This window comes from Enterococcus sp. AZ171, from assembly GCF_051714005.1.
Taxonomy (GTDB): Bacteria; Bacillota; Bacilli; order Lactobacillales; family Enterococcaceae; genus Enterococcus_B; species Enterococcus_B pernyi.
In genome coordinates, this window is record NZ_JBIORA010000001.1 from 1,124,057 (window position 1) to 1,181,727 (window position 57,671).

Annotated in this window: 56 protein-coding genes, 2 tRNA genes and 2 pseudogenes (1 of these 60 cut by a window edge); 55 read left to right on the top strand and 5 right to left on the bottom strand. The window is 36.7% G+C overall.

What is annotated here, in order from left to right:
• The 29 genes and pseudogenes from IGJ49_RS05455 to lepB all read left to right on the top strand — a co-directional run.
• Positions 1-1,267 carry the 3' portion of a phage portal protein gene (locus IGJ49_RS05455; protein ID WP_438722681.1) on the top strand. It extends 263 nt beyond the left edge of the window, so 1,267 of the gene's 1,530 nt are visible here — the last part of the coding sequence; its start codon lies off the left edge, out of view; its stop codon occupies positions 1,265-1,267.
• A 91-nt stretch (positions 1,268-1,358) separates the two neighbouring features.
• Positions 1,359-2,237: a minor capsid protein gene (locus IGJ49_RS05460; protein WP_438723969.1), complete on the top strand. Its 879-nt coding sequence runs from the start codon at positions 1,359-1,361 to the stop codon at positions 2,235-2,237.
• Position 2,238: 1 nt separating this feature from the next.
• Positions 2,239-2,556, top strand: a complete 318-nt coding sequence (locus IGJ49_RS05465) for a hypothetical protein (protein ID WP_438722683.1) — start codon at positions 2,239-2,241, stop codon at positions 2,554-2,556.
• Positions 2,557-2,688: 132 nt separating this feature from the next.
• Entirely contained in the window at positions 2,689-3,303 is a 615-nt protein-coding gene (locus IGJ49_RS05470) for a DUF4355 domain-containing protein (RefSeq protein ID WP_438722684.1), read from the top strand.
• Positions 3,304-3,317: 14 nt separating this feature from the next.
• Positions 3,318-4,208, top strand: coding sequence for an SU10 major capsid protein (locus IGJ49_RS05475; RefSeq protein ID WP_034867678.1), 891 nt, complete (start codon positions 3,318-3,320; stop codon positions 4,206-4,208).
• 22 nt (positions 4,209-4,230) lie between these two features.
• Complete coding sequence (locus IGJ49_RS05480) at positions 4,231-4,431, top strand: hypothetical protein (RefSeq protein ID WP_438722686.1); 201 nt, start codon at positions 4,231-4,233, stop codon at positions 4,429-4,431.
• Between the two features lie 11 nt (positions 4,432-4,442).
• Positions 4,443-4,784 carry a hypothetical protein gene (locus tag IGJ49_RS05485; protein ID WP_438722687.1) on the top strand — a complete coding sequence of 114 codons (342 nt, stop codon included), beginning with the start codon at positions 4,443-4,445 and terminating at the stop codon, positions 4,782-4,784.
• Complete coding sequence (locus tag IGJ49_RS05490) at positions 4,784-5,155, top strand: hypothetical protein (protein WP_002321636.1); 372 nt, start codon at positions 4,784-4,786, stop codon at positions 5,153-5,155. The genes IGJ49_RS05485 and IGJ49_RS05490 overlap by 1 nt, the downstream gene beginning before the upstream one ends.
• Complete coding sequence (locus IGJ49_RS05495; RefSeq protein ID WP_113846688.1) at positions 5,148-5,543, top strand: HK97 gp10 family phage protein; 396 nt, start codon at positions 5,148-5,150, stop codon at positions 5,541-5,543. The genes IGJ49_RS05490 and IGJ49_RS05495 overlap by 8 nt, the downstream gene beginning before the upstream one ends.
• Before the next feature lies 1 nt (position 5,544).
• Positions 5,545-5,922 (top strand): phage tail terminator family protein, encoded by a 378-nt coding sequence (locus IGJ49_RS05500; RefSeq protein ID WP_010752291.1) that lies wholly within the window; start codon positions 5,545-5,547, stop codon positions 5,920-5,922.
• On the top strand, positions 5,923-6,540 hold the full coding sequence (locus IGJ49_RS05505; RefSeq protein WP_438722690.1) for a major tail protein: 618 nt from the start codon (positions 5,923-5,925) through the stop codon (positions 6,538-6,540). It abuts the gene before it with no gap.
• Complete coding sequence (gene gpG, locus IGJ49_RS05510; protein ID WP_438722691.1) at positions 6,540-6,881, top strand: phage tail assembly chaperone G; 342 nt, start codon at positions 6,540-6,542, stop codon at positions 6,879-6,881. Before IGJ49_RS05505 ends, gpG begins: the two co-directional genes overlap by 1 nt.
• A gap of 241 nt (positions 6,882-7,122) precedes the next feature.
• On the top strand, positions 7,123-9,912 hold the full coding sequence (locus tag IGJ49_RS05515; RefSeq protein ID WP_438723971.1) for a phage tail protein: 2,790 nt from the start codon (positions 7,123-7,125) through the stop codon (positions 9,910-9,912).
• A complete protein-coding gene (locus IGJ49_RS05520) occupies positions 9,902-10,642 on the top strand; it encodes a phage tail protein (protein ID WP_161637872.1) in 741 nt (246 codons plus the stop codon). The genes IGJ49_RS05515 and IGJ49_RS05520 overlap by 11 nt, the downstream gene beginning before the upstream one ends.
• A complete protein-coding gene (locus IGJ49_RS05525; protein ID WP_438722693.1) occupies positions 10,639-13,347 on the top strand; it encodes a phage tail spike protein in 2,709 nt (902 codons plus the stop codon). The genes IGJ49_RS05520 and IGJ49_RS05525 overlap by 4 nt, the downstream gene beginning before the upstream one ends.
• Before the next feature lie 15 nt (positions 13,348-13,362).
• Complete coding sequence (locus IGJ49_RS05530; RefSeq protein ID WP_438722695.1) at positions 13,363-14,406, top strand: BppU family phage baseplate upper protein; 1,044 nt, start codon at positions 13,363-13,365, stop codon at positions 14,404-14,406.
• A complete protein-coding gene (locus IGJ49_RS05535) occupies positions 14,390-15,469 on the top strand; it encodes a metallophosphoesterase family protein (protein WP_438722697.1) in 1,080 nt (359 codons plus the stop codon). Before IGJ49_RS05530 ends, IGJ49_RS05535 begins: the two co-directional genes overlap by 17 nt.
• Positions 15,470-15,480: 11 nt before the next feature.
• On the top strand, positions 15,481-17,319 hold the full coding sequence (locus IGJ49_RS05540; RefSeq protein WP_438722699.1) for a BppU family phage baseplate upper protein: 1,839 nt from the start codon (positions 15,481-15,483) through the stop codon (positions 17,317-17,319).
• A 97-nt stretch (positions 17,320-17,416) separates the two neighbouring features.
• On the top strand, positions 17,417-17,929 hold the full coding sequence (locus IGJ49_RS05545; RefSeq protein ID WP_438723973.1) for a phage holin family protein: 513 nt from the start codon (positions 17,417-17,419) through the stop codon (positions 17,927-17,929).
• Positions 17,922-18,926, top strand: a complete 1,005-nt coding sequence (locus IGJ49_RS05550; protein ID WP_438722700.1) for an N-acetylmuramoyl-L-alanine amidase — start codon at positions 17,922-17,924, stop codon at positions 18,924-18,926. The genes IGJ49_RS05545 and IGJ49_RS05550 overlap by 8 nt, the downstream gene beginning before the upstream one ends.
• Before the next feature lie 260 nt (positions 18,927-19,186).
• Positions 19,187-20,302, top strand: a complete 1,116-nt coding sequence (locus IGJ49_RS05555) for an RNA-binding domain-containing protein (RefSeq protein WP_438723975.1) — start codon at positions 19,187-19,189, stop codon at positions 20,300-20,302.
• A gap of 36 nt (positions 20,303-20,338) precedes the next feature.
• Positions 20,339-20,683 (top strand): hypothetical protein, encoded by a 345-nt coding sequence (locus IGJ49_RS05560; RefSeq protein WP_438722702.1) that lies wholly within the window; start codon positions 20,339-20,341, stop codon positions 20,681-20,683.
• 286 nt (positions 20,684-20,969) lie between these two features.
• Positions 20,970-21,043: transfer RNA gene (locus IGJ49_RS05565), tRNA-Ile, on the top strand.
• Positions 21,044-21,192: 149 nt separating this feature from the next.
• Positions 21,193-21,630: an Abi family protein gene (locus IGJ49_RS05570; RefSeq protein ID WP_438722704.1), complete on the top strand. Its 438-nt coding sequence runs from the start codon at positions 21,193-21,195 to the stop codon at positions 21,628-21,630.
• Positions 21,631-21,682: 52 nt separating this feature from the next.
• Positions 21,683-22,213: an Abi family protein gene (locus tag IGJ49_RS05575; RefSeq protein ID WP_438723977.1), complete on the top strand. Its 531-nt coding sequence runs from the start codon at positions 21,683-21,685 to the stop codon at positions 22,211-22,213.
• A 552-nt stretch (positions 22,214-22,765) separates the two neighbouring features.
• A tRNA-Ile gene (locus IGJ49_RS05580) sits at positions 22,766-22,839 on the top strand.
• Between the two features lie 588 nt (positions 22,840-23,427).
• A pseudogene (locus IGJ49_RS05585) lies at positions 23,428-23,706 on the top strand (peptide-methionine (S)-S-oxide reductase); the annotation flags it as partial.
• A complete protein-coding gene (locus IGJ49_RS05590; RefSeq protein WP_010735751.1) occupies positions 23,703-23,930 on the top strand; it encodes a YozE family protein in 228 nt (75 codons plus the stop codon). The pseudogene IGJ49_RS05585 and the gene IGJ49_RS05590, both read left to right, overlap by 4 nt.
• A gap of 248 nt (positions 23,931-24,178) precedes the next feature.
• Complete coding sequence (lepB, locus tag IGJ49_RS05595) at positions 24,179-24,730, top strand: signal peptidase I (RefSeq protein ID WP_137072186.1); 552 nt, start codon at positions 24,179-24,181, stop codon at positions 24,728-24,730.
• Between the two features lie 52 nt (positions 24,731-24,782).
• Here lepB and IGJ49_RS05600 read toward each other — a convergent pair whose 3' ends face one another.
• Positions 24,783-25,181 (bottom strand): VOC family protein, encoded by a 399-nt coding sequence (locus IGJ49_RS05600; RefSeq protein ID WP_010735749.1) that lies wholly within the window; start codon positions 25,179-25,181, stop codon positions 24,783-24,785.
• A 445-nt stretch (positions 25,182-25,626) separates the two neighbouring features.
• Between IGJ49_RS05600 and IGJ49_RS05605 the strand changes: the two are divergent.
• The 13 genes and pseudogenes from IGJ49_RS05605 to IGJ49_RS05665 all read left to right on the top strand — a co-directional run.
• Positions 25,627-25,710 (top strand): annotated as a pseudogene (locus IGJ49_RS05605) (helix-turn-helix domain-containing protein); the annotation flags it as partial.
• Positions 25,711-25,737: 27 nt separating this feature from the next.
• On the top strand, positions 25,738-26,184 hold the full coding sequence (locus IGJ49_RS05610) for a hypothetical protein (RefSeq protein WP_438722706.1): 447 nt from the start codon (positions 25,738-25,740) through the stop codon (positions 26,182-26,184).
• Positions 26,185-26,861: 677 nt separating this feature from the next.
• Entirely contained in the window at positions 26,862-27,638 is a 777-nt protein-coding gene (locus tag IGJ49_RS05615) for an aminoglycoside phosphotransferase family protein (protein WP_349520239.1), read from the top strand.
• A gap of 120 nt (positions 27,639-27,758) precedes the next feature.
• Positions 27,759-28,619: a ribosome biogenesis GTPase YlqF gene (ylqF, locus tag IGJ49_RS05620; RefSeq protein WP_023519485.1), complete on the top strand. Its 861-nt coding sequence runs from the start codon at positions 27,759-27,761 to the stop codon at positions 28,617-28,619.
• Positions 28,612-29,379, top strand: coding sequence for a ribonuclease HII (locus tag IGJ49_RS05625; protein ID WP_010735745.1), 768 nt, complete (start codon positions 28,612-28,614; stop codon positions 29,377-29,379). The genes ylqF and IGJ49_RS05625 overlap by 8 nt, the downstream gene beginning before the upstream one ends.
• A gap of 55 nt (positions 29,380-29,434) precedes the next feature.
• Positions 29,435-30,292: a DNA-processing protein DprA gene (gene dprA, locus IGJ49_RS05630; RefSeq protein WP_010735744.1), complete on the top strand. Its 858-nt coding sequence runs from the start codon at positions 29,435-29,437 to the stop codon at positions 30,290-30,292.
• Between the two features lie 126 nt (positions 30,293-30,418).
• Positions 30,419-32,497: a type I DNA topoisomerase gene (gene topA, locus IGJ49_RS05635; protein WP_438722709.1), complete on the top strand. Its 2,079-nt coding sequence runs from the start codon at positions 30,419-30,421 to the stop codon at positions 32,495-32,497.
• A gap of 22 nt (positions 32,498-32,519) precedes the next feature.
• Positions 32,520-33,845, top strand: a complete 1,326-nt coding sequence (gene trmFO / locus IGJ49_RS05640) for an FADH(2)-oxidizing methylenetetrahydrofolate--tRNA-(uracil(54)-C(5))-methyltransferase TrmFO (protein ID WP_023519489.1) — start codon at positions 32,520-32,522, stop codon at positions 33,843-33,845.
• 276 nt (positions 33,846-34,121) lie between these two features.
• Entirely contained in the window at positions 34,122-35,018 is an 897-nt protein-coding gene (gene xerC, locus IGJ49_RS05645; protein WP_153830381.1) for a tyrosine recombinase XerC, read from the top strand.
• Positions 35,019-35,042: 24 nt separating this feature from the next.
• Positions 35,043-35,591, top strand: a complete 549-nt coding sequence (gene hslV, locus IGJ49_RS05650) for an HslVU peptidase proteolytic subunit (protein ID WP_010735740.1) — start codon at positions 35,043-35,045, stop codon at positions 35,589-35,591.
• Between the two features lie 11 nt (positions 35,592-35,602).
• Entirely contained in the window at positions 35,603-37,000 is a 1,398-nt protein-coding gene (hslU, locus tag IGJ49_RS05655; RefSeq protein ID WP_438722712.1) for an ATP-dependent protease ATPase subunit HslU, read from the top strand.
• A gap of 15 nt (positions 37,001-37,015) precedes the next feature.
• Entirely contained in the window at positions 37,016-37,807 is a 792-nt protein-coding gene (gene codY / locus IGJ49_RS05660; RefSeq protein WP_438722713.1) for a GTP-sensing pleiotropic transcriptional regulator CodY, read from the top strand.
• A gap of 66 nt (positions 37,808-37,873) precedes the next feature.
• A complete protein-coding gene (locus tag IGJ49_RS05665; protein ID WP_010735737.1) occupies positions 37,874-38,749 on the top strand; it encodes an aldose 1-epimerase family protein in 876 nt (291 codons plus the stop codon).
• Between the two features lie 137 nt (positions 38,750-38,886).
• On the opposite strand, the gene plsY is transcribed toward IGJ49_RS05665, so the two are convergent.
• Positions 38,887-39,522, bottom strand: coding sequence for a glycerol-3-phosphate 1-O-acyltransferase PlsY (plsY, locus tag IGJ49_RS05670; RefSeq protein WP_226076324.1), 636 nt, complete (start codon positions 39,520-39,522; stop codon positions 38,887-38,889).
• A gap of 97 nt (positions 39,523-39,619) precedes the next feature.
• On the opposite strand from plsY, the gene IGJ49_RS05675 reads away from it, so the two are divergent.
• The 7 genes from IGJ49_RS05675 (at position 39,620) to IGJ49_RS05705 (ending at position 50,248) form a co-directional block, all read left to right on the top strand.
• On the top strand, positions 39,620-40,045 hold the full coding sequence (locus IGJ49_RS05675; protein ID WP_226076326.1) for a CoA-binding protein: 426 nt from the start codon (positions 39,620-39,622) through the stop codon (positions 40,043-40,045).
• Between the two features lie 269 nt (positions 40,046-40,314).
• A complete protein-coding gene (parE, locus tag IGJ49_RS05680; protein WP_438722715.1) occupies positions 40,315-42,360 on the top strand; it encodes a DNA topoisomerase IV subunit B in 2,046 nt (681 codons plus the stop codon).
• 11 nt (positions 42,361-42,371) lie between these two features.
• Positions 42,372-44,822, top strand: coding sequence for a DNA topoisomerase IV subunit A (parC, locus tag IGJ49_RS05685; protein WP_349520248.1), 2,451 nt, complete (start codon positions 42,372-42,374; stop codon positions 44,820-44,822).
• A gap of 273 nt (positions 44,823-45,095) precedes the next feature.
• Positions 45,096-47,327, top strand: coding sequence for a formate C-acetyltransferase (gene pflB, locus IGJ49_RS05690; protein WP_010735732.1), 2,232 nt, complete (start codon positions 45,096-45,098; stop codon positions 47,325-47,327).
• A 198-nt stretch (positions 47,328-47,525) separates the two neighbouring features.
• Positions 47,526-48,287, top strand: coding sequence for a pyruvate formate-lyase-activating protein (gene pflA / locus IGJ49_RS05695; RefSeq protein ID WP_010735731.1), 762 nt, complete (start codon positions 47,526-47,528; stop codon positions 48,285-48,287).
• 84 nt (positions 48,288-48,371) lie between these two features.
• The gene (locus IGJ49_RS05700) at positions 48,372-49,298 is read left to right on the top strand and encodes a manganese-dependent inorganic pyrophosphatase (protein WP_019724232.1); all 927 of its coding nucleotides are present in this window, start codon (positions 48,372-48,374) and stop codon (positions 49,296-49,298) included.
• 98 nt (positions 49,299-49,396) lie between these two features.
• Entirely contained in the window at positions 49,397-50,248 is an 852-nt protein-coding gene (locus IGJ49_RS05705; protein WP_438722719.1) for a DUF1803 domain-containing protein, read from the top strand.
• Positions 50,249-50,411: 163 nt separating this feature from the next.
• Here the strand turns inward: IGJ49_RS05705 and IGJ49_RS05710 are convergent, their stop codons facing one another.
• Complete coding sequence (locus tag IGJ49_RS05710; protein WP_041684186.1) at positions 50,412-51,023, bottom strand: hypothetical protein; 612 nt, start codon at positions 51,021-51,023, stop codon at positions 50,412-50,414.
• A gap of 138 nt (positions 51,024-51,161) precedes the next feature.
• On the bottom strand, positions 51,162-51,710 hold the full coding sequence (locus IGJ49_RS05715) for a DUF2179 domain-containing protein (RefSeq protein WP_019724126.1): 549 nt from the start codon (positions 51,708-51,710) through the stop codon (positions 51,162-51,164).
• A 137-nt stretch (positions 51,711-51,847) separates the two neighbouring features.
• Here IGJ49_RS05715 and IGJ49_RS05720 point away from each other — a divergent pair, with 137 nt between their 5' ends.
• The 5 genes from IGJ49_RS05720 to IGJ49_RS05740 all read left to right on the top strand — a co-directional run bounded on the left by IGJ49_RS05720 (position 51,848) and on the right by IGJ49_RS05740 (position 56,086).
• On the top strand, positions 51,848-52,234 hold the full coding sequence (locus tag IGJ49_RS05720; RefSeq protein ID WP_041684187.1) for a hypothetical protein: 387 nt from the start codon (positions 51,848-51,850) through the stop codon (positions 52,232-52,234).
• Between the two features lie 8 nt (positions 52,235-52,242).
• A complete protein-coding gene (locus IGJ49_RS05725) occupies positions 52,243-53,004 on the top strand; it encodes an alpha/beta fold hydrolase (protein ID WP_096081472.1) in 762 nt (253 codons plus the stop codon).
• A gap of 157 nt (positions 53,005-53,161) precedes the next feature.
• A complete protein-coding gene (locus IGJ49_RS05730; RefSeq protein ID WP_010735724.1) occupies positions 53,162-54,130 on the top strand; it encodes a LacI family DNA-binding transcriptional regulator in 969 nt (322 codons plus the stop codon).
• A gap of 62 nt (positions 54,131-54,192) precedes the next feature.
• The gene (locus IGJ49_RS05735) at positions 54,193-54,885 is read left to right on the top strand and encodes a hypothetical protein (RefSeq protein ID WP_349520253.1); all 693 of its coding nucleotides are present in this window, start codon (positions 54,193-54,195) and stop codon (positions 54,883-54,885) included.
• A 154-nt stretch (positions 54,886-55,039) separates the two neighbouring features.
• On the top strand, positions 55,040-56,086 hold the full coding sequence (locus tag IGJ49_RS05740) for a zinc-binding alcohol dehydrogenase family protein (RefSeq protein ID WP_438723979.1): 1,047 nt from the start codon (positions 55,040-55,042) through the stop codon (positions 56,084-56,086).
• 133 nt (positions 56,087-56,219) lie between these two features.
• Here IGJ49_RS05740 and IGJ49_RS05745 read toward each other — a convergent pair whose 3' ends face one another.
• Entirely contained in the window at positions 56,220-56,885 is a 666-nt protein-coding gene (locus IGJ49_RS05745; protein WP_010735721.1) for a YitT family protein, read from the bottom strand.
• 509 nt (positions 56,886-57,394) lie between these two features.
• Here IGJ49_RS05745 and IGJ49_RS05750 point away from each other — a divergent pair.
• Positions 57,395-57,610, top strand: a complete 216-nt coding sequence (locus IGJ49_RS05750) for a hypothetical protein (protein ID WP_010735720.1) — start codon at positions 57,395-57,397, stop codon at positions 57,608-57,610.
• The last annotated feature ends 61 nt before the right edge of the window (positions 57,611-57,671 follow it).

Consider the following 57,671-nt stretch of genomic DNA (forward strand, 5'->3'; position numbering starts at 1 on the left):
TCATTTTACTGGTATACCTATCAAATGGGATTACGATGTATCGAAACAAAAAAGAACACTCATCCAAAGATTAAAAGATAAATTCTTAAAAAATGATACAGAGCTTCCAACAGTTCCAGAAGCTTTTAATAAATTAACAAGTAATCTTGGTTCCATGAGATTCGCAATGCTTGACCCTGAAACAGCTACTTTCCAAGGTGCATGTGGAGTAGCTTTCCGATTGTTAGAGCCTGTGGAAGGCGATGATGGTTGGGAGTTAAGAGCAAGTAATATTGAACCTTGGAGAGCAGAAAGATATGGAAATGCAGGAATCTATATTAAAGAAAAGTATGATTCTTATCAAAAAAAGTTTTTCCAAGAAATGAAAGTTATAACTAGAAATGAAATTACGACATATGCTTGTTATGGTGATTTAGATTTTATTACTAACGGAACATTCAAAAAAATCGATGAAACAAAAAATCCTTTAGAAGTGATTAATTTATCCGAATTTAAAAACAATACAAATCGTTATTGTGATTTTGAAGTAGCTGAGGAAATTGGAGATGCGATTGATCGTGCTTTGTCTGATCAACAAAACGAAATCGAACAATTTAAGCTCGCGTACATGCTTGTTACTGGTACAACAATGAGCAAAGACACTGCTAAAGAAATGATGAATCAGCTAGGTATTATCAACTTAAAAGACCCTACAGCAAAAGCAGAATATGTCACCAAAGATTTAGCGAAAGATTTCAATGAATATCATATGGATCTATTGAAAAAACAATTTTACACCATTTGTAAAGCAATCGATTTTAACGATGAGGTGTTTAAATCAAACAGTTCTGGAGAAGCTCGCAAGTGGCAAATCATTAGCCTAGAAGCAAAAACGAATACTAAAGAGCAATATTTTAGAGAAGGACTGAAAGAATGCGCAGAAACAATTGCTGCTTTTCTAAAATTTAATGACAAAGTAGAGATTGAGCCTGAAAAAATTATTTTTACTTTCTCCAGATCTTTACCAACTGATTTAAGTTATTTAGCTGAAGCTTTACCTAAACTTGCACCATACGTATCTAAACGAACTATTCAGAGCCAAATTCCATTTGTAACAGACGTTGATTATGAAAATGAAATGATGGAATTGGAAAGTGGAAGTGCTTATCCAGATAGTGAATACAATTTTGGCGGAGGTGGCAATAGTGACGATAGAAACGAAGTATTGGACCAAACGTCGAGAACTGGAGGATCAAGCAAGGCTCAAACAAGAAAATCAGACACTTAAAAAATTAACTAGTGTATTTCCTGATGCGCTGAAAGAGATACAAGAAAAACTATTATCTCAAGCAGACTTACATGATATTACTTATGCTGAAATGATGGAGTTTTACAGCAAAAGTGATCAAAAAAAATATCGTGAATATGTGGAAAAAAATTACAAATCTCTCAAAATGTACGATTCAAAATACAAAGAGTTTATCGATGAATTTTTTCCATCTTTTGATTATGCAAAGGTTAATCGTTTGCTACAGATACGTTCTGATATCTTTAAAATCCTTGCATATCATGCAATAGATGCAGAGATAAACGAGTATTTTTCAGATCGATTGGAAGAGATATTGCAACGTTCATATGCTTCAAATGCAAATGTGTTAGCTCAATTACTAAGCGTTGATTTGCCGAATTATTTATCCCAAGAGGAATTAAACAGTTATCTAAACTATCCTTGGTCGGGTAAAACATTTTCTAGGAGGCTTTGGGGAAATATTTCATCGCTTGAACAGAAACTCTCTAATGCTATTGTAAAAAGTGTTGCTAGTGGAGAAGGCGTTATACACGCACTAAATACCATGCGATTAGACTCGGAAATTTGTGACATGTTTAAGTTAGAAGAATCAAAGTATAACAAAGCGATAGAAAATCTCGTTCGAACGGAGTATGCAAAATTTGCCCAAGACGGTATTGAAAAATCATATTTAGAAACAGGCATTGAGGAATACAATGTTTTAACTGCAAAGGATGAGAGAGTTTGCCGAATTTGTGGAGGAAAGGCAAGTAAGAATCCCTATAAATTGAAAGATGCTGTCATAGGTGAGAATCGAGCGCCTTTCCATAGTCGTTGCAGATGTACGGATGTTCCTAACTTACCAAAATTAGGAAAGGATATTGATGAAGAATATGACCGATTATTTGGCGATTTATTAGATGAGTTTGCACATGATTCTTTTGGAATTAATTTGAAACGGAGGAAGTAGAATGAAAGATTTTCATGAAGCAGTACTAACAATTAATGTAAATGCTGATATCGCAGAAGCCTACAAAACAGCTATTGAGTCTGAGAACCATCCTAATGGCTTGAGAGATCATTGGAATGGCAATTATGCCTATGTTGTTATTGGCAATCAAATTGTTAATTATCAAGATAATACTCCAGTTGATAAGAATACCGTTAATTTAACGATTCAATTATTATCTCATACATTACCAAATTTAAAAGAAACAGTTAATTGGTATGAAAAGATGGGGTGTATTGTTGTTAGAACTGACTACAAAGAAGGAAAGTCTAGTAATTAGGCTTTTTTATTTTGTCCGAAATGACGTTAAACTAGCGCAATACTGGGCTTGGTTGAATGGTGGGACGCAACTATTAAAACTCAAAGCAATGCGGGGCGTGGAAACGAATTGTGGGGCGAAAGGAGAATAAGCATGAAACACAAATCATTAATACCAATAAATTTGCAATACTTTGCCGAAGGTGACGATCCACAGTTTTCTTTTGATGATTTCAAAACTTTTGCGGAATCTAATGAAGAAGCTCAAAAATTTCTTCAGTCACAATCTCAAAGTGTTGCTGACAAGCAATTGGAAGCTTGGAAACAAAATAACCTAGATAAAATTAAACAGGATACTATCAAGGAATATGAGGAATCCAAGAAAAACAAGTCACCTGAACAAATACAACTAGAGAAATTACAAGCTGAATTCGAAGCTGAGAAGGCTTTACGTGTGACAAGTGACAACAAAGCATTTGTTGCTGAACAAATTGCTGGGCTAGAACTAGATGGAGAGTTAAAAGATTCTATTTCTCAATTTATGTTAAATAATCTTGTTAGTTCTGATACAGAATTCACTAAAAAAGCTGTGGAAGGTTTTACTAACGTTTTGGAATCTATTAAAGAGAAACATTCCGAAGAAATTAAAAGTCTAGAAATGCAGACAGCATTTGGTACGAAAAAACAGCAACAAACAACTGATAATACACAAGAAAATATTGATGATCCAATGGGTAAGTTAGGCGAAATGCTACAACAATTTAATTAGGAGAGTGACAAATTATGAAAAAAACATCTTTAAATAATTTAGAGTATTTGGATATTTCACCAGCGATTAATGCTATGCAAGTACCAAATACACCTTTTTTAAGCTATTTACTTGGTGCTGGAAAGACAGAGCAAGCAAACTCTACAGAAATTAAATGGCGTGAATATGATATCAATAACGATGATTCTTCTGAAAAGCTTGAGGGCGGAGATTATCCAGATGCTGAATCAGGTAGAACTTGGTTTAACAACTATACTGAAATTTTTAGAAAATCTACTTCTGTATCTGGTACATTAGATGCTATTAATGTGAATGGTGTCGGAAACGAATTAACTAATCAAGTAGCACTACGTGGTATGGAAATGAAAATTGATTTGAACCGAAAATTGATTACTGGTGTAAAAGCTGATGAAAATGGTTCTAAGGGTCGTCGAATGAATGGAATTTTGAACTTGATCAATTCAGCAAATAAGGCAGAAACAGCTACTGCGGGTGCAGTAACAAGAAAAGATATCGATGGTTTATTTAAATTGATGTATGAAAAAGGTTATATGGGAGAAAAATTATGCTTGATTTCTCCAGATATGCAGGAGTTAATGACTGATGAGTTAGATGGAAAATCAACAAAAATTGTTCAGTTCGGTGAAAGAGTAACTTTTGGATTGCAAATTGGAAATATCGTGTCCAATTACGGTACAGGTATTGCTTTACTGGAACCATCATTGCCAAAAGGAACAATTGCCGCAATCGATACTAATTATGTGAAACTACGTCCATTACGTGAATGGAGAGCAGAAGAACTTGCAAAAACAACTGATTCAAGACGTATCGGTCTTGTAGGTGAATACTCGCTTGAATACAACGCTTCAAACTCTGGGGCAATTTTAAATTTAAAGTCTGAATAAAAGGGAGTTAGTACTCCCTTTTTTGATAGGAGGAATTACAGTGGTAAAAAAAGATGAAGTCGTGAAATATAGAGTAGGTAAAACTAAAAATTTTGTTGGGTTTGTTCATCCTAAAACTCGTAGATTTATCACAGCAGATTCAAATAACGAATTTATCATTTCTGTAGATGATAAAGAAGCAATTGCAATTTTGGAAGAAGCAATTGATGTTAATAGAATTTAGGAAGTGATCTGATGGATGAATCGCTAAAAATGGAGATCATTGGGTCTACAAAAGAAGAATTTCCAGACTTGAGTGAAGAACGTATAACTAATTTATTAGAAATAATTTTGCTAGAAATTGAATCATACAACACTTGTAAAAATGATATTTCATGGGAAAAATTAAAAAGCGTGATTAGTGAAGTGTTGTATCAAATAATAAAAAATGAATCAGAAAAAACAGTATCTTCAGTTAGACGTGGCGATACAACGATTAGTTATGCTTCAACAGCAAATGCTGTTAGTGAGTTACTTCTAGGATATGGCGATTTGATACGAAGGGTTATTGGTTGTGGAGGATTGGAGTTTTTTTAATGAATGAAGCAGATATTTTAGAAACTACTTACGAAGATAGTTGTATTATCGAAAGACTAATGGACATTGAAGATTCTAATACAAATATTACTATTCAAGATTACAAAAAAGTATATGATAATCCTATCTCTTGCGCTCTTTCACAAGGTCAAATCGATGGACTAGCAGTCATAGAAGATGGAGAGATGGTAAATGTTTCGACTGACACATATAAATTATTTGTTCATCCTAAGATTAAACTAAAAAAAGGAGATCGAATAACAATAACTCAAAAGGCCAGTGGCTTAATTTTTTCTCTATTTGCTACTAAGCCTTTTTACTATCCTAGTCATTGTGAAGTGAATTTGATAGGAAGTGAAAAAAATGGCTGATCTCAAATATGAATCTAATGCAGAAAAGATCATTGAGAATTTTAAAAATATGACTGTAATTGCTCAAAAAGAAGGAATATCTTTTGTGAATGATTCGATGAATAAAGTTGTTAGCCTAGCTAAACCCTTAACTCCTGTAAAATCAGGTGATTTAAGACGTGGTTATCGAGTAGTAAAAGCTAGGAAGCTTTCATCTGGTCGTATTGTTGGAGCGGTTATAAATAATGAACATTACTTTAAGTATGTGGAAGAAGGACACAGGACTAAAAATGGTGGATTTGTAAAAGGACGGTTTATGTTGACCCGTGCAACAAATCTTGCAAATATGTCTTATATTCCTCGAAGATTTAAACAAATGGCAATAAAAATCGTTAAGAAAGGAAAGTAACATGAAAGATAAAATCATTGCTGAAATCAGTAGTAAATTAAAAGAAATATATCCAGATGGGACAATATATCTTGATTCAGTTATGCAGTCAACTAAAGATTTTTACTTTGTTTTATCAGTAATGGAATCTGGGACTGAAAATGTAGGGATTGATGTTCAAAATGTTTCTTTCTTAATTGATATTGCATTGATTGATAATAAATCTGATAAAAAATTAGTTAATGAATTAGTCTCACGCTGTGGGGCTTTTTTTAATACGATTACAATCGATAGTCAAACACTATTTCCAGAAAACTATTTACCTGATGAAACAGATGGTGTTCAACACATTCGTTTCACATTAGGATTTCCACAATATATTGAATGGAGTGAAAAATAAATGGGAGAAAAAAGAAGCAAAACTGGAATTATTTCTGTTGAAAAACCTACTTGGTTTCCTTTGAAAGATGAGTCAGGAGAACTTCCAGTATATGATACTGCAATGACGATGGGAACAGCGGTTAGTATCAAACCTACAGCTAATTATGAAACAACACAAGACTATGGTGATTCAGTTGTTCAAGATCAATTTACTGCGTTTGGTGGTGCAGAAGTTGAATTAGAAGCAAATGGGTATACTCATAAAGTTTTAGCAACAATCACTGGAGGAAAACTTGTCAAAGGTGGTGCGTTGCGCTCTGGAGAAGATATTGCCCAAGATGGTGCTTTTGCCTATCGACGTAAAAAGTCGAATGGAAAATACCGTTATACAGTCTTTTATAAAGGTCAGTTTGCTTTAGATTCAGATGAAACTTCAACTATTGAAGGAAGTAAAGTAAGTTTTACTCATCCAACTTGGAAGGGTTCATTTGTAGATGTACCAGGACTTGGATATATGTACTCAGTTGATGAAGATGATGAAGGCGTTGATCAAACAATGATTGAAAACTGGTTTACAAAAGTAGCAATCCCGATTGAAGAAGCAGAACAAGAAGAACTATCAGGAGGTAAAAAATAATGTCTAAATATCAAACGACAATTAAATTAATGAAAAAAAATGAAGATGGGAAATATAAACAAGTGCAATTCAAATCTGCTGAGTTCTTACCAGGTCTAGTTGTAGAAGAAGCGGCAGAAGTGATGGAAGGAATGCAAAATGCTGTAGATGGAAAATCAGTATCAGAAGCATTAAGTCGAGCTTATTCATTTATTGCAGATATTTTGTTTGAAGGACAGTTTACTGGTGAAGATTATCGTCAAGGGATCGATGCTCGAGAAATTGCTCCATTGACAGGTAAGTTATTAAAATCTGTTACCGCAGGCTTTGATGAAACTTATACAGAAACGAAAAAAAAGTAAGCGAAGCTCTCAAATATCCTTCTTTTAAACATTCGATTACTTATCGAGAATTAGATTTAAAGACGCAATTACTCGAAGCAGGTTGGACGTTACCAGAAATTGAACGTACTGACTTTGATGAGTTAATGCGTCTTTTTGCTTTTCGAGATGCAGTAAAAGAGCATGAGGATGTTGAGTACTACGATAACTTCACCCAATTTTAGGAGGTGATACTTTGAATAACGATGACCTAATTCTGAAGATGATATTAGATGAATCAGGTTTTACTGCTGGCATGAATAATGCTGTCAAAAAGCTAGGTTCTTTTGATGGAACTATCGAAAGAACGAGTAGAAAAAGTGGCAGTTCATTAGGTAGTATTTGGAAAATATTTGCTGGTAGCTTTCTAGCCAGTGGAGTGACTAAAATTGTAGGAGCTGGATTTGATCTAATTAAAGGTTCCATAAGTGGAGCAATTGATCGAGTAGATACGATGAATAATGCTCTACGAAATTTCCAAAATATGGGATTCAGCAATTCAGAAATTATGAAGAATATCGGAAAGAATGGGCTTTTATCTCAAGGTATTCAAGGACTTCCTACCGCTTTGAATGATGCGATAAGTCATGTACAACTTCTTGCTTCTTCTACTGGGAATTTGACTCGTTCGACTCAAATATTTAAAGCATTAAATGATGGGATTCTTGGGTTTGGTGGTTCAACTGATCAAGTAAATGAAGCTGTTATTCAGCTATCTCAAAGTTTCTCAAACGGAAAAGTAGACGCACAAACTTGGAATTCAATGATTAATGCTCAACTTGGTCCTACTCTATCTGCTATCGCTAAAAAGATGGGAATTACAATGGGAGAGCTTAAAGAAGGGTTGTCTCAAGGTAAGATTTCTGTTGAAGAGTTCCAAAATCAATTAATAGAAATGGATACTAAAGGTGGCGGAGGACTTAAATCATTAAATCAAATTGCTAAAGATTCAACCAAGGGGATTAAAACCTCTATCCAGAATGCCAAAACAGCTGTTACTCGTGGTGTTGGTGAAGTAATAGAAGGATTAAATAAAGCCTTAGTAGATGCTGATTTAGGTGGGTTTAAGGGGATTATTGATAAAGTTGGCAGTTCCATGGAATCTTTTTTGAAAGTAATTGCTGCAAATATTCCTACAGCAGTATCATTTTTAGGTGATTTATTTAATGCAGTTCAAAAATTTGGTTCTGCCTTGAAATTTATGATGCCATTTCTGGTTCCTGCAACTACTGCTTTCGGTGCATTAATGTTTCAACTTAAAGGGATACCGGCAATTATAAAGAGTTTTAATAACTTTAAAAATGCCATAATTGGTATCGGAAACTCATTAAAAATTATGGGAGCAATAGCCGCAGCAAATCCGTTTGTGTTGATTGTTGGAGCTGTTGTCGGAGCGATTGCTGTATTTGGCTATTTTATGGCAACCAATGAAGAGTTTAGAAACAAAGTTATATCCGTTTGGAATGATGTAAAAGATTCCGTACTTGGTGTATTAAAGAATATAAAAGATTGGGGAATTGATACTTGGAATTCTGCTAAAGAAATGGCAACAAATGCCGTTGAGAGTGTCAAGGATGCTTGGTCTGGAATAAAGGAATGGTTTTCAAATACTTGGCAAGGCATTAAGAGTGGAGCAACAGGTTTATTTGATAAAACAATAGAAACTTCAAAGAATGCGGTTGATAGTGTAAAAAACGCATGGTCGAATACAAAGCAATGGGTTTCTGATATTTGGCAAAGCATAAAAGATTCAGCAACTGAAAAATGGAATGAAATTAAAGGTTCGATTATGGAAGTTGCTGGTCCATTGATTACTGGTTTGAAAAACGCATTCTTACATGCCACTTTTTATTTAGAAGATTTGTGGAACAATCTTGTTGAAATTGGTAAAAATGTTTTTGAGATTTTAAAAAATGTCATACTTGCACCAGTTTTGTTTGTGACCTCCATGATTTCCGGAGGATGGGAAGAAACAAAAAATAATATGATTAGCGTTTGGAATAATATCAAAGAAAGTGCTCTAAATATTTGGGAATCTATAAAAAATATTTTTGTTAGTTATATTACAAATATTTATTTTGCTGCGATTAATATTTGGACAGGTTTCAAACTTACTTTGATAAATATTTGGAATGAAGTGGTAAATCAAGCTAAATCAATCTGGTTAAACATAAAACATTTTTTTATTAATCTTTGGATTGATATAAAATATTTTGCAATTCAGAAATGGATTGAATTGAAGTTTTCTGTTATTCAAACTTGGATTGATTTAAAATATAATGCTATCTCCACTTGGAATAATATTAAACAGTTCTTCAAAGATACTTGGCAGAACATTAAAGATACAGCATACAATACATGGATTTCTATAAAAAATACCATGATCAATACATGGAATAACATTAAGGACTCTTTCTGGAATATTGTTACTGGAATTGTTAACTCCGCTGAAAACGCATGGACAAATCTAAAAAATGGTGTTTCAAATGCTATCAATCGTGTGAAAGAAATATTTGATTCATTAAGGGAAATTGACTTGTTTGAAATCGGTAAGAATATCATTGATGGGCTTATAAATGGTGTATTAGAAAAATGGAACGCATTAAAAGAGACTATTACGGGAATTGCTGGAAACATCAAAGATTCTATCAAAGGTGCACTAGATATTCATTCTCCATCAAGATGGATGAGAGACATGGTAGGAAAAAATATTGTTCAAGGTATTATCGTTGGTATTGATAAAGAACAAAGTAAATTGGATCAGACAATGACTGATTTAGTGAAAACTCCATCGGTTCAACCAGTTGTTACAGGTTCTAATAGTCAACCAGTGGTGCAAACTAAACAAAATACATCATCTAATTCAGTGAGTGAAATTCACTTGCATATAAATGTTTATGGAGATCTACCTGATTCGATGATCAAACAAATCGCCAAGAAGATGAAAACAGAATTGACGAGACAAATGAAACGAGATGCTGATGCAGTAGGAGGGACATTATATGCAACTTAAAAGAGGACAATTCTTTATCAATCAACATTATTCTTCCGAGTTTAACGTATATATTCAAAATAGGCCTGCTTCTGTTTCGGCTAGTCGTGTAATTGAATTGAGAGATCGCGAAGGTAATGATTCAATTATTATTGATAAAGCCTATTACAAAAACGTTACTAGAAAAATTGAATGTTATTACAAAGCACCATCGATTGATTTAGTGCAGGAATGGGAAGATCGAATTACTGAATGGTTAGATATGAACTCTTATAGTGATTTTATTCTTTATTACGATCAACAATATATCTATCAAGCTATAGTAACCGAAGCGCCAGAATTTAAAGGAACAAGAAAAACAGGGAACATAGTTCCATTTGAATTTACAGTTAGTCTTCGACCATTCAAAGAAAATTACAGTGGTCGTTTTGCTATTCAACAGATAAAAGCTTTCGAGTTATTTAATCCAGAGAAGTATGCTTCAAAACCGCTTATTAAATTGAGTGGTTCTGGAGATGCTTCTTTTTATATTAATAATGACAAATATGATTTGAAACTATTAGATAGAGAATTATTTATAGATTCTAAATTAGAAGAGTCTTATCGAAAACTAGATGGTAATTTAGAACATCAAGATCATGTCACTTTATTTTTAGATTTTCCATTTCTATATCCTGGAAAAAATGAAATCAAATGGACGAATAATATACATTCGTTTGAAATAATACCTAGGTGGTGGAGAAAAGTATGATACCAAGAATATATAGTCCTACCGAGACAGATTTTTCTACGAATGGTTTAGGGATTTTGAAGGACACCACAAAATGTGAGATATATGAAGTAGCAAATGGAAAATATGAATTAGAGTTGGAGTATCCATTAGGCACTCGATTTGATGAATATTTTGAAAATGACTATCAAATAAAAGCAAAACCAAATGACCAAGAAGGGTATCATATCTTTTTTATTGATGATAAAGATATCGATACCTTTTTAGATACCGTAACTATTTATGCCCAGAGTCGTACAAATCGGCTTGGAAGACGAGCAGTTACTTTTGCTGAAGTAGACTCTAAAACTGGTCAAGAAGCAATGGCAATTATTGAAAACAATATGGATAAAAAATCAGATATACGCTTATATTCTGATATTACAACTGTATCAAGTACAACTTTTGAAGCAAGAAATGTTTTAAATTGTATTGCTGGCGAACAAGGATCGTTACTTCAGTATTGGGGCGGAGAAATTAAACGTGAGCCATTTAAGCTATCTTTATTAAAACGAAGAGGCCGTGACAATATTGGAACAATCCGATATGGAAAAGATTTATCTGGATTAAAAGTTAAGTTAGATTGGACAGGCGTGAAAACAAGAATTATTCCTTATGCTGATCCTCAAAGTGATACTGGTACAACTAGTCGAATCTATGGCTCGCCAGTAGATAGCGAATATATTAATAATTATCCTGATGTATATACAGAACACGTTCAATTCACAGAAGAACAGGGAGTTAAAGATGTTAATAGCTTAAATAAAATAGCTAAGAATTATTTCAAAACAATTAATCCAGGCTGTGATAAACCGAAGATTTCTATTACCGTTGAGTTCGACAAATTAACAGACACAGAAGAAGGAAAAGAATTCGTTAAGATAAGAAATTATGGGTTATTTGATACGTTTAAAATATATCATCGAAAATATAAGCTATATTTTGAATCGAAAGTTAGCGGTGTTCAATATGATTCATTATCTGAAAAGGTTTTGAAGTTGGAAGCTGGGGATACTCAAGTTGCTTTTTATCAACAACAAGCCGTAACCATTCAAGATAAATTAAAAGATTATGCCACGAATAATTATATGAGTAGTTTTAATGATTATGTGTCCTCTATGATTACAGGTCAAGGAAATGCAGGCGGTTATGTAGTTTTATGGCCAAAAGAAAAGCCTTCAAATATTTTTATAATGGATAATCCAGATTTGAACAAAGCAAAAGAAGTATTAAGAATGAACAAAAACGGAATTGCATTTTCTAAAAATGGTTGGAATGGTCCTTTTAATTCTGCTTGGACATTGGATAGTATATTCAATGCTAATTTTATTCAGACTGGAATAATTCATGCAGATGTTTTTGAGAATTCATTTAGTAATACAGGTGATACCTTAAAACTCGTTAACGGACTTCTTCAAATTTGGAATAATAAAACCAAGATTATGGAGTTAACTAAGAAGGGCATGGAATTCTGGAATGCGAAAGAATCGATTGGAACAATTGGGACAACTGATTCAGTTGGGAATCCCTTTCCAGACGCAACTACTCCAACACCTTTAGAAGGCAATTCGTTGGTCATGCGTACAAATGGTGACGGAAAGTATATTTTGATTTCTCCAACTGTAGGAAAAGGGCTCGCCTTGCTTGGAAATGGTAAAGCCATTTATTTCGGTGATTTGGATGTCCAAGGCAAACTTACTGTCCAAGGTAAGGAGATTAGCGGAGGAAATGCTGGAGGAAACGGCAACGGTTGGAATGGACAATATCCACCAGAAGTGACTAGTGATCGCGACAAACGTTATTGGCAGATATGGGCAATGGCTGTAGGTGCAGGCTTTACTAAACAAGCTGCTGCTGGATTATTAGGAAATGCTCAAGGAGAATCAGATGCTAATCCAACCGCTGATGAGGGCAATGGCGCACCAGGATTTGGTTATGGTGTATGGCAGTGGACGGATTCCACAGGGGCAACTAGTGGACGTGTATACATGGTTAATTTAATGACTAAAGCAGGAATTAGCGACAATCCAGACACAATCACTGCACAATTTAAACTCTTGATGTGGCATGCCCCGAACGGGCAATGGATCGCCACCAGCGCTTATCCTTATTCATGGACACAATTCATGAATTTGACGGATATCAACACGGCAACTCAAGCATTTGTAGCTAACTTTGAACGTCCGCGTGATCCACATCCAGAACGGACGACATGGGCACAGGAATGGTATGACAAGTTCAAAGATTTGGAAAGCCCCGTTTCAAAAGGATATGTAAAACCAATTGCAGAACCAATCGCAGTGACGAGCGAATTTGGTTGGCGTGATTCTCCAATCACTGGAACTCAAGAATTCCATAACGGAATCGATTTGGTAAACGGTAATCCAAATACACCAATTTTTGCTTCTGCAGACGGTGAGGTTATCGTGGCGGGGGATGCGAACTATTATGACTGGTATGGAAACTGGACAGTAATCAAACACGCAGATGGAATGTATACAGGCTATGCTCATCAAAGTCGTGTGGATGTCTCAAAAGGTCAGAAGGTAACTGCTGGTCAGCAAATTGGTTTGATGGGCACTACTGGTCCATCCACAGGAGAACATTTACACTTTCAATTTATGGACGAATTTTATCCATCGTCCGCAGCGCATTTTCATAATGCGAGAGATTATATTAGTTTTTGATAAGGGGGATAAAAATTGCCTAAACATAAAATGATTTTGAGTACAACGGAGCCGATAAATTATCTACCACCGATTCGAATTATTCAAGATGATAAAAACAGCCAAACGTTTGAGGCTGAAATTGTTGAAGAAGGACAACTTTTAGATTTTGATCGTAAAGTTGTCTTTTTTAATGCGCGAATCGGACAATATAAAATTCGGGATAAAGTCGAAAGGATAGATTACGCAAGTAGTCGTGTTTCTTATACATTGATCGATGCTTTTTTACAGAAGGTCGGTGAATTTCAAGCGTGGTTTAGTTTTGCGGATAGTGAAGAACCAGAATCGGATTTATTTAGTACGATGCCTTTCAACTATCGTGTGCTTCCTGGTATTCGCAAAAATATTTGGGAAGGAAATTACTTTTGGGATTTACAAGAGTTAGTCGAGTACTACAAGAGATACAAGCATTTGATTTCAGAAATCGTGGAAAACAAAGATTTTAGTGGATTAATCGACGAACTTTCGGAAATCGACGGGCGTACAAATCAACTCGATAATTTTGCGACAGCTTCAAAAATGGATGCAGAGCAGGGGATCGCTACAAACAAGTTTATGACGCCTCAAAGGGTAACACAGCAAACAGATGCTCGATTAGCCACAGATGAGGAAGCAAAGCTCGGAGTTAATAATACAAAGTTGATGACTCCAGAAGCGACAAAAGCTTTCTACGATTCGAATATGGTAACTAAGCATTATCCAGTTACTAACCTGTCAGAATGTAAATGGGGAGATATCTATCTTACTAGAATTGGGGATACAGTAAGTATGAATGCTTCGGTTGGTACATTAGATGATGCAAAAGCTGCAAACAATGCCATTTTTACGCCAATTACATTTCCAGAAGGATTTCGGCCAACAACGGATACAGGTATAGTGAACTATGTGCCAGCAATGTTTGATACTTATTTTGGAAGTGTAACGACTGGAGGAATATTGAAATTGAAAATAGCGATGGATGGTAGTCACGCTCATAATATTACAGGTACATGGACAACTGCTGATGCCTTTCCCAGATGAAGCCGAGAACACGTTGCCTCGGCTTTACTTTGTAGAAGCACTAGAAGAATTGCGATCGAAGCTAAATCCTGAACGATTTAATTTGGGAATTGTAGCAGATTCACATTTTGATGAAGGAACATGGCGAACACAAGCATATCGTTCTTTAAAAAATTTGAATAATATTTTGTACATTCAAAATGATTTAGATGCTATCGCCGCTTTAGGTGACAACGTGGATAGCGAACACAAAGACAAATCAATCAACATTCGTAATTTAGAGCGTTACTGTGAGCGATTTTCGCAAGGGAATAACTTAAATAAATTTATTGTCAGGGGAAATCACGATGCTGGTACTCTTGTTTGGGACACTACTAACGAAGGAAACAAAGTATTTGAAAAAGACATTTTAACGGGGCAGGAGCAACTAACTATTTTCAAAAAGTATATAAATCAAGATGGTAAAGTTTACGATATAGAAGGACAGTACCATTATAAAGATTTCCCTGAAAAGAAAGTCCGTTTGGTAATCATCGATACATTAGATAATTCAATGACAATCAACGCAAACGGAACGTTAAAATATACTGATCAATGGTCACTTGGTTTGCGTGAACAGCAATTGCAATGGATTGCAGAGAAAGCACTCGGGACGTTACCTAATGATTACCATGTGATTATGGCAACGCACGTTCCAGTACAACCTGATGATGTTGAACCAGGCGCCCTAAAAAATGGGGAGATGCTTAAACAACTCATATCTGCATTTGTTTCTAAAACGTCCACCACATTAGTTTCAACATTAGAAGATTATTCCGTGAATTTGTCAGTGGATTTCTCAAATCGTAACGAAAGCAATTTTGTTGGTTTTTTTGCAGGGCATAGACACGCAGAATACTTCTATACACCAGATCAAATGGGGGGATTCTACTCTACAGTACTTGATTGTGCATTTGTACGAGATACTAGCAAAATCGGTACCGTTCAAGAAGATGCTTTTTCCGTGGTAAGTGTCAATACAGAGGACAGAAAGGTAACTATTCTTGGATTTGGAAGAGAATCAAATCGTGAGTACAGATATTAAGGAGGAAGCATATGAATAGAAAGACAGGAGAAATTGTAGTACCGACAGAACCAGCAAGTCGTGCTACAAAAATCACTGGATTTACCTTTAAGTCTTATGATAAAAATGCTGGTTTATTACAATTTCAAATCAAAAATCAAGATGGTCGTCCAACTGATTTATTTGGGGCAACGGTTCGTCTTTTGATGTTCATTTATTCTGGGGATGAGAAAAAGGAATTTCCTATTTTTGATCATCAAATCATAACTGAAAGCTACCTAGAAGGAATTGTAAAATATCCAATCCCTGACATGTTACTTTCGTATGAAGGAAAAGTGGATGCGAATATTTATATTGATTTCCCTGATGGTAGCCATACGGATAACTTAGCATTTTCATTTACTATAGAAAAGTCAGTAATCGATTGGGATATCCAATTAAACGGAGAATACTATTTCAAGGACTTTCAACAGTTGCTTGAACAAGTGAAAGCAGAATCAGCAGGTGTGATTGAAGAACTACTTGGAGACGTGAAGGAAGTTGTTGATCATGCCAATGAACAAATAGTTACTATGAATGAAGAAGTAGAAAAACTTGTCGACAAAGTGAATGAAGTAAGTCAACAAGTCAAGAATCTCGGAAGATTCAAAAGGATGTATTCGAACAGCATTAATTTTGGAAAATACGATTATAGTGGAAATCCCAATTTATTTAGAAATGTTGACTCAAATAACTGGATTGTTGGGACGGGAGTAACAAAAGGTAGTGAAGAAAATGCGACGACATTCACGCTTTCCGATAGCACTACAAATCCTAATGCTTATGTACAAACAGAAGTACCAATTTTGTCGCCGAATAAAAAATACACGATGAGTACCAAAGTATTTTTAGATAATCCAGCTTCATCAAATAACTATTTGCTTTACCGCTTAAATAAACAAAGTGGTTCTCTTTCTTATTTGCATATAAAGTTAAGTGATTTGCCATTAAATGAGTGGGTAGAAGTAGAAACAATGGCGACTAAACATGAAATATCGTTCGATCCTTCTGAGATAACGAGTGCCTGGTTACAATTACTATTAAACGGCTTTACAGGTACTATCAAAATTAAAAATGAAATTAAAATTGAAGAAGGTGAATCAGCTACACCATACCAGCCCAATCTATTAGTTGCGCCTTTTTATCTATCAAAACAAGTAACAGGAGAAAGAATGTACAAATATTTTGGTACAGGAATTAAAGATAGTAATAATCCAAACGACTACAGCTGGGATATCACTGAAGAATACATTGAGAGACGTATGTCAGATTATATTGATGAAAGTGAGAAAGAGCAAGAGAAATTATTTCTGACAAAAGCTGAAGCATCGACAAGTTTAATGGATTTAACAACTCCTCAAACGGTTTCGGCATTGAAGAAATTTAATGGTGGCTTGCTTTCTAATGGAATCAATGTGGGGATTGAATATGCACAGGCAGTAACAACTGATAAATATAATAACCATGGAGCAATTTATTTGGGCGGTTGTGCTTGGTTGGCTTGGGAAACTTTAACTTTCCAGAAAGCGGATGGATACGCGAAAGGTAGTTATATTCGATTAGGTGCAGATGGAAATGCCTCGTTTACGTATAGTGATGTTCCGAATATATTCGGGGGATATCTCTGGTTAGGTGGAACATGTCAACCTGATTATACAGATGGTGGTTTTGGTTCGTATCATATTACAGTCGAAAACAATTTCGATGATGCCCGTAAGCCAATTGTGCGCTTTGTTGACTCACCGACGACACCAGTTAAAAAACTTGCTGTACGAGGATTCGCTTTGGTTTTTGCACCAGCGCCAACAGAAAATAGCAGAGTGTTAAAATAACAGAATATGCTATAAATGAGATTGTTGCTAAAGATAGAACGTACTCAAACGAGTGCGTTCTTTATTTTTTATGAAAGGAAGAAAATAAGTGAATACAATGATAGAACTGTTGAAAAATCAACTTTTAAAAATGAGTCATGACGGTAGTTGGGTATTCGGTGCTATTGGTGGGGGAGTTTCTTTTGTGTTTCCTGATTGGATTACGTCAAAAAAAATAGGCATTGAGCATGCGGTTGTTATTGGAATATTATTAGCAGTTTTTCTTATGGAATGGGCTGTGGGTTCTAGTTTAGCCAAACTATCGACAAGTAAAAAGAAAAATAGTACGACTCTGATTGATTCAGCTATTCGAGATTTTATAATCTTGGTGATTTGCATGATTGCCTATGGATTTGATTATTTGTTAGGTACTGGCTCCATTATTTTTTGTTTGTTTACCTTCGCTTTTATTTACCATAATTTCTATAGTTTGATGGCAAATATCGCTGTTTTAGGTTGGGAAGATAAATTTCCAATGTGGCTAATTAAGTGGCTAGAAGATGAAATTGAAGTTAAAAAAGAAAAATATTTCCCAATAAATCATTTACAAGGAGACGATGAAAATGAGTAAACACTTAGTAGTTTTTGGACACGGACAAGGGGATCCAGGAGCAGTAGGAAATGGTTATCAAGAAGCAACGTTTACCAGAAATATTTTAGGCCAAAAATTGAAAGCATGGGCTTCTAAGTTGAAAAGGAATCAAATCGACTTTTACAATGAATCGCTAGATATGTATCAGCAAACAAAAGCTGGAGGTGGAGCGTATGACGTAAATGGTTATGCTTCGGTGACAGAGTTTCATTTGGATGCTGCAAGTGCTACAGCTACTGGTGGTCATGTAATTATCAATGCTAAATATTCTCCAGATAACAATGATCTTGCGATAGCAAAAGTTTTGGAAAAGTATATAGGTCTTTGGGAATCATCAAAACCAACAGGTACTTATAAGCGTGATGATCTATTGAACTGTAATGTCTTTTCTAATCGTGGAATTTCCTATCGCTTAGTTGAGCTAGGATTCATTTCTAATGCGAGTGATGTAAAGAAATTAGTTGATAATATTGATGCAGTAGCGAAATGTTTAGTTGAAGCGATTACAGGCGAATCGCTGAGTGGAGCTACTTCTTCTACAAATACAGTATCAAAACCACAAACACCATCCGACCATGATAAAGCAGTCGCAGAAAGTAAAGCTGTTCACCAAGGGAACGCGTGGGCGAAACTAGATAAGTTCAATGAAGTAAGCAAAGGAAAAGTCCGAATTGCTGGATGGTTAGTGCCTGACAAACCAGAGGGTTCAATTGGAAAATATGCTTATATTCTTATCATTGAACATGGTACAACCAAAGAAATCACTCGTGTTGCTTCGCAAGGAATCAAACGACCTGACGTGAAGAAATCCTATAATTATAAAGGTGGCGATGCCCTAGGAATGGACGTCACAGTGGATCTAAGTTGGGTGGAAAAAGGCACGAAAATCGATGTCATTTTCCGCCGTTGTAATCAAGCAAACGGTGAAGGTGCAGTCAATGATGTTCGAATTAAGGATATCTATTTGACGTTATAAACTAAAAGCTCCTCGTTTGAGGGGCGGTACATAATCAGATTTATTGTTTGCTAAACAAATTTCTAATATATCCAAAGAATTTATTTTTTTAGGGAGAACAAGAGATATATTATATCTATATACAGCATATAAAATATAAAATTATACCTCATATTTCTATATTGTCAATTCTTTTGAAATACTTTTGAAATACTTTTGAAATACTTTTGAATTAAGATTAGGGGGTGTAAAAAATTAAGTTTATTGAATTAAAAGATGAAATCTTTACGACACCAAGAGAAAACTTCCAACTAGAGTTTAAAAAATCGCAAACTAAACTATCTAGTGATGTATGGTCAACTTATAGCGCGTTTGCAAATACTAATGGTGGAATTATAATTTTAGGTATCGAAGAGATAGTATCAGAAAAAAAGTACAAAGTAGTAGGAGTCGACAATCCAGAAAAAGTTATTACTGAATTTTGGAATTGTATTCATGATAAACAAAAAGTTAGTGTTAACTTACTTGCTAATGAAGATGTTCAAACATTCAAGGTGTCGGGTAAAACTATTATAGAAATAAATGTACCCAAAGCACCGTATGAAAGGAGACCAGTGTATATAAATAATAACAAAAGTAAAACATATATTAGAACGGCTGATGGTGATCGTATTGCAGATGATGCACAATTTAAATACTTAATAGTAGATTCGCAGAATGATATCGATAGTGAGTTATTGCAAAACTATGACATAGACGATTTAAATCTTGAAACAGTGGACGAATATAGAAATTTACTTTATAAAAATACGAATAATTCTAAATATTTAGAACTTAGCCATGAAAAATTGTTAAAGAATATTGGAGTATTAAAAAAAGACAGACAAGATTCTAAGTCGCCATATAGACTAACTGTAGGTGGATTATTATTTTTTGGGAAATATAATTCTATAACTGATAGATTTAAAAAATTTCAATTAGATTATTTTAAAAAACAAAGCTTTTTAGATACTGACTGGCGAGATAGGGTATCAAGTGGGGATATGAATTATCCTGAGATGAATTTGTTTTCGTTCTATAATTTAGTTATTCAAAAATTAGAACTTAGTGTGCCTGATTCCTATAGACAAGAAGAAAATATGACGAGAGGGTCCTATAGAACAGACCTATTACTTGCTTTGAAAGAAGCATTAGTAAATACATTAATGCATGCTTATTATGATTCTGATAAAGTTATAAAAATAATCGATTGTGATGATTATGTAAGTTTCTACAATCCGGGAGAAATGAAAGTTTCTAAAGAGGAATTTATAAATGGAAGTTTTTCGGTAACGAGAAATTCGATTATTTCAACGCTATTTAGAAGAGTAGGGATTGCTGAAAAAGGAGGGTCATGAGGACCTAGAATTTTTGAGGCAGCTACAAAGAACAGCTTGCGTATTCCAGAAGTTGATACTAATTTTGATTCTACTGAAGTTAGGATATGGAAAATAAATATGTTAGAAAGTTTAAGTGGTTTAAACGAAGTAGAATCTAACATAATTAAATATGCTATGGAAAAACCTACTTTTAAAATTAAAGATATAGTGAATTCTACAAGCTATAAAGATCACACTGTTAGAAAAAACGTAAATAGTTTAGTTGAAAAGGAAATGCTACAAAAGATAGGTAATGGTAAAGCAACCATGTTTGTCTTAAGCTCTTCTGAAGAAACAGGAGTGATGACTTTTAAAAGGTTACTGAAAGAAATAGAAGTTGGTTTTATGAAGAGTAGATAAAAACATAAAAATAAAACCTCTCTCAATCTTGAGTGAGGTCTTTTTTGTGCTCTATGATTAACTTGCTAATTCTTCCGAATTTTCAAGTACAGCTATGAATAAATAATTAAGATAAAGTAGTTAGATAGTAATCATATTGACAACAGCAAAAAATGTTCGATAAAATAAATGTGTTATTACGTGAAAACATTATCTCTCATAACCCAATACCAACTCAATTTTTCGTGATAACAGGTTAGTTGCCACATGATTCTTCCTAAAATACATGATAACGTGGCAACAACCTGTACCCTTAGCTCAGTTGGTCAGAGCAGGCGGCTCATAACCGTCCGGTCGTAGGTTCGAGTCCTACAGGGTACATAAACTTTAAAATTAATGTTTTATTCTAGAATAAATTATAAAAAATAATTTTTTGTTGTATGCGGATTAGTTTATTGTTCTAATTTTTCTAGAAGATTAAGCCATGATCGTCAGAATGCGGTTATGGCGTTTTTTGTATAGGTGGTAATATGATTAGCGAACCGTTTAAAACATTAGATAATCAGATTGATATTTTGATAAGTAGAGAACTGGTTGTTTCTGACAAAGAGGTAACTAAGTCTATTCTTTTGAGAGAAAATTACTATAATGTTATTAATGGATATAAAGATATCTTTTTAGATAAAAGCTATGGTAGCTCTGAAAAATTTATTGAGAATACAAATTTTAATGAAATTTATCGTTTGTATTCTTTAGATAGAGACTTTAGAAACCATATATTTAAATACTTATTGATGTTTGAAACTAATTTAAAAACTATTATTGCATATAGATTTGCAGAAAAATTTCCCGAAAAGAATGCGTATTTAAACGCAAATTGCTATACAAAAGAACCTAGTTCTTTGGATAATGTATTAATAAATATAGCTAATTTATCTAAAATAATTCAGAGAGAAAAAATACAGTAATTCAATAAAACATTATTTAGAAAATTATTCACATATACCAATATGGGTACTAATTAATAATTTAACTTTTGGCGAAACATCATATCTTTTTAATTCTTTAACAAATGATTTACAAGAAAAAATTGCTAGAGATTTTAGTGTGAAATTTAAAAGAGAATATAATACAAAAAATGACGTATCAGTTGGTGCTTTGAAGCAAATAATTAAAGCTGTTAACTTTTATAGAAATATATGTGCTCATGAAGAAGTTTTATATTCCAAAAAAATTGGAGCACTTAAAGAAAAAAATTTCAAAAAATATTATGATAATAGTGTGTTGAATGAAATAAAAAAAGGTAGCCTCTTTGGTTTATTAGCAATGCTAAAACTAGTATTATCATTAGAAGATTTAAATCAACTTTTACTTAGTATTTATTTTCCTTTGGTAATTAATGATAAATTAGGTATCTTTGAAACAATATCAATTACTACTATTAAATTAAAAATGGGGTTTATTGAAGGTTGGGAATATAAAATATCGAATTTTATAGAAATGAATTCAGGATTACTAAAAATTTTTGAAGACAAAGAAGAATTTAAATAGCATTAACTTGCAAAAAAGAGTTTAATAATTACCCACCTTCGGGTGGTATTTTTTATACAAGATATAACGAAATCGAATAGAAAACCTTAATTATATATATTATAATTAAAATGTGTTACATGACTGTATTCGCATGATCTTTTTCACAACATGTAGCACAAAATGCTTGTCGTGATAAATCTCGATTAAATTCGTCAAGTTCTCTAGTTTTATGATATTTTTTCTCTTAGGCTACTCGAAAGAGTAGCTTTTTTTGTATTGTTTTTTTGCAAAAGCTATATAAGCGTAATATCTGATAAATTAAATCCTAGTCTTTTTACAAATCGAAACAATGGGATATAATCGGGTGATTCTTTTTTATACCCATTATATGTAAATAAAGATATTCAAATTCAATTTGACAGTAGTGAAACATGTTCGATAAAATAATTATATTATCGCATGTTCATTATACCCATTGTTAATCACAATCTAAGTTACTGCGATAATAGGTTTGTTGTCACCAACTCTTTCTTTTAAAATGAATAAGCAAATAAATGGTGGCAACAATCTGTATCCTTAACTCAGTTGGTCAGAGCAGACGGCTCATAACCGTCCGGTTGTAAGTTCGAGTCCTACAGGGTACATAATTAATTTTAGCTTGATATAAAACAAGATTGCATATCTATTTAACCATTTGCTGTTTTTGGTTAAATAGATATGCTTTTTTTTATTATTTGCAAATAACTTGGTTGTGAAAATTCATAGATTATTGTATAAAAGTTGTAAAAAATAAAATTCAATAATGCTATAATAAAATGTCGGCTCGTCGCTTCCACAGAGATTTTTGTGGAAGGAGGTGTATAATTTGTTTGAATTCACTTTAGAGCACGTGCTCTTGCCATTGTTAATTGGTTTAACGTTGGCATTATTTAGTCATTGGCTAGATAAACATTAGAGCCGACATGGCGCTTACTGTTTCGCAGCGGTAAGCGTCTTTTCTTGAAAAAAGAAAAAACACAACGTATTCGCAGGTACGCTGTGTTTATGGTGTATATTTGTTTAAATTCACTTTCAATGATTATTATACCTGATAAATAAATTGTGTCAAATGACTACCCTTTGACTACCTTTTATGGTATATTCAATGGCAGTTACTTCTAAAGTCATACTATTAAATGGTTGATTTTAAAGGATTTTTCCATTTATATACGTTCACTTCCGTTCTAAATTTAGACGCTTTTGGTCAATTTGAAGACCGAGGCGACAATTACCGACCTGTGATTTTTTATACTACAGAAGAACAACGTCAAAAAGCTGAAGAAAGCAAACAACAACTTGCAGCAAGTGGTCGCTTTAGTGATCCCATCGTTACGACGATTGAGCCAGCGGAGACCTTCTATTTAGCAGAAGATGAACATCAAGATTACTACAAAAAAAATCCTGAGAACTTTGAGCGTAATCATGCGCGTCGTGCGGCATTTATTGCTGACAATTGGGAGGGAAAGCAATGAATCGCAGCTTCTATCACTATCTGATGACTCTTCGTGGAGGGAAATCTTCCGATGCGTTATCAACGTTTGCAACCGAAGCTGGAAAAGATATCCAGTTTCCAAAACATAGTACGAGTTATGAAGAAATCTCTGATTATTTAGAAATGAATGTTGATTATTTGCCCTCTATGGATATCTTTGATAAAGCTTGGGATCATTATCTAGAGAATAATCATCTCGCCTGAACAATGGATCTGGTATGAAGGGTATGACTTAAAAAAGACGAGACAAGTACTGCTTAGACAATATTTTTGAATAGTCCTATTTGATACAGTGATTTTGGTCTATTCAATTATTTCTAAAGCATCGTACGTATGTCCGTCTTTTTTCGCGTCTATCTGTAAATGATTATTGAACCATTCGCTTTTTCTGTAGTTATTCTATATAATGAGGATAATAGGTTAAGATTTTACGAGGGATGGATTGATGGGCTTTGACAAAAAAGCAGCGTTATATTGACCGTTTTTGGTTATTTATTAAATTTTTACTTTGTTCCATAGTGATTGCATTTATTTTACGGGGATTTATATTGATCCCAGTACCAGTGGAAGGAAACTCGATGGAGAATGTCCTTAAGCAAGGTGATATGGTCGTTATGGAAAAATTCTCTGAAATCAGAAGATTTGATGTAGTCGTTTTCCAACTTTCAGATGGCACGATCTATATCAAGAGAGTCATTGGTCTACCGGGAGAAACTATTAGTTATGAAAAGGACCAACTAAAAATCAACGGCCAGCCAATCGAAGAACCTTATTTAAGTAAAAATATCCGTTCGGACCATGAAAATGCACCTTATACTACCGATTTTACCTTGGAAGAGTTGATAGGATATACAGAATTACCTGAAGATAGCTATTTTGTTTTGGGGGATAATCGTCGTGTATCAAAAGATAGTCGTTCATTTGGAACAATATCTAGAGATGAAATTTTAGGAAAAGCGAGATTTGTGTATTACCCATTAAATGAAATCAAATGGATCAGGTAAAATAAAAGAAGACTTCCCAATAGCAATATGTTGGAAAGTCTTCTTTTTTTGATTATATTTTCATCCACATTGGTTCCAATGTGTTTCCATCAGGATCTTGTACTTCAAGAGAATACATTTCTTCTTCCGGTATTCCCATCTCGACTGTATGGTAGCTACCACCATTTTCTTTTGCAATTTCACCAAAACGTTTGACTTCTGCAGCATTTGCTAAACTAAAAGCAATCAGTGCACCGCTCATTTTTTTTGTGTCTGCGATTTCTTTGTTTTTCAAGAATTTTTTGTAAAAGTCATGTGTCAAGAGCATCACCCAAAATGTGTCATCCCAAACCATTGCGCTTGCTTCCTCAGTTGAAAATTCTTTATTTTGTTTGAATCCTAATTTTGTATAGAATTCGACCGAGCGACCAACATCTTGCACAGGGAAATTGACAAAAACCATTGTGTTCATCTTGCTACAGCTCCTTTCAATTTTCCTCTATCATGCGCTCGTCGGTAAGCATTGTCAAAGTATTTAACTTGGGAAAGAATTTTTTATTTTATTGGACGTATCCGCTAAATGTATAATCAACAGTACTATAAAAATAATTTTTTCATAAGTACTCCTTTTTTGTTATTTTTTAGTGGACGTTCACCTCTTGATAATAAGTGTTTTGTTTCACATTTTCAATAGCAAGAATCCTTGTTTTACAAGGTGTCACAGATTGTGACATCGAATAATCGGAAATATATCAATTCGTTTCAATAATTCGCTTTTAAGTTCTTTTATGAAATGGTTATAATGAGAGATAGAATAAGGAGGCGATGTTGTGGATTTTGGTAAAATATTAAAAGAAAAAAGGCATCAAGCAGGAATTACACAGGAAGAATTGGCAAAGAGATGAAATGTTAGTCGTTCAGCTATTTCTAATTGGGAAATCGGCAGAAATTACCCAGACATACATACACTAGTGGAAATATCGACCAGCTTAGGTGTGTCTTTAGACGAACTATTGGAAAATTCTACTATGACTGAGACGATGATTGATACTACTAAAGAAATGGCGGTGAATCAGAAAAAAAAGCGAGGAAAATTGTTTTTTGTAGTAGCACTTTGTTCGATTGTTTCAGTCATGTCGCTTTTATTTTTTTCATTTTCTAAGCAACCGACGATTGTCTTGAATGCAGTTGAAAACGCCGATTCAGAAGAGGTAGCGCTCTTTAACAAAGAAGACATCAAAGATATTACCCTCAAAGACAAGAAAATGACTGTTCTTTTTACTATACCTAAAGACAGTGAATATGTTGGCTACTATGTTGACGGAAGTAATCAAAAAGGATTTGTAAACCTTGATTTATATAAGACTGCTGATTCTGATGTCAATCAGCGGAAATTAGTACATGATGGACTGATTGAAGTAGATTTAGATATGTTTACAAAAGTGAATAAAATTAGTGTGAATTATAAAAAATAAAGCGTATTGCAAGAAGTATTCAAAAATAGCTGTATGAGGACAAATGAAGGAGTTCTATGGTTAGTGAAGGTAAGTATGGCAAAATAAAAATCTTCTAAAAAACTTTTAGAAATCATGTGAATCTTCTTGTCAACGAGCTGTATACTTCGAGTCGGATCAGGTTAAAAAGTAAGCTTCATGAAACGAATCGTTCAGTCGATTGTTTTACGGAGCTTACTTTTTTCATTACTATGCAAATTCTTTTTTACATTGATTGCTTTCTAACGTTGGCTGATTGATCGTTTGACATTTCTTAAAACTGACTCATGGCGTACGCCAAAAGATCGGCTAGGAATCAGAAATATGAAGTATTCCTCTTGTGAGTAGATCGGACAAAGGATTTTATCCTGTTAAGGTATTCCCTCCTCATCAAATATTTTTGTCCAGTTTACGATCTGAATAAGCATGGATTCACTTCTCCAGAGTTTCGCATCATATGTCGGTACACGTTCTGAGATAACTATGAAATAGAAGACTTGTTTCAATGGTAAATATTTCTAGGATAGCCAACATTCTCCTTGAATGACTTTAACAAATGGAAACTTGCTTGTTGAAAGGACGTCTCTCTTTCCATTTTTAGAACATGAGGTGGAATCGATATGGTAAACTGAAGAAAAGAGTCGAAAGCGAGGAGCTAGATGATCGAAAAGAAACCAAAAGGAAGAGACGGTGTAGTGATCCAAGAAGAGCAAGTGATTCGTCCTAAGAAAGTCTGGTCGGAGGAGGTCCAAAAATTTTTAAGTTACCTAAGGAACCAAGGTGTAACTTATGTGCCAGAACCACTAGGCTATGATGAGCAAGGAAATGAAGTGGTATCTTATCTCGCAGGTGAGGTCTATGATTATCCTTTGCCCCCTCAATTGTTGACGGACAGTGCCATTTGTTCAGCAGGTCGGTTGTTAAGAGATTTCCACGACCAAAATCAAGGATACCTTACTTCCTTAAGTGGCACAGAACCGTGGATGCTACATTCGTTCGAAGAGCGTGAGGTAATGTGTCACAATGATTTTGCGCCATACAATGTGACAACGAAAAATGGTATAGCCATTGGTATCATTGATTTTGACACGATCACACCAGGATCAAGAACCTGGGATGTAAGCTATGCCGCCTATCGCTGGGTACCTTTAGAGATGAATCAAGGAGATCCAATCACGGATGAAACGTGTCATCGTTTAAAAAAATTTATTGAAGCATACAGACTAGATGAGTCCGAGTATCCAAATTTGATTCCTACGATGATCGAGCGACTTTCTTATATGATGGACTTCATCACTAAAGCAGCGAGTCGCGGGGAAGCAAATTTTCAAAAAAATATACAAGAAGGCCATCTAAAAAAATATGAGCAAGATATTCAATGGTTGCTCGATAATGAGAAAAAAATTCTTAGAAAGTTGCAAAATGAAGAAACTTGAGAATAAGCCGTTTGATTTTTAGTTTTTTTCTTGTATACTCCTAGAAGTGTAGTTCATTCAAGTACTGTATAAGTAAAGAGCAACTTTTTTAGATTTTAAGTTTTAGAGGAGGAAACACCAATGACTATTCAATGGTTCCCAGGACATATGGCGAAAGCTAGACGTGAAGTTTCAGAAAAGATGAAATATGTTGATATCGTCTTTGAGTTAGTTGATGCACGACTACCTTTGTCTTCACGTAATCCAATGTTAGATCAAATCATCCAACAAAAACCAAGACTTGTTTTATTGAATAAAGCTGATCTAGCGGATCCGCAACAAACAAAATTATGGCAACAATACTTTAGAAAGCAAGGACATCAAGCCTTAGCAATCACCGCTCAAGAAAGTAAAGGAATCAAAGCGTTGATCCCTGCGGCAAAAGAAGCATTGAAAGAAAAACGCGAAAGAGACGCAGCTCGTGGCATCAAACCTCGAGCAATCCGCGCGATGGTCCTAGGAATTCCTAATGTAGGAAAATCGACATTGATGAATCGTTTAGTGGGCAAAAAGATTGCACAAACAGGGAATAAGCCTGGGGTAACGAAAGGGCAACAATGGCTTCGTTTAGGAAGTGAATTAGAACTATTAGATACACCTGGTATTTTATGGCCTAAGTTTGAAGATGAAGAAATCGGTAAAAAACTAGCCTTGACTGGTGCAATCAAAGACCAATTGGTACACCTTGATGATCTAGCAATTTACGGCTTAGATTTCTTTGCCCGTTACTACCCTAATAAAATCAGCGAACGTTATGGACTATCAATAGAAGAAGAGCAACAAGTTGCACCTGAGTTATTGATGACGATCACGGAACGTAGAGGGTATCGCCAAGATTATGACCGTGGGAGCGAGCTAGTCGTTTTTGATATCCGCCAAGGGAAACTTGGTCGCTATACTTTAGATCGTTGTGAAGAAATGGAAGAGACTACTCATGAGTGAATCGATCCAGAGTATCAAAGAAAAACTGAAACAACTCACAACGCTTGATGATCCGATAGTCACACAACTAAGATTAGACACAAGAAAAGGTGTCCAACAAGCGTTAAGCTCTTTTGAAAAACGCTTAGCAAAGGAAGCTTTGCTTCGTGAAAAATATGAGACGATGTCCTTCTACGAAAATGAAGGATACGCTCAAGGGTATGACCTGATTGCAGGGATCGACGAGGTAGGAAGAGGCCCCTTGGCTGGCCCTGTTGTAGCCGCAGCTGTTATTTTACCTAAAGGTGTAGAGATTTACGGATTGAACGATTCCAAGCAATTATCTGAAAAAAAACGTGAAGAACTGTATGAACAGATTCAAGAAAAAGCCCTCTCCGTCGGGATTGGTGTGATCGATGAGCAGACGATCGATCGTGTCAATATTTACGAAGCAAGTAAATTAGCGATGTGTGAAGCTCTTAAAGAATTGACACCAGAACCTACGTATTTATTGATCGATGCGATGACTTTAGATCTGCCGATTGCACAAAATAAATTGATCAAAGGAGATGCCCGTTCAATTTCGATTGCTGCTGCAAGTATCATTGCAAAAGTCTATCGCGACCGTTTGATGAAAGAATACGAGTTACAATATCCTGGCTATGGTTTTGCCAAGAATGCAGGTTATGGAACAAAAGAACATCTGTTAGGATTAGCACAACATGGCATCACGCCAATCCATCGTAAAAGTTTTGCACCAGTCAAACAATATTTATCATAAGCGATGCGCCACTTTTTACGTATCTTATAAAAAAGATTAGAAAAGGTGGCGCTTTATGGTTATATACAATGAATTTATTACAAAGTTGGCATTAGTCAAAGGACTGAGCGGAGAGCAAAAATGGCGTGTGATCCGTCATCTATTAAGTGAAAAGAAAGAATGGTTGTCGGTTGATGATATGTTGACAGTTTCGCACTTCAATCGCTCTAGAGCAATTTTTTATGACTATTGGAGCCAGATCAACTATACTTGGCGGAATAGAATAGGAGAGAATCCATACATAACTTTTCTTGATCCGATCTACCCTTCACAATTGCTTCATTTGGCAAATCCCCCGATCTTATTATTTTATCAAGGGGATCTTTCGCTGATGAAACGAAAAATGATCGCTGTCGTTGGTGGTAGACAAACATCTGGTTATGCGCGAAAAATCGTAGAGCGAGTGATCACTCCTGTGATTGACCAAGACTATCTAGTTGTTAGTGGCTGTGCGAAAGGCGTAGACACTTATGCGCATCAAGTAGCGATCCGCTGTTCAGGCAGAACGATTGCAGTGATCGGTACGGGGATCAATCATAGTTATCCGAAAGAAAATCAGCAGTTGCAACGAGGGATTGCTAGAGATCATCTTTTATTAAGTGAGTTTTTACCAGATGTTGGTCCACAAAAATTTCATTTTCCTATGAGAAATCGTCTGATTGCCGCTTTATCAAGTGGAATCTGTGTGATTGAAGCAAAAGCAAAAAGCGGCTCATTGATCACAGCAGAGCAAGGCTTAGAGATTGGACGTCCGATTTTTTCTGTCCCTGGGAATATTTTGACAGGTCAATCCACTGGTTGTCACCAATTGATCCAAGATGGAGCGATATGTACCTTTTCAGGACAAGATATCCTTAATGAATTGGAATCATAACGATTGATTTATTATTGCTTTCCTTGACAAACGATTTCTGAATGGATATGATAAGCTACGATTTGTAAAAGTCCTTGTAACATATATATAGTAGGAACCCGAAAATGGAAAGGAGTCCATTCAGGAATGGCATATAAATATTTAGTGATCGTAGAATCACCTGCAAAAGCCAAGACGATTGAAAAATATCTTGGCCGTAATTATAAAGTAATGGCTAGTGTAGGACATATTCGTGACTTACCTAAAAGTAAGATGGGGATCGATTTTGAAAATAATTATGAACCGCATTATATCTCGATTCGAGGAAAAGGCGATGTCATCAAAAGTCTAAAAGCAGCAGCAAAAAAAGCGCAAAAAGTTTACCTCGCAAGTGACCCGGATAGAGAAGGGGAAGCAATTGCTTGGCATTTGGCTTACTTGTTAGGCTTGGATCTCAACGATAAAAATCGTGTTGTCTTCAATGAAATCACCAAGGATGCAGTCAAAGCGGCATTTAAAGAACCACGTACGATCGATGTGGATCTTGTCGATGCGCAACAAGCACGTCGAACGCTTGACCGTATCGTTGGTTATTCGATTAGTCCTATCTTATGGCGTAAAGTAAAAAAAGGCTTGAGTGCTGGTCGAGTCCAGTCGATCGCATTGAAGATCATCATTGAACGCGAAAAAGAGATCCGTGATTTTACGCCGGAAGAGTATTGGAGTATTGACGGAAACTTTAAGAAAGAACGTAAGAAGTTCAAAGCAAACTTTTGGGGAGTCGATGGCAAAAAGAAAAAATTGTCCGATGCCGAAACTGTCAAAGAAGTGACTGACCGGATCACTGGTAAAGAGTTTGCAGTAACAAAAGTCGAAAAGAAGGAACGCAAGCGAAATCCTGCGAACCCATTCACGACAAGTAGTTTGCAACAAGAAGCCGCTCGTAAATTGAATTTCAGAACACGTAAAACCATGATGGTGGCGCAACAGTTGTATGAAGGAATCTCACTTGGAAAACAAGGCACGATCGGGTTGATCACGTATATGCGTACCGATTCTACACGGATCGCCGATACTGCTAAAGCCGAAGTCGCAACGTTCATCGAAGAAACATACGGAAAAGAATTCTCCAGTCATTCGGAACGTAAAGCAACGAACTCTAAAGGGGCACAAGATGCCCATGAAGCAGTGCGTCCAACCAGTGCATTACGTACACCAGATGAGTTGAAACAATACTTGGATAAAGACCAATTGAAATTATATACATTGATTTGGTCACGATTTGTTGCAAGTCAAATGACGCCAGCTGTATTGGATACGATGAAAGTCACGTTGGAACAAAATAATGTAAGATTCATTGCGAATGGCTCAAAAATCAAATTCAAAGGGTTCATGCAAGTGTATGTTGAAGGCCGCGATGATGGGAAAGAAGACAAAGAAAACATTTTGCCAGAGTTAGCAGAAGGCGATACGGTGCAATCTGTCGATATCGAACCGAAACAACATTTCACACAACCGCCTGCACGTTATAGTGAAGCGACATTGATCCGTGCATTGGAAGAAAACGGGGTAGGTCGTCCCTCGACTTATGCGCCAACGTTAGATACGATCCAACGACGATATTATGTGAAGTTGACACAAAAACGTTTTGAACCAACCGAATTAGGTGAGATCGTCAATTCGTTGATCTGTGAGTTCTTCCCACAAATCGTAGATATCCATTTTACAGCTGAAATGGAAGATGACTTGGATAAAGTCGAAGAAGGAAAAGAAGAATGGATCGAAGTCGTCGATCGTTTTTATAAACCATTTGAAAAAGAATTATCGAATGCCGAAGAAAAAATTGAGAAAATCCAGATCAAAGATGAACCAGCTGGTTTTGATTGTGATTTGTGTGGGCATCCGATGGTGATAAAATTAGGGAAGTATGGTAAATTCTATGCATGTAGTAATTTTCCAGATTGCCGAAACACCAAACCAATCGTCAAGGAAATCGGCGTCATTTGTCCTGTGTGTCATGAAGGACAAGTCATCGAACGTAAATCTAAGAAAAATCGTCTATTCTATGGCTGCTCTCGTTTCCCAGAATGTGAATTCACCTCTTGGGAAAAACCAATCGGCAGAAATTGTCCGAAATGTGACCATTATTTGGTCGAGAAAAAAGTCAAAGGCGGCAAACAAGTGGTTTGTACGAATGGCGATTACGAAGAAGATGTTCAAAAATAAAGAAATGAGAAGAGGTTTTTAGTTGAAAATCGTCAATGTAGTAGGTGCAGGTCTAGCTGGAAGCGAAGCAGCATGGCAAATCGCTCAAGCGGGTGTACCTGTAAAGTTATATGAAATGAGACCAGTTAAGAAGACAGAAGCGCATCATACAGATAATTTTGCTGAATTAGTCTGTTCCAATTCTCTAAGAGGGAATAGTCTTGCGAACGCAGTTGGTTTATTGAAAGAAGAAATGCGTCGCTTAGATTCAGTGATCATCCATTCAGCAGATGAAACAGCTGTACCTGCAGGCGGTGCCTTAGCAGTGGACCGCGATTCATTTTCTGAAACTATCACTCGTAAGGTCAAAGAGCATCCTTTAGTCACAGTGGTGAATGAAGAAATCACTGAGATACCAGAAGGAATCACGGTGATAGCGACAGGACCTCTGACTTCTCATCCTTTAGCAGAAAGCATCAAAGCATTCAATGGCTCAGACGGTTTCTATTTCTACGATGCTGCGGCACCGATCGTCGACAAATCAACGATCGATATGGACAAGGTGTATTTAAAATCACGTTATGACAAAGGCGAGGCGGCTTACTTAAACTGTCCGATGACCGAAGAAGAATTTAAAGCTTTCCATGAAGCCTTGGTCAATGCGGAAGTTGCTGAATTGAAATCTTTTGAAAAAGAAAAATATTTTGAAGGTTGTATGCCAATCGAAGTAATGGCGCAACGTGGCTTTAAGACAATGCTATTCGGACCAATGAAACCAGTCGGCCTAGAAGATCCTAAAACAGGAAAAAGACCATATGCAGTCATCCAGTTAAGACAAGATAATGCAGCCGCTTCTCTTTATAATATCGTTGGGTTCCAGACGCATTTAAAATGGGGCGAACAAAAGCGCGTGTTCCGCATGATCCCAGGATTAGAAAATGCAGAATTTGTCCGTTATGGTGTAATGCATCGCAACAGTTTCATGAATTCACCAGAACTCTTGAAGCCGACTTATCAATCGACTAAACGCGAAGATCTATTTTTTGCAGGACAAATGACGGGTGTAGAGGGTTATGTTGAAAGTGCGGCAAGTGGCTTGCTTGCAGGGATCAACGCTGCTCGCTTAGCGAAAGAATTGGAACCTGTGACGTTGCCACAAGAAACAGCCATGGGAAGTATGGCCTACTACATCACACATGCGGAAGGCAAACATTTCCAACCAATGAATGCAAACTACGGATTATTCCCAGAATTACCTGAACGAATCCGTGATAAAAAATCTCGGTATGAAGCAATTGCACAACGTGCCTTAGCAGCCAATGAAAAAGTGAAGCAAGAAGTCTTGAATAAAGAATTTGCTTCTCGTTAAATGGATGTTATGTAATAAGTCGAAGTGTCTCAGGATGGTGTTTGCCATTTTTGAGTACTTCGGCTTATTTCTCGGTTATTGACTGAACTCATGCCAATTTATATAATAACCATGTTTTTTTATGTTGATTCTGGACAGCTCATCCCTTAATTGTCAAGCAAACGAATTGAATTGTGAACAAACTTAGAAATATTAGTTAAATTCTGACAATTTGTTTGTTTTTTCTCTGGGGCTATGCTAAATTTATTTTGGGATCTAAAGGTAGGTGTAAAAAGAATGAAGCCAACTTTACAAGAAGATTTTTTGCGTTATTTAATCATAGAGCGCGGGTATTCAGAAAAAACCAAATCTGCCTATGAAGAAGATATCAATGATTTTCAACGATTCTTGGCGGAATCGGGGGAATCGGATCTACTGAAAGTCAGCTATTTGGATGTACGAGTTTATCTAAGTTATCTATCTGATAAGTCGTACAGTCGAAATTCGGTGAGTCGGAAAATTGCGAGTTTACGCTCATTTTATCAATACCTTCTTCGTGAAGAAAAAATCGCTGAAAATCCATTTTCGTATGTTCATTTGAAGAAAAAAAATGTTAAACTTCCTCGTTTTTTTTATGAGAATGAGATGCAAAGCTTATTTGAAAGTGTGACAGGGGATAGTCCTTTAGCATTAAGAGATCGAGCATTATTAGAAGTACTATATGGATCAGGTATCCGTTTGAGTGAATGTAGCCAATTGACGATGTCTGCCATCGATTTTGGCTCAGAGGTGATGTTGATCCATGGAAAAGGAAATAAAGAACGCTATGCGCCGTTGGGTTCATTTGCGCAAGATGCTTTGCAAGAGTATTTTGCCAAAGGGCGCAGCGTCTTAATGACGAAATACCATAAGTCACATGACTATGTCTTCGTGAATCATCATGGAGAACCAATCACACCTACTGGGATCGAGTATGTATTAAATCAAATCATTAAAAAGAGTAGTTTGGATAGTGATATCCATCCTCATATGTTACGTCATACTTTTGCGACGCACTTATTGAATAATGGTGCCGATATGCGTACAGTGCAAGAACTTTTAGGTCATGTAAATTTATCAACGACTCAAATCTATGCGCATGTCACAAAAGAAAGCTTACAAAAAAATTATCGCTCTTTCCATCCACGAGCGTGATCACATTATTAGGAGGAAATATCTATGGTAGAATCACAGTTTCATTCAACAACCATTTGTGCAGTTGAAAAAAACGGGAAATTCGCGATGGCAGGTGATGGCCAAGTAACGATGGGCGAATCTGTCGTGATGAAGGGCAGTGCGAGAAAAGTACGTCGCATTTACAACGATGAAGTAGTCGTTGGCTTTGCAGGAAGCGTTGCTGACGCGTTTACTTTAGAAGAAAAATTTGAAGGTAAACTAAATGAATACAACGGAAATCTCCAACGAGCAGCCGTTGAATTAGCCCAAGAATGGCGTACACAACAGTCGATGCAAAAGCTAGAAGCGATGTTGATCGTGATGAATGACAAAGAAATGTTACTAGTTTCTGGTACAGGTGAAGTGATTACACCGGATGATGGGATCTTAGCCATTGGTTCTGGTGGGAACTTTGCGTTAGCTGCCGCACGAGCAATGAAAAACTATGCACAAAATGAGATGAGTGCAAAAGAGATTGCTGAAAATGCGTTGAATATTGCAGCAGACATCTGCGTCTTTACAAATCACAACATTATTGTAGAAGAATTATAGAGGTGAATGACATGTATGAATTAAAACAAACACCAAAACAAATCGTCAGTGAATTAGATCAATATATCATTGGCCAACAAGCAGCAAAAAAATCAGTGGCAGTTGCCCTTAGAAATCGTTATCGACGTCTTCAATTAGATGAAAAGATGCAACAAGATATCACACCTAAAAATATGTTGATGATCGGGCCAACTGGGGTCGGTAAAACAGAGATCGCTCGTCGTCTGGCAAAAATCGTCAACGCACCTTTTGTTAAGGTTGAAGCAACGAAGTTTACTGAAGTTGGTTACGTAGGACGTGACGTGGAATCGATGGTTCGTGATCTTGTCGAAAATGCAATCCAGATCGTTGAAAAAGATCAGTATCTTCGTGTTCGTCCACAAGCCAAGAAAAATGCGGAAAAACAATTAGTGAAGATCCTTGTACCAGGTATCAAAAAAGAACAAAAACAATCAAACAACCAGTTTGAGCAAATGATGAATATGTTCAATGCTTCGCAACAACCGGTAGAAACACAAGAAGAAGTCACAGAAGAGATTCGAGTGAATCGTCGCACGGTGTTAGAACAATTGCAAAAAGGCTTGCTTGACAACCGAGAAGTGACGATCGAAGTCCAAGATCAAAAAAAACCAGCACCGATGATGAATAATGGACTGGAACAAATGGGAATCGATTTGAATGAAACACTTGGTGCGTTGACGCCGAAGAAAAAAATCGAACGAACAGTGACCGTCAAAGAAGCCTTAGAATTATTGATCAAAGAAGAATCAGCAAAATTAGTCAATGATGCGGATATCCACAGTGAGGCAATCAAATTAGCTGAATCAAGCGGCATCATTTTTATTGATGAAATCGATAAAATCACTTCTAAATCGCAACAATCTGGGGAAGTATCAAGAGAAGGTGTCCAAAGAGATATCTTGCCGATCGTTGAAGGTTCACAAGTCAATACGAAATACGGTACCTTACAAACAGACCACATTTTATTTATCGCTTCAGGAGCGTTCCACTTATCAAAACCAAGCGATTTGATTCCTGAATTACAAGGTCGTTTCCCAATCCGTGTTGAGTTAGATGACTTAACTGCTGAGGACTTTGTCAAGATCTTGACTGAACCAAACAATGCGTTAGTCAAACAATATATTGCCTTGATTGGTACTGAAAATGTGACTGTCACATTTACTAAAGAAGCAATCGAACGGATTGCCCAAATCGCTTATGATGTGAATCGTGATACCGATAATATCGGTGCACGACGTTTACACACGATATTAGAGAAATTGTTGGAAGACTTGTTATTCGAAGCGCCAGAAATGCAAATGGGAGAAATTACCATTACAGAAGCCTATGTCAATGATAAATTAGGATCAATTGCGGCAAATGAAGATCTAAGTCGCTATATATTATAAAATCGGAGGAAAAAAATGACGGATTTGTTGACGAACACTCGAAAGATAAACAAATTATTGCAACAAAAAAATACGTTTGATATGCAGGCGGATTTACCTTACGATAAAATGGCGGTCACTTTAGGTGCTGTTTTAGACAGCAATACGTATATCATTGGCAGTGAAGGGGGTTTACTTGGTTATAATGAACGGCACGATGTGAACAATGATCGTGTGAAAACAATGTTTGTGCAAAAACAATTTCCTGATGCCTACACAGAAACAGTCGATATGATCACGAAAACAGAGTCCAATATCCCAATCACAAGCGATATGACGGCATTTCCATTTGAAAGTCGCGAAAAATATCCTTTTGGATTGACGACAGTAGTGCCGATCTTTGGCGCTGGTGAACGCTTAGGAACGATCATTTTAGCAAGAATGGAACAAGCCTTTAACGATGAAGACCTTGTTTTAGCAGAATACGGCGCGACAGTAGTAGGGATGCAGATCCTTTATCAAAAATCACGAGATATCGAAGCGGATGTTCGCAGTACGACCGCTGTCCAAATGGCGATCAATACGTTGTCATACAGTGAATTAAAAGCAGTTCAAGCCATTTTTGATGCTTTAGAAGGTAATGAAGGCCGATTGACTGCCTCAAATATTGCGGACAAGATCGGTATTACTCGTTCGGTCATCGTAAATGCCTTACGTAAATTAGAATCAGCTGGAATCATTGAATCCCGCTCTTTGGGAATGAAAGGCACGTATTTAAAAGTATTGAATGCTCGTTTTAAAGATGAGCTGACGAAGCATAGTTATTAAAAGGAAGATTTTTCAGAGGATTGCTACTCGAAGAAGTGAGTGTCTGAGAAAAGATGGAGGATGACGATGACTGTTATTATTCAAAATGATCAGCTGATTGCTGAAATTTCCGAACATGGAGCAGAATTGATCAGTTTGAAATCAAAAGAACATGATCTAGAATATATTTGGCAAGGCGATCCTAAGTATTGGGGAAGACATGCCCCCGTTCTTTTCCCTATTGTTGGACGTTTGAAAAACGATCAATATGTGTACCAAGGAAAAACGTATTCAATGGGTCAACATGGTTTTGCTCGTGATATGGATTTTGAGATGGTGGAGCACGAACAAGAACGTGCGAAGTTTGTCCTGAAAAGTACCCCTGAAACAAAAGAGAATTATCCGTTTGATTTTGAATTGGTACTTGTTTATGAATTAGGGGGAGACGGGATCACTGTTCATTATCAAGTTGAAAATATTGGGGAAGAAGAGATGTATTTCTCGATTGGCGGTCATCCAGCATTCAATGTGCCATTAGAAGAAGGTTTGACTTTTGAAGACTTTTATTTGGCTTTCTCTCCTAGAAAATCACGTTTGCGTTTACCATTAGCTGGACCATTCATCGACATGGAACAAAAAACGATTGGACAAACGAACACCAACCTTGCGTTATTTCGGGAGCTGTTTGACCAGGATGCGTTAGTATTTGAAACAAGGGGTTTGAATGCTTACAGTATCCGTAGTGAAAAGTCTAGTCACAGTGTCACCCTCAGTTACAAAGATATGCCTTACGTTGGGATATGGTCGCCCTATCCTAAAGAAGCACCATTTGTTTGTATCGAGCCGTGGTTTGGAATCGCAGACACTGTTGATAGTAATGGGCAGTTGAACGAAAAAGCAGGAATCAATCAATTAGGCGCTCACGAATTATTCAAGACGAAATATTCGATCACTGTCAAGTAAACACAAGTCGATTACATGTGTTCTCTTGATCTAGTTCGATGAAACAAAACATGCCTTCTGAACAAATGAACGAATTGTTGAGCAATCGATCAGTCATTTGTTTAGAAGGCATTGTTTTTTATCATTCATCAAAAAGATTATTTCTTTTTGCTACTATTCAAACCGAATGGGATTCGGCTTTCTGTTTTATTTTTGATACGCTTGATATTGTCTTTATGACGGTAAAAAATAAAAGCGGAGACACCACAAGCAATCAACGTCAAAAGTAAATTTGGTTCTGGTAAGATTGCTGGTGCAATGTATGGTAAGAAGATGGTGGATAAAGTGATCAAGACCGCACTGATCATGCTCGTTAAGCTTACCATGCTCGTGCAGTATAAACTGATCACGAAAATTGCTGATGAATAAAGAAAGAACAGTGGATTGAAGCCTAATAACATACCGGCACTTGTCGCCACTGCTTTGCCACCTTTGAACTTAGCAAAGATTGGAAATGTATGTCCTAAGATCGCACAGACACCAAACCATAGCGGGTTGACAGAAGTGACATGGAAGATGACGGGTAAGGCAGTAGCTAATGTTCCCTTTAAGATGTCCATGAATAATACCACTATTCCAGCGGTTTTACCTAAAACACGAAATGTATTGGTCGTTCCCATATTTCCACTACCGTGTTCACGGATGTCTTTTTTAAAAAAGATTTTACCAACCCATACTCCAGATGGAATGGAGCCCAAAAGATATGCTACAATAAACAATAAGATTATTTTCATTTTTTAACCTCTTTCAAGTTGAAGCTAATGTATATTTTAGCATGAAAGAATGCTTCAAACAATCGAAAAAATCGAACGATCGAAAGGAGTCATCCACATGTCATTTAAAAATCCAGAACAAGCGAATATCTTTCGCTATCTTCAAGAAGCAAAAACGATCGCGGTCGTTGGTTTAAGTAATAAGCCTGAACGGACAAGTTATCAGATCGCACAATTACTACAAGAACACGGCTATCGTATCATTCCAGTCAATCCAGTATTGGCAGGGGAAGAAGTGTTAGGCGAAACCGTTGTCGCACAGCTGACAGATATCAATGAACCTATTGATATCGTGGATATTTTCCGCCGTAGTGAGTTTTTACCAGAAGTAGCGGTAGATTTTCTGAAAACAGATGCGAAAGTCTTCTGGGCACAGTTAGGCATTGAGAATGAAGAAGCTGCTGAAATGCTCCAAGCAGCTGAAAGAAATGATATCGTCATGGATCGCTGTATCAAGATCGAATTAGCAAAAATGGAACAATAAAAAACAGGAATAACAGAAGCACATATCCTGATAGTCAGTGACACTTTTACTGGCAAACGGTTTAGCTAAGTGATGAAAAATGTTTTGACCTGTTATCAAAAAAGAGTAAGTGATCGTTACCACTGATAAGCTGAGAGAAAAGAAAGAAAAAAGCGGGAGGGTTGGTTGTTTCTTGTAATTCTGACCTTCCCTCTTTTTTTTTGAGGACTTTTCTAGTATGATAAGCGTGGTGCGGTTATATCGCAAGTATTATTGAAGGAGCGTTTGCCTTGGCAAAAAAAATTAAAAATGAATACAATGATGCCTCGATCCAAGTTCTTGAAGGATTAGAAGCAGTAAGAAAACGACCAGGGATGTATATCGGGTCGACTGATAGCCGAGGCTTGCATCATTTAGTCTATGAAATCGTTGATAATGCCGTAGATGAAGCTTTATCAGGCTACGGAAATGAAATCGCTGTGACGATCCACGAGGATAACAGTGTGACTGTTACGGATAGTGGACGTGGTATGCCTGTTGGCATGCATTCTTCAGGTATCCCAACGGTCGAAGTTATTTTCACTGTGCTACATGCCGGCGGTAAATTTGGCCAAGGAGGATATAAAACTTCTGGTGGACTTCATGGTGTAGGTGCCAGTGTCGTCAATGCTTTATCTAAATGGCTAACAGTGACGATCGTCCGAGATGGTATCGAATACCAACAAACATTCAAACAAGGTGGAAAACCAGACGGAACGTTGAAAAAAATTGGCAAAACGAAGAAAGCCAATGGGACGTCTGTTCATTTCTTACCAGATGATAGTATTTTCTCAACCACTAAATTTTCCTATGATACGTTATCTGAACGTTTAAGAGAGTCTGCATTTCTGTTAAAAGGTGTAAAAATCACTTTGACAGATCTAAGAGGTGACGAAACAGTTCAAGAAGTCTTTCATTACGAAGAAGGAATCAAAGAATTCGTTGCGTATTTAAATGAAGAAAAAGATACGTTGACGCCAGTAGTCTATTTCTCTGGTGAAAAAGAAGGAATCGAAGTAGAAGTGGCCTATCAGTATAATGATGGCTATTCTGAAAATGTCCTGTCGTTTGTTAACAACGTGCGAACAAAAGATGGTGGGACACATGAAGTCGGCATGAAAACAGCAATGACCAAAGCCTACAATGAATATGCCCGTAAAGTAGGCTTGTTGAAAGAACGAGATAAGAACCTAGAAGGTAGTGACTTCCGTGAAGGACTTGCGACAGTCTTGTCGATCCGGGTACCTGAACATTTGCTACAATTTGAAGGACAAACGAAAGAAAAACTAGGTACACCGATTGCTCGCTCCGTCGTTGATAATGTCATGAGCGAACAAATGGGCTTCTACTTGCAAGAAAATAGCGAAATGAGCCAAATGCTGATCCGTAAAGCAATCAAAGCGAGAGAAGCAAGGGAAGCCGCTCGTAAAGCCAGAGAAGAAAGCCGTAATGGAAAAAAACGTAAAAAGGGCGAATCATTACTTTCTGGAAAATTAACACCTGCACAATCGAGAAACCCTAAGAAAAATGAATTGTATCTTGTCGAAGGAGATTCAGCCGGTGGATCAGCCAAACAAGGGAGAGATCGGAAATTTCAAGCGATATTGCCACTTCGAGGAAAAGTCATCAATACCGAAAAAGCAAAAATGCAAGATATCTTAAAAAATGAAGAAATCAATACGATGATCTATACGATCGGTGCCGGCGTCGGGCCTGAATTTTCACTTGAAGATTGCAACTATGACAAGATCATCATCATGACCGATGCGGATACCGATGGTGCCCATATCCAAGTCTTGTTGTTGACATTTTTCTATCGCTATATGAAACCATTGATCGAAGCAGGGAAAGTTTACATTGCTTTACCGCCGCTATATAAAGTATCTAAAGGCCAAGGGAAAAAACAAGTAGTCGAGTATGCATGGACCGATGACGAATTAGCTGCAGTCATTAAGACTGTCGGTAAAGGCTATATGTTGCAACGGTACAAAGGTCTTGGGGAGATGAATGCGGAGCAGTTATGGGAAACGACGATGGACCCAACCTCTCGGACCTTGATCCGGGTGAGGATCGATGATGCTGCGCAAGCAGAGCGACGCGTAACCACCTTGATGGGGGATAAAGTCGAACCACGTCGTAAATGGATCGAAAACCATGTCCAATTCAGCTTAGAAGAAGAACGTAGTATTCTAGACAAAAAAGAAGAAACTGAGACTTCCGCGTCTGTTTCTAATGACCTATTAGAAGAAGAACGCGCTGAAGAAAACAAAAATGAACAATCAGTAGAGGTAGAATAGGAGGTCACCTAATGGAAGAACGTCAAGAAATCCAAGAATTAACGTTAGAAGAAGTGATGGGTGACCGCTTCGGACGTTACTCGAAATATATTATTCAAGAACGTGCTTTGCCGGATATCCGTGATGGTCTGAAACCCGTTCAACGTCGTATTTTATTTGCGATGAACAAAGACGGCAATACGTTTGATAAAGGATTCCGTAAATCAGCAAAATCTGTCGGGAATATCATGGGTAATTATCATCCTCATGGTGACAGCAGTATCTATGATGCAATGGTTCGTATGAGCCAAGATTGGAAACTACGAGAAGTACTCGTAGAAATGCACGGAAACAACGGAAGTATGGACGGAGACCCACCAGCGGCGATGCGTTATACAGAAGCGCGCTTATCGAAATTGAGTGGTGAGATGCTTGCTGATATCGAAAAAAATACGGTCGACCTTGTGTGGAACTTTGATGACACTGAAAAAGAGCCAACTGTATTACCAGCGAGATACCCCAATCTATTAGTCAATGGATCAACCGGTATCTCTGCGGGCTATGCTACTGAGATACCAACGCACAATCTCGCGGAAGTCATTGATGGAACGGTCTATATGATCGACCATCCACAAGCCAGCTTAGACAAATTGATGGAATTCATTCCAGGTCCTGATTTTCCAACTGGGGGCATTTTACAAGGAAAAGATGAAATCAAGAAAGCTTATGAAACTGGTCGTGGGAAAGTGATCCTACGCTCAAAAACGGCGATCGAATCTATCAAAGGAAACAAGCAACAAATCGTGATCACTGAGATTCCTTACGAAGTGAACAAAGCGACTCTTGTCAAAAAAATGGATGAGATACGCTTGAACAAGAAAATCGATGGGATCGCAGAAGTTCGTGACGAAAGTGATCGTACGGGTCTACAGATCGTTGTGGAATTGAAAAAAGACGCTAACGCTCAAGGAATCTTGAATTATTTATTCAAGAATACCGAATTACAGATCAACTACAACTTCAATATGGTGGCAATCGATCATATGACCCCTCATCAAGTAGGGTTGAAGGATATTTTAAGTAGTTACATCGAGCACCGCAAACAAGTGATCACCAAACGTAGTCAGTTTGACTTGGAGAAAGCGCAAAGAAGACAACATATCGTTGAAGGGCTGATGAAAGCTCTATCGATTTTAGATGAAGTCATTGCAACGATCCGTGAGAGTAAAGATAAAAAAGATGCGAAGCACAATTTAGTCCAAATGTTCCAATTTACAGAAGAACAAGCTGAAGCAATCGTTACGTTACAGCTTTATCGTTTGACGAATACAGACATTACCGAACTACGCCGTGAATCGCAAGAATTGATTGCTCTGATCACTGAATTAAATAAAATCCTTTCAAACGATAAAGAATTATTTTCTGTCATGAAAAAAGAACTACGTGAAGTCAAGAAGAAATATGCTTCTTCTCGCTTGACGATGATCGAAGATGAAATCGAAGAAATCAAAATCGATACACAAGTATTAGTTGCGCAAGAGGATGTCATTGTCAGTGTCACACGTGAAGGCTATGTGAAACGAACAAGCCTTCGTTCCTATAGTGCATCAAAACCAGAAGAAATCGGTATGCGTGAAGGAGATTATCTTCTATATGCTGGGGAACTGAATACGTTAGATCATTTATTACTGGTCACCAATAAAGCCAATGTGATCTATCGACCAGTTCACGAACTACCAGATTTGAAATGGAAAGATGCCGGTGAGCATATCTCACAAACGATAGTGAATCTAGCTGTTGATGAATCCATTTTAGCGGTATTCCCCTATCAGAAAATCGATTCCGAAAAAACATTTGTATTTATCAGTAAAAACGGCTTGATCAAACAGACGCGGATGACAGATTTTGAACCATGGCGTACGTATAAGAGTCGTCCATTGAGTGGCATGAAGCTAAAAGCCAGTGAAGATGAATTAGTGGCTGTCTATCTTGAAAAAGAACAAACAGATCGTGATATTTTCCTTGTTACGCATCAAGGAATGGGCCTACGCTATCCGTTGACTGAAGTGCCAGTTGTTGGAACGAAGGCTTCAGGTGTCAAATCGATCAATTTGAAAGAAGAAGATTATGTCGTTAATGGTTTACTTGTCTTAGCAGAAGGAGATACGCCTATCGTTATCGTCAGTCAGCGTGGGGCAGTAAAACGAATGCTTGCACAAGAAATCAGTCAGACTTCTCGTGCCAAACGAGGTGTGACTGTATTGCGAGAATTAAAGAAACAACCACATCGAGTGATCTATATGTCAGAGGGGCATGCCAAAACGATGACGTTGATCAATCAAAAAGGACAAGAATTACCAATCGATCCGACGGATTATCCAATTGGTGATCGTACGTCCAACGGTTCATTTGTTTTAGATGAGAAAAAAGGCGGAGAAGTACAAATGGTGATTGATTCTCCAACGATGGATATCAAGGAATAACTGTTATAGTTTTTTATGGAATAGCTGGCAACTGTATTATTACAGTTGCCAGCTATTTTTTATTTATTAACATAAAATTAAGACTTGCACAAATAAAATATGAATAGATTCACAATAGATAAATGCCTATTTATCAGCTTTAATAACTACTATTATTTTATATTTGCTTTATTTGTTAATAAAAAAACAAGAAAACCCTTGCATTGGAGGCGACATGTGTTATACTTATCACGTAAAAACTGTTACATAAAACAGAAACGGGAGGTCCATACGATGGAACAATGGAATGGATTTAAAGGAACTAAGTGGAAAGAAGGCGTGGATACACGTGACTTTATCCAAAACAACTATACAGAATACCGCGGTGATGACAGCTTTTTAGAAAAACCCACTGAAGCAACAGAAAATTTGTGGGAAAAATTACAAAAATTGAATGATATCCAATTTGAACGTAATGGTGTATATGACATGGATACAGATGTCGTATCAACAATCACTTCTCACGAAGCAGGATACCTAGACAAAGATTTAGAAAAAATCGTCGGTCTGCAAACTGAAACTCCTTTGAAACAAGCATTCATGCCATTTGGTGGCATCAACATGGCGAATCATGCGTTAACAAGTAACGGCTATGAGCCAAAAGAAGAGTTAACACATATTTTCACAGACTGGAGAAAAACACATAACCAAGGTGTATTCGATGCTTATACTGCAGAAATGCGTGCTGCACGTAAAAACAAGATCATCACTGGACTTCCTGACGCTTACGGACGTGGCCGCATCATCGGTGACTACCGTCGTATCGCATTATACGGAATCGACTATTTGATGGCTCAAAAGAAAAAAGACCATGACAATACAGGCTACCATACGATGAGTGAAGAGGTTATCCGTCTTCGTGAAGAAATCTCAGAACAATATCGTGCATTAGCTCAAATGAAAGAAATGGCTGCAAAATATGGGTATGACATTTCAAAACCAGCTGCAAACGCAAAAGAAGCCGTTCAATGGTTATACTTTGGTTATCTAGCTGCAATCAAATCTCAAAATGGTGCAGCTATGTCGATCGGACGTATCTCTGCATTCTTAGACATTTATATCCAACGTGATTTAGACAACGGTGTGATCACTGAAAAAGAAGCACAAGAATTAATCGACCATTTAGTAATGAAATTACGTATGGTGAAATTTGCACGTACGCCTGAATACAACCAATTGTTCTCTGGCTTCCCGATCTGGGCAACCTTATCAATCGCTGGTATGGGCTTAGACGGACGTTCATTAGTCACAAAAAATGATTTCCGTATGTTGCACACATTGACAAATATGGGACCTTCACCAGAACCAAACTTGACTGTTTTATACTCAGAAAACTTACCAGAAGGCTTCAGAACGTATGCAAGTAAAATTGCGATCGAAAGTTCTTCGATCCAATTTGAAAATGATAACTTGCTTCGTGAACAATGGGGTTCAGATGACTGTGCGATTGCATGTTGTGTATCTGGAACGGTTGTTGGTAAAGATATGCAATTCTTCGGTGCTCGCGCAAACTTAGCTAAGGCTTTGTTATACGCGATCAACGGTGGCGTGGATGAAATGACAGGCGCACAAGTAGGTCCTGAGTATCGTCCGATCACAAGCGACACATTAGACTTTGAAGAAGTAAAACACAACTTCATGAACATCATGGACTGGTTAGCTGAGCTTTATGTCAATACGCTAAACATCATCCACTATATGCACGACAAATATTCTTATGAAGCAGCACAATTAGCTGTCATGGATACTGACTTGAAACGTACATTTGCGACAGGTATCGCAGGTATCTCTCACGCAGCAGATAGCTTATCTGCAATCAAATATGCACAAGTTAAACCAATCCGTAATGACAAAGGGATCACAGTTGACTTTGAAGTAACTGGTGACTTCCCTAAATATGGTAATGACGATGACCGTGCCGATGAGATCGCTGAATGGATCTTAGAATACTTCATGGGTCAAATCAAACGTCATAAAACTTACCGTAATTCAACTCCGACAACTTCATTATTAACGATCACATCAAATGTCGTTTACGGGAAAAATACTGGGAATACACCTGACGGACGTGAAGCTGGTAAACCTTTAGCACCTGGTGCAAACCCAAGTTATCAAGCAGAACAAAATGGGTTGCTTGCAAGCTTGAACTCAACTGCGAAATTCAACTATGCACACGCACGTGATGGTATCTCTAATACACAAACAATCAACCCTTCTGGTTTAGGGAAAGATGAAGAAACAAGAATCGACAACTTACGTAACGTCTTAGATGGTTACTTCTCAAGAGGAGCATACCACTTGAACGTGAACGTATTCAGTAATGACTTATTGCGTGATGCCATGGAAAACCCAATGAAATATCCAAACTTAACGATCCGTGTTTCTGGATATGCGGTTAAATTCCGTGACTTGACAAGAGAACAACAATTAGACGTATTAATGAGAACGTCACACGACAGAATGTAAGACAATTAATGCAGTGTAAAAAGGAAAGGCAAAAGTTCCGCATGAGCTTTTGTCTTCCTTTTTTACAACTATATGTAAAAAAAGGATATATAGAGTGTTAGAGGCAAACAGATAGATCTCCTCTTCACAGCGTGTTGAGAAGTCGCAACATTATCCGTGGCTCATAACGAAAGAAACTAAAGAAAAGAAGTGATTAAAATGGAAGAACAAACAAAAGGCTATGTCCATTCGATTGAAACATTTGGGTCTGTAGATGGACCAGGCGTTCGCTTTGTCGTCTTCATGCAAGGTTGTCGCATGCGTTGTGAATTTTGCCATAACCCAGACACCTGGAATATTGGTGGAGGAAAAGAATATACCACAGATGCAATTTTAGACCAAGCAGAACGTTACCGTTCTTATTGGGGGAAACAAGGAGGGATCACGATCAGTGGTGGTGAACCTTTATTGCAGATCGATTTCCTGATCGAATTATTCCAAAAGGCGAAAGAACGTGGCATTCATACAACAATCGACACATGTGGAAAACCATTTAGCCATGATGAGCCTTTCTTTTCTCGTTTTGAAGAGTTGATGAACTATACGGACTTACTGTTATTCGATATCAAACACATCGATAACGAAGCACATAAAAAATTAACTCATTGGGGCAATGAAAATATCTTAGAAATGGCTCAGTATCTTTCAGATATCAAGAAACCTGTCTGGATTCGTCATGTGTTAGTCCCAGAACGTAGTGACTATGATGAGTATTTGATCCGCCTTGATGCATTCATCAAAACACTTGAAAATGTCGATCGTGTGGAAATCCTTCCTTATCATACAATGGGTAAATACAAATGGGAAACGCTTGGTTTGACGTATCCATTAGAAGGAATCGAACCACCGACAAAAGAACGAGTAGAAAATGCAAAACGTCTTCTTCATATCGAAGATTATACAAAGTATTTAACTAGATAGACGCGAACGGAAGGAAGATAAGTATTGCTTCTTTCCGTTTTTTTGCTATTATTGAATAGGAGAAAACAAAAAGGAGCGAGTCAAATGTCAAAAGTTTTAGTTTTTGGTCATCAAAATCCTGATACAGATGCAATTGGAGCAGCGATTGCATTTTCATATTTGCAAAATCAATTAGGAGTAAACGCTGAGCCTGTCGCTTTAGGCACGCCAAGTGAAGAAACACAATTTGCACTAGATTACTTCAAATTAGAGGCGCCTCGAGTGATCACATCGATCAAAGAGGAACAAGCAGATGTCATGCTTGTCGATCATAATGAATTCCAACAAAGCGTGGTAGATATTGCGGAAGCTACGATTCTAGCAGTAGTTGACCATCATCGTATCGCCAACTTTGAAACAGCGAATCCATTGTATTATCGTGCTGAACCAGTGGGTTGTACAAGTACGATCATTCTAAAATTATTTAAAGAAAATCAAATTGAGATTCCGAAAGAAATCGCTGGAATCATGTTATCAGCAATCATTTCAGATACATTGTTGTTCAAATCACCAACTTCAACAGAAGCAGATCAATTGGCTGCAAAAGAGCTAGTTGAAATCTCTGGTGTAGACTTAGAAGCGTATGGTTTAGACATGTTGAAAGCAGGTACAAATCTAAGTGATAAACCAGCAGAAGTATTACTTGATCTAGATGCGAAAAGTTTCCCTATGGGTGAAGCAAGTGTTCGTATCGCTCAAGTCAATACAGTTGATCTAAATGAAGTAATGGATCGTCAAGCTGAACTTGAAACTGCTATGCAAACAGAGATCGCGACAAATGGGTATGATCTTTTTGTTCTTGTTGTAACAGACATCTTGAACAGCAACTCAGAATTATTGATTGCTGGTGAAAGAAAAGAACAAGTTGAACAAGCTTTTGGCGTGAAGTTAGAAAATAATCGCGCATTTTTACAAGGGGTCGTTTCACGTAAAAAACAAGTGGTACCTCAATTAACAGAAGTTTTCAATTAGGCAATGAGATTGGAAGAAGGGAGTGGGAGTGTAACCAGTTGGCTGGGACCTCCCGCTTTTTTCATTCAAGGTGTCACATAGAAAGCAGGTAAACAGATATGCAATATTTTTATTCTTTAGAGAACGAACGAAAACTAATTGAGCATCCGCTCTTCCAACCAATGATCGACTATTTGATCGAACAAGGCTCACAAGAGGTCATTTTACGCCAACTAAAGAAAGCATTTCCCCAAAAGAAAATGGAACACTTTCTTGATCAAATGATCGATAGTGGCTTGATCATCCGAGAAAATCGCCGTTACCGCTGTGCTTTTCCGGTCTATGACCAAGGAGATTTCCAAACAGAGATCAATCAACTGACTAAAGAATTGATCAATGAATTAATGAAACAACCGGAACACCTCAGAAATCTCTTCTTATCAGAAGAAATTTGGGATTTCAGCCATGAAACAACGTCTCCTTATTTTTATGCCACTACTTTTTCAGTTCCTACGATTGTGCGGTTGGAAGCAGGAAATGAGAACTATCGCTTTGTAACGCTCAACCAAGGAGAGAACGTGGTTTCTTTACCAACGTATTTCCATCTCCAAAAACAGCAAACCCCACTATCTGAGGAATTTCAGGCTCTAGGGCAGTTGATTGGCGATGTGAATGAAACCTATTTTTTTGACCAAATAGAAGTGATTATCGAACGAATTTGTGAAAACAAATACAAAAAACGCCGTGAGTCGATTTTTTTAGATGCCTTATTATTAGCGGGGGTTGTTGTCCAACAGGAGCAATATCAATTGCTCTTGCCTGTAACAGAGGATAGGAATGACGCATTGCTACAAAAATATAAACCTTCAACGGAAACACCGATGCAAGCCGCCTTTATTAAAGAACAAGCGTTGGTCGAAGTCATGCGGCAATTGGATTTAAAATCTTATTCTTATATCAAGAAAATATGACCTCAACAATTGTCGGCGATCCCGCCGACTAAAACCGAAAAAAGTGAGAACAGAAGGAACTACTTCGAAAAATCAGGCAGCATCCACAAAAATTAGAAAATAATTTTTGTGGATGCTGCCTGATTTCACGAGACTTAACACTCCTGTCCAGATCTCATTGGGATCATGCTGCTTTACGAAAATGCCGCATCATATAAGCCAAATTCCCAATAAACAAGATATCTAGAATATTACTAGTGATTTGGATATTGGCAGAATTAATCGATGGCGCAAAGGCTAGGATGAATAGTGCTACGAGACTATAGCAAAAACAGAAAAAGGTGCTGGTTTGTATGACCATTGGCATTCTTAATTGCTTGGTGATCAATGAAAAAATAAAGAAAGTAAATATCGTTAAAATCACAACTAAACCGTTAATAATGAAGAAAAAAAGTGAATCTTGATTAACCGTATAGAGCATAGCTGTTAAAAGGTTCAGTGATTTCAGTATCACGAAAATAACATTTACTTCATTAAATGTATTCATCTTTTTTTTAGCAAAATAGGCGGCGAAACATAACGAGAAGATAAGGCCGCAGAAAGTAGAAAGAATCAAGAATGTTGGGTTGTCAGTCGATTGGTTCAGCTCGGAATGGTCAAGCAATAACCAGCCAAATGAATTGCATGGGATGCTTGAAGTCTTAAAATAAGCATAAAAGAAAAAAAGTAAAGCATTCAAAACGGCAAAAACAGATCCCCAATGTAGATAGGTCGTTGTTTTTTGTTGTATTTCCATAAGTACTCCCATAAATTTAATGATATACAATATAATAACAAAATGATGAGGAATTGTCGATGGTTTTTAATAAAACAAATAAATAGACGATGGTCGGATGAAAAAATTTCATCGGATCATCGTCTATTTTGTGAATATTCATTTCACATTACTTCGACGTTTGCGCACTTTCTTTGTCCAGAATCCGCCAGAAATATATTTTGGTTCGTAGGAGATAATAAAAGCGCGTTCTTCAACTTCTTTGATCAAGCGATAAAGCTCACGTTCACTTTTGCGTGGAGATAAAATCTCTAGAACTAACCGTTCACCTTCTAAACCAGTTGCTGACGTTTGAGTCACTCCAAACCCATTTTGTCGAAGAATGATCGGTAAATTTTTATCCTCTGAAGTATTTGCTGGTAGGATCGTCGTTACCATGATATATCCTAGTGCTAATTTATCCTCAATGGCAATCCCAACACTGATACCAACAGCATAGCCTAACGCATAAACGAACAAATTCAATGGATTATCTAAGCGGTCTAAAACCAGCGATAAACCAACGATATAAATAGTGATCTCAACCATACTAACTAATGGAGCGATGTAGCGATAGCCTTTCATGGTCAACATAAAGCGTAGGGTATTTAATGTGATGTAAGCGAAATTGATGAAAAAGATCATCGCTAACATTTTTGGATCGAACATAATAAGAACTCCTTTCAGTAGCGTCTATGTTCATCATATCAGAAATAATGCGATTGAAGAAAAGAATAAACGTTTATTACTTTAAAAAAATGATAAAATGATTATAATAGAATTATAAAGAGAGTCAGGTGAGCGCGATGAAGCGAATGAACAGGGTCATTGGAGTCAGTCATATATGTAGTATTTTTCTTAGTATGTATTTAGGGACCCATGCGATCCAACAACCCATTGAAGCGAATTCCTTGTTATTCCCAATCTCACTAACTGATGGGGTAATATTAAGTATTTTTCTTTTTCTAATGGTGTTTATTGGTAATATTTTTGGTAGTGTGGCTAGCTTCTTTAAAATGTCGATTTCCCCAGCCTTATCCATAGGATTAGGAACCATAGGAATATTCGCCATGTTATTCTTTGTTAAAAGAATGGATTTTTATACTATTACATTTGGGCTACTATGCCTTGTACAAGTCATGCTAAGTTTATGGTTGTCTTTACGGTCAACCAATCTAATGAAAATCAGGTGAATCAATCAGTGAATCCAATTATTTTGAAACGAACCATCAAAAACATACCCGTATTAGAAGTTGTCCAAAAAGAGTTGAAGACAGAGAAAATCCCAGTAGTGATCTACTATCATGGTTGGCAGACAAGCAAGGAGCTTGTATTGACTCAAGGTAGAAAAATGGCTAAAAAAGGGATGCGAGTTTTGCTTCCAGATGCGATGAACCATGGTGAGCGTAAACAACCCGTTTCAAAAATTCCTTCCTTTACTTTTTGGAGTAGTATCTACGGGAATCTATTCGAGTTTGATACATTGATCGAACATCTAAAAAAACGTGAACTTCTTTCAGATAAATTAGCTGTGGGTGGTGTGTCAATGGGTGGAATGACCACTTGTGCATTGCTAGCCAAACACCCAGAAATCACTGGCGGAATTTGTTTGATGGGATCACCATCACCACTTGAATATGGTGAAGAAATCTCACGTAGAGCACAAGAATTCCAGTACAAGTTGCCCGTTGACTACTTTGATTTGATTTCTTGGGTTAACCAATATGATCTATCTTTACAACCAGAAAAATTAGCAGGTCGTCCTTTATTTTTCTGGCATGGTGAAAAAGATGAAAAGATTCCTTTTCGACAAGTGTCTAAATTTGTCAAAAAAAACCAAGATAAGTCTTATGGTAAGGGAATCGTCTTTCGTGCTTCTTCGGAAAAACGTCATATGGTTGAAGTCCCATTGATGGATGAAGCAGCGGATTTTTTGAGCCAAATGATGGCTGTGTCTATATAGTAAGTAAGAGGACTAAATAGATAAAACGTCTATCAAAGAGAAATTTTTTTCTTTGATAGATTTTTTTTTCAGAACTACTTCAGAGTTGCTCTTTTTTAGCACAAATCTTTGCTATAATGACTATAGTTATGGAATTAGGCATGGAAGGGGAGATTTTATGCCAACATTGGCAGATGTAGCTAAACGAGCAAATGTCTCGAAAATGACGGTTTCTCGGGTGATCAATCATCCAGAACAAGTCACTGATGAGCTAAAGGAACTAGTTTTTACAGCCATGGCTGAATTGGATTATCGTCCAAATATTGCAGCAAAAGCGTTAGTTTCGAACCGTTCACAGATCATCAAGTTGTTTATTCTTGAGGAAATCGATACCACGGAACCCTATTATATGAATCTACTCATGGGAATTGCTAAAAGGATTGGTAAAGAGCACTATTCCTTGCAATTAGTGACCAACGATGCTTTTGACGTCGGCTCCTGCGATGGTTATATCATCACTGGCGTGCGTCAAAGAGATTTTGATTGGATCAATCGTCTAGAAAAGCCAGTCGTGTTATTTGGTGAAAATCGTATGGGCTATGATTATGTTGATAGCGATAATCAATATGGGACCGCCAAAGCGACACAATATGCCTTAGAAGTTGGTTATCAAACGGTTGTTTATATCGGCATTGATGAAGCAGAACCTTTTGAACTATCTAGAGAAGCGGGCTATCTAAAAGTGATGGAAGAGGCTGGGCTAACTCCGAAAATGCTGCGTTTTGATAATCATTCCACCACACCAGAAAAATATATCACGGAACATTGGGACGAATTTTCAGATAAAACGTGTTTTGTTTGCAGTTCTGATCGTTTAGCGCTTGGTATCGTTCGTGGCATCACACAAGTTGGCGGACAGTTACCCGATCAATTTGGCGTTATTGGTTTCGATGGCGTATTTCTTGATCAAATCAGTTCCCCAAAACTGACTACCGTTAAACAAGACATCATTCGTATGGGGGAAGTGTGCGGCGAAATGCTATTAAAGAAAATTACTGAAAAAGGAGCAAGCCAAGGATACCGTCACTTTTTCCCAGAATTGATCATTCGTGAAACGACAAGAAAGTTAAATAAGACTAACGCTTAGCTATAGAAAATAGACGATTTGTGCTATTATAAGAGAAAGTCCACTTAAAAAGGATGGTTTACATGACAGAAATCAAACGAAAACATTTTCGCTTTCCTGCATACGATGATCACATAGGTGTAAAGTTAAAAAATGAAAATAGGCGTGTGCTGTTTGACGGACAAGATGATCTGATGACCGATACAAGCGACAAACCATTGTTCGAGCAAATCAATGAATTTCATTTTGAGGATTATTCAAAAAATGAAAAAAATCCTCATTCGACAGTCAATGTTCGGCATGCTTCAACACAAAAAGCAAATCTAGCAAAACATAAACAAAATTTGCCAGACTATAGGCAGAGTAAAAAAACACAAACCAAACGAAACAGTCAGACGAATTTTGGCTATAATCGTCATGCCAGCCCTTCAGAGCAAAGACCAACACAAGAAAAAACAAGCCAATCACGAAGTGTATTCAATAGTTCGGTAAGAGAACGTTCTTATTTTGTACCTAAGTACGTACCAGCTTCGATCATTCCTGATCCGAAGAAAAATAAAATCTCTGAAGAAGAATTGCTCGCTTCGATCAAAAAAGAAAAGAATGCGTATCTTTTATTTGAAACAGAAAATACACCCTATGATGGAAAACAAGGTGTAACAATGAACCAAGAGAAAAGTTCAAGTAAGAAAACTCATGGAGTATTAGATCGTTCGTTGGAAGGCCTGATCAATGACCAAGGTAATTCCTTGAAAGGCAATGGTTATTTCCAATAAGTAGTGACTGCTCAAGTATGAGAAAAAGTTGTTCCTTCAAACATTCAGACACATAAGAAACAAGCAGGACTTGTGAAAAAATGTCTGGATGTTGGAGCGGAACAGCTTTTTTTTGACCGACTATATTATTGCAGTAGAAAGGAACAGGAAAATGATAAATAGACCCTCATCAATGAAAAGGTTTGGTTTTACTTATGAGACCCCTTATCCACAATTGATTGAAGAAGATACTATGGTACCAAAACCTGGCGAACACGACTTATTGATCGAAGTTGTAGCACTTTCGATCAATCCTATAGATACGAAGCGAAGAGAAATCGTCAAAGAAGAAACATTCACTGTGCTCGGCTATGATAGTGTGGGTTATGTACGGGAAATGGGCGCGGCTGTAAAGGGGTTCGAGCTGAATGACCGTGTCTATTATGCAGGAACGACTCAACGTGAAGGGAGTCAACAAGAGTATCAAATCGTTGATGCACGGATCGCTGCAAAGGCTCCTAAGAATCTTAGCGACGAAGCTGCTGCAGGGATTCCATTGACTGCACTCACTGCCTATGAATTGCTATTTGAAAATTTTCAGTTAGTTCCTCAAGAAAAAGCAAATGAAGGGAAAGAGCTTTTGGTGATCAATGGAGGAGGTGGCGTTGGTTCGATCATGACGCAACTAGCGAAGTGGACGGGTATGAAAGTTTATGCAACTGCTAGTCCGCACAATTTTGGATGGCTTGAAAAAAATGGCGTAGATGTTCCGATAGATTACCATCATTCTCTTTATGACCAATTAAAACAAGCTGGGAGCGATGGTGTTGACTATATCGCAGTGTTGTATGATATTGAATCCTATCTACCAGAAATAAAAAAAATCATTCAACCTTTAGGGCATATCGGAATGATCGTCAATACAAAAGCGAAAATCGATTGGAATGAATATAAAAATGATTCAATCAGCTTCCATTGGGAGTATGTTTTCACGAAAACAGATCATAATAAAGAAATCGCAACACAAGGCGCAATCCTAGAGACATTGACAAAGTTATTTGAAGAAAATAAACTTCATAGCCACGTAACAACTGTTTACTCAGATGGTATCAGCCGAGCTTCACTTGAACAAGCGATGACGTTGGTGAAGGAAGGTAGCCAGCAAGGCAAAGTCGTTTTGTCAGGTGGGTTCAAATCCACCGGTGGAAAAATGGCTCGATAAGACAAGTAGTAAGAATGACTATAAAAAAGCAACTGTGGCTGGAACATGGTTTCTCTCGCACTATCTAAAACCAGATAAACGGCGAGAAATAAACACTTCTGTTCCGACCTCAGTTGCTTTTTATGGTAAGAGTTCAATCTATATATGAATCTTCCACAGGTTCTAATTGATTGACTGTTGGGGATGGAGCTGTGATTTTTTTGAAAGGATTAGCGAAGCGGAAGTACTTCACTTTATTCAATGTATAAGATAAAATTGAGCAACTCAAAAGAGTATAGGCAAAATGCGTAAAATCCAAATACAACAAAGACACAACTAAAATCCCAAACGTGATAACAAATAGACTTTTCCCGATATTCACATGATAATATTTTTCAATTGCTTGATAAACGATATCGGTTCCGCCAGTGCTGCCCCCAAAACGAAAAACTAAGCCACAACCGATTCCCGAAAGAATGCCAGTCATTAGACTATTCACTAAAAGATTTCCAACAGCAAAGTGGACATTTAAATTTTCCCATACATGCAAGAAGAAGACCAGAGAAAATGTTCCGACGATCGTTCGAATAAATGCATGTTTTCCAAAAATAAACAAGGAAATCAGCAATAAAGGTAAATTTATGATCAGTGAGGTGATGGAAGGCGCAAAGCCAAATAAATGATTAAGTAAAAGAGCAATTCCTGTGACACCACCGTCAGCTAATTTTGAAGGGAGATTGATTCCGGTTACCGCTAATCCATAAAGAGCAGCCCCAAAAATAATTCCACATAAGTCTAATAAAAATTTTACTTGTTTCATCTCTAACCTCTTTTCTTTTTGAAAATTTTCAGCAATCTTTATATTACACTGAACGGCTCTATAAATTCAATAGGTAAATAGAAAAAAATATACATAATGAAGTGTATTTAATTTCGGTCAATCATTCCTTGTAAAACAATCTTTTAAATCAAAAATGATTCTATGTAAAAATATGTATTGCATAATTTAGGGATAAAAAAATAGTGAATAAAATAGTGTCATAAATAAAAAAATGTATTTAAATATAAAAAAACATAAATTATTTTATTAAATTTAACGATTATGATGTTAAAACAACCGATTTTTACTTTTTTGGTCACTGACACACAACTTAAAGTATAATAATTATTGAACAAGCCAGTAAACAAGTATCTCCCCCACGAGATTTTAAAAGTTACTGGCTGTTTTTTTTGTTCAAAATTCCAACTTCTACTTTTCAACGGGAACAATTGTTCGTATAATAAAAGAGCGAACAATCGTTCGGTATAAAATAATAGAGGTGATCAGAGATGCAATCAATGAGACGTTTTGGTGCGATGTTGTTGATTTTATTTTTTGGAATTATTATAGGTAATTATGGGTTACAAACAGCATTATTGATTTTTTTACCTTCGTTTGTATTATGGTTTGTGATGTGGGATGAAAAAAAATATCGACAAAATGAACGAAAACGTAGGTATGAAGAAACCTTCTATCAACATAGAGCTACGTACGATTCAAAATAACTAAATACAAAAACAAAACTTGCAATCACTTCTCACCATCTAGTCGATTGCAAGTTTTTTT

Bases quoted from the DNA above. Each gene is read 5' to 3' on its own strand.
- IGJ49_RS05460 (WP_438723969.1), top strand. From the start codon at position 1,359: ATGATGGAGTTTTACAGCAAAAGTGATCAAAAAAAATATCGTGAATAT.
- IGJ49_RS05465 (WP_438722683.1), top strand. From the start codon at position 2,239: ATGAAAGATTTTCATGAAGCAGTACTAACAATTAATGTAAATGCTGAT.
- IGJ49_RS05470 (WP_438722684.1), top strand. From the start codon at position 2,689: ATGAAACACAAATCATTAATACCAATAAATTTGCAATACTTTGCCGAA.
- IGJ49_RS05475 (WP_034867678.1), top strand. From the start codon at position 3,318: ATGAAAAAAACATCTTTAAATAATTTAGAGTATTTGGATATTTCACCA.
- IGJ49_RS05485 (WP_438722687.1), top strand. From the start codon at position 4,443: ATGGATGAATCGCTAAAAATGGAGATCATTGGGTCTACAAAAGAAGAA.
- IGJ49_RS05490 (WP_002321636.1), top strand. From the start codon at position 4,784: ATGAATGAAGCAGATATTTTAGAAACTACTTACGAAGATAGTTGTATT.
- IGJ49_RS05495 (WP_113846688.1), top strand. From the start codon at position 5,148: ATGGCTGATCTCAAATATGAATCTAATGCAGAAAAGATCATTGAGAAT.
- IGJ49_RS05500 (WP_010752291.1), top strand. From the start codon at position 5,545: ATGAAAGATAAAATCATTGCTGAAATCAGTAGTAAATTAAAAGAAATA.
- IGJ49_RS05505 (WP_438722690.1), top strand. From the start codon at position 5,923: ATGGGAGAAAAAAGAAGCAAAACTGGAATTATTTCTGTTGAAAAACCT.
- gpG (WP_438722691.1), top strand. From the start codon at position 6,540: ATGTCTAAATATCAAACGACAATTAAATTAATGAAAAAAAATGAAGAT.
- IGJ49_RS05515 (WP_438723971.1), top strand. From the start codon at position 7,123: ATGATATTAGATGAATCAGGTTTTACTGCTGGCATGAATAATGCTGTC.
- IGJ49_RS05520 (WP_161637872.1), top strand. From the start codon at position 9,902: ATGCAACTTAAAAGAGGACAATTCTTTATCAATCAACATTATTCTTCC.
- IGJ49_RS05525 (WP_438722693.1), top strand. From the start codon at position 10,639: ATGATACCAAGAATATATAGTCCTACCGAGACAGATTTTTCTACGAAT.
- IGJ49_RS05535 (WP_438722697.1), top strand. From the start codon at position 14,390: ATGCCTTTCCCAGATGAAGCCGAGAACACGTTGCCTCGGCTTTACTTT.
- IGJ49_RS05540 (WP_438722699.1), top strand. From the start codon at position 15,481: ATGAATAGAAAGACAGGAGAAATTGTAGTACCGACAGAACCAGCAAGT.
- IGJ49_RS05545 (WP_438723973.1), top strand. From the start codon at position 17,417: ATGATAGAACTGTTGAAAAATCAACTTTTAAAAATGAGTCATGACGGT.
- IGJ49_RS05550 (WP_438722700.1), top strand. From the start codon at position 17,922: ATGAGTAAACACTTAGTAGTTTTTGGACACGGACAAGGGGATCCAGGA.
- IGJ49_RS05570 (WP_438722704.1), top strand. From the start codon at position 21,193: ATGATTAGCGAACCGTTTAAAACATTAGATAATCAGATTGATATTTTG.
- IGJ49_RS05590 (WP_010735751.1), top strand. From the start codon at position 23,703: ATGAATCGCAGCTTCTATCACTATCTGATGACTCTTCGTGGAGGGAAA.
- IGJ49_RS05600 (WP_010735749.1), bottom strand. From the start codon at position 25,181: ATGAACACAATGGTTTTTGTCAATTTCCCTGTGCAAGATGTTGGTCGC.
- IGJ49_RS05610 (WP_438722706.1), top strand. From the start codon at position 25,738: ATGACTGAGACGATGATTGATACTACTAAAGAAATGGCGGTGAATCAG.
- IGJ49_RS05615 (WP_349520239.1), top strand. From the start codon at position 26,862: ATGATCGAAAAGAAACCAAAAGGAAGAGACGGTGTAGTGATCCAAGAA.
- ylqF (WP_023519485.1), top strand. From the start codon at position 27,759: ATGACTATTCAATGGTTCCCAGGACATATGGCGAAAGCTAGACGTGAA.
- IGJ49_RS05625 (WP_010735745.1), top strand. From the start codon at position 28,612: ATGAGTGAATCGATCCAGAGTATCAAAGAAAAACTGAAACAACTCACA.
- dprA (WP_010735744.1), top strand. From the start codon at position 29,435: ATGGTTATATACAATGAATTTATTACAAAGTTGGCATTAGTCAAAGGA.
- topA (WP_438722709.1), top strand. From the start codon at position 30,419: ATGGCATATAAATATTTAGTGATCGTAGAATCACCTGCAAAAGCCAAG.
- xerC (WP_153830381.1), top strand. From the start codon at position 34,122: ATGAAGCCAACTTTACAAGAAGATTTTTTGCGTTATTTAATCATAGAG.
- hslV (WP_010735740.1), top strand. From the start codon at position 35,043: ATGGTAGAATCACAGTTTCATTCAACAACCATTTGTGCAGTTGAAAAA.
- hslU (WP_438722712.1), top strand. From the start codon at position 35,603: ATGTATGAATTAAAACAAACACCAAAACAAATCGTCAGTGAATTAGAT.
- codY (WP_438722713.1), top strand. From the start codon at position 37,016: ATGACGGATTTGTTGACGAACACTCGAAAGATAAACAAATTATTGCAA.
- IGJ49_RS05665 (WP_010735737.1), top strand. From the start codon at position 37,874: ATGACTGTTATTATTCAAAATGATCAGCTGATTGCTGAAATTTCCGAA.
- plsY (WP_226076324.1), bottom strand. From the start codon at position 39,522: ATGAAAATAATCTTATTGTTTATTGTAGCATATCTTTTGGGCTCCATT.
- IGJ49_RS05675 (WP_226076326.1), top strand. From the start codon at position 39,620: ATGTCATTTAAAAATCCAGAACAAGCGAATATCTTTCGCTATCTTCAA.
- parC (WP_349520248.1), top strand. From the start codon at position 42,372: ATGGAAGAACGTCAAGAAATCCAAGAATTAACGTTAGAAGAAGTGATG.
- pflB (WP_010735732.1), top strand. From the start codon at position 45,096: ATGGAACAATGGAATGGATTTAAAGGAACTAAGTGGAAAGAAGGCGTG.
- pflA (WP_010735731.1), top strand. From the start codon at position 47,526: ATGGAAGAACAAACAAAAGGCTATGTCCATTCGATTGAAACATTTGGG.
- IGJ49_RS05700 (WP_019724232.1), top strand. From the start codon at position 48,372: ATGTCAAAAGTTTTAGTTTTTGGTCATCAAAATCCTGATACAGATGCA.
- IGJ49_RS05705 (WP_438722719.1), top strand. From the start codon at position 49,397: ATGCAATATTTTTATTCTTTAGAGAACGAACGAAAACTAATTGAGCAT.
- IGJ49_RS05710 (WP_041684186.1), bottom strand. From the start codon at position 51,023: ATGGAAATACAACAAAAAACAACGACCTATCTACATTGGGGATCTGTT.
- IGJ49_RS05715 (WP_019724126.1), bottom strand. From the start codon at position 51,710: ATGTTCGATCCAAAAATGTTAGCGATGATCTTTTTCATCAATTTCGCT.
- IGJ49_RS05720 (WP_041684187.1), top strand. From the start codon at position 51,848: ATGAAGCGAATGAACAGGGTCATTGGAGTCAGTCATATATGTAGTATT.
- IGJ49_RS05730 (WP_010735724.1), top strand. From the start codon at position 53,162: ATGCCAACATTGGCAGATGTAGCTAAACGAGCAAATGTCTCGAAAATG.
- IGJ49_RS05735 (WP_349520253.1), top strand. From the start codon at position 54,193: ATGACAGAAATCAAACGAAAACATTTTCGCTTTCCTGCATACGATGAT.
- IGJ49_RS05745 (WP_010735721.1), bottom strand. From the start codon at position 56,885: ATGAAACAAGTAAAATTTTTATTAGACTTATGTGGAATTATTTTTGGG.
- IGJ49_RS05750 (WP_010735720.1), top strand. From the start codon at position 57,395: ATGCAATCAATGAGACGTTTTGGTGCGATGTTGTTGATTTTATTTTTT.